This window comes from Enterobacter sp. 186315 (assembly GCF_053290175.1).
In genome coordinates, this window is the sequence record NZ_JBPTTK010000014.1 from 1 (window position 1) to 57,671 (window position 57,671).

Sequence of the window (57,671 nt, forward strand, 5' to 3'; positions counted from 1 at the left end):
GCCGATGGTAGTGTGGGGTCTCCCCATGTGAGAGTAGGGAACTGCCAGGCATCAAACAAGAAGAACCCCGTACCGAAAGGTGCGGGGTTTTTTGCTTTTGTTTTCTCCCTCTCCCTGCGGGAGAGGGGCGGGGTGAGGGCATCAAACCGCACAATCTCCTTTCCTTGAAACTTTCTCACCTTGGTCTTGCAGGCTCGACATTCCAGCGGTTTCTCGTTATCGTTAGCTGTCTGGATGTCTAAACGTTTATACGTATGCTGTGAGGATTTAAGGTTATGCCGATTCGGGTGCAGGACGAGCTACCAGCCGTCAATTTCTTACGTGAAGAGAATGTCTTCGTCATGACGGCTTCACGCGCTACAGGTCAGGAAATTCGCCCGTTGAAGGTGCTTATTCTCAATCTGATGCCGAAAAAGATCGAAACGGAGAATCAGTTCCTGCGTTTACTCTCCAACTCGCCGCTTCAGGTTGATATCCAGCTGCTGCGGATCGATGCCCGCGAGTCGCGCAATACCCCATCGGAGCATCTCAATAACTTCTACTGTAATTTCGAAGACATCCGCGATGATAACTTCGATGGCCTGATCGTCACCGGCGCACCGCTTGGGCTGGTTGAATTTAATGACGTCGCCTACTGGCCGCAGATCCAGCAGGTACTGGAATGGGCAAAAGATCACGTCACCTCCACGCTCTTTGTCTGTTGGGCGGTTCAGGCCGCGCTGAACATTCTTTATGGCATTCCTAAGCAAACGCGCACCGAAAAGCTTTCTGGCGTGTATGAGCACCACATTTTGCATCCCCATGCGCTGCTGACGCGCGGATTCGATGATACCTTCCTCGCTCCGCACTCCCGCTACGCTGATTTCCCGGCGCAGCTGATTCGTGATTACACCGATCTGGAGATCCTGGCTGAAACGGAAGATGGCGATGCCTACCTGTTTGCCAGCAAAGACAAGCGCATCGCGTTTGTTACCGGACACCCTGAATACGATCCCCATACCCTCGCCGCAGAATATTTCCGCGATGTAGAGGCAGGTTTAAACCCGGACGTTCCGTATAACTATTTCCCGAAAAACGATCCGCAGAACACGCCCCGGGCTTCCTGGCGCAGCCACGGAAATTTGCTGTTTACCAACTGGCTGAACTATTACGTCTATCAGATCACGCCGTACGATCTGCGTCACATGAATCCGACGCTGGAGTAATCTGCTGCACAAAACGATCCTAAAGCGTTTCAGCTACTCATAAGAGGCACCTTCGGGTGCCTTTTTTATTTCCGAAATGGAACTCAACATCTAATAAAACTTTAAATTCATTGTAATCAATATGTTAATAGTATTTTAAATTAAAAATGGAAATTGTTTTTGATTTTAGAAAATTTATAGATAGTCTTAATTCTGCTGAGCGAAAACTACCCAACGATCTTTCGCTCGCATCGGGGGGAGTATTTTCGATCTTTGATGAGGAGCAGAATCATGACTCAACAGGCAACCGCGGCCGATGCACTGGCCTTTAACCAGCCATACGGCGCACAAGAAGAGCAAATATTAACGCCGGAGGCCGTCGAATTCCTGACCGAGCTGGTGATCCGCTTCGCGCCCAAGCGCAATCAGCTGCTGAGCGCACGCGTTCACCAGCAGCAGGAAATCGATAACGGGAAGCTTCCGGGCTTTATTTCGGAAACTACTTCCATTAGAAATGGCGACTGGAAAATCCGCGGTATTCCTGAAGATTTGCAGGATCGCCGCGTTGAGATCACCGGCCCGGTAGAGCGCAAGATGGTCATTAACGCCATGAACGCGAACGTCAAAGTCTTCATGGCCGATTTCGAAGATTCGCTGGCGCCGGACTGGCGCAAAGTGATTGACGGGCAGATCAACCTGCGCGATGCCGTTAACGGCACCATCAGCTATACCAACGAAGCCGGAAAAATCTACCAGCTCAAGCCCGATCCGGCAGTGCTGATTTGCCGCGTGCGTGGCCTCCATCTGCCTGAAAAGCACGTGACCTGGCGTGGCGATGTCATCCCGGGGAGCCTGTTTGATTTCGCCCTGTACTTCTTCCACAACTATAAAGCCCTGCTGGCAAAAGGCAGCGGCCCCTATTTTTACCTGCCAAAAACCCAGTCCTGGCAGGAGGCAGCCTGGTGGAGCGAGGTGTTCAGCTACGCCGAAGATCGTTTCAACCTGCCGCGCGGCACCATCAAAGCGACGCTGCTGATTGAAACCCTGCCCGCCGTGTTCCAGATGCATGAAATTCTGCACGCCCTGCGCGACCACATTGTCGGGCTGAACTGCGGGCGCTGGGACTACATCTTCAGCTACATCAAGACCCTGAAAAACCATCCCGATCGCGTGCTGCCGGACCGTCAGGTTGTCACCATGGATAAGCCTTTCCTTAGCGCCTATTCGCGCCTGCTGATCAAAACCTGTCACAAGCGCGGTGCGTTTGCGATGGGCGGCATGGCGGCGTTTATCCCGAGCAAAGACGTTGAGCGTAACAATCAGGTGCTCAATAAGGTGAAGGCCGATAAAGAGCTTGAAGCGCGTAACGGCCACGACGGTACCTGGATTGCGCACCCGGGCCTGGCCGATACGGCAATGGAGGTCTTCAGCCGCGTGCTCGGTGATAACAAAAATCAGCTGTTTGTGACCCGCGAAGAGGACTCGCCGACGGCGGCAGAGCAGCTGCTGGCACCGTGCGAAGGTGAACGTACCGAAGAGGGGATGCGCGCTAATATCCGCGTCGCCGTGCAGTACATCGAAGCGTGGATCTCCGGCAACGGCTGCGTGCCGATCTACGGCCTGATGGAAGATGCCGCCACGGCGGAGATTTCGCGTACCTCTATCTGGCAGTGGATCCACCATCAAAAGAAACTCAGCAACGGTCAGGTGGTCACCAAAGCGCTGTTCCGCCAGATGCTTGCCGAAGAGATGCGTGTCATTCAGGACGAGCTGGGCGAGCACCGCTTCAGCAGCGGACGTTTTGACGATGCCGCCCGCCTGATGGAGCAGATCACCACCTCAGACGACTTAATCGACTTCCTCACCCTGCCGGGCTACCGCCTGCTGGCGTAATCCACCACATAACAATATGGAGCATCTGCACATGAAAACCCGTACCCAACAGATCGAAGAATTACAGAAAGAGTGGACTCAGCCGCGCTGGGAAGGCATTCGTCGCCCGTACAGCGCCGAGGAAGTGGTGAAATTGCGCGGCTCGGTCAATCCGGAATGCACGCTGGCACAGAACGGCGCGGCGAAGATGTGGGAATTGCTGCACGGCGGCTCTAAAAAGGGCTATATCAACAGCCTCGGCGCGCTGACCGGCGGGCAGGCGTTGCAGCAGGCGAAAGCGGGAATTGAAGCGATCTATCTGTCGGGCTGGCAGGTGGCGGCCGACGCTAACCTCGCCTCCAGCATGTACCCGGATCAGTCGCTCTACCCGGCCAACTCCGTGCCGTCGGTGGTGGATCGGATCAACAACACCTTCCGCCGTGCAGATCAGATCCAGTGGTCTGCGGGCATTGAGCCAAACGATCCGCGCTTTGTGGATTACTTCCTGCCGATCGTGGCGGACGCAGAGGCCGGCTTCGGCGGCGTGCTGAACGCGTTTGAGCTGATGAAATCGATGATTGAAGCCGGTGCAGCGGCGGTTCACTTCGAAGATCAGCTGGCGTCGGTGAAAAAATGCGGCCACATGGGCGGGAAAGTTTTGGTTCCAACCCAGGAAGCGATTCAGAAGCTGGTTGCCGCGCGTCTGGCGGCTGACGTGCTCGGCGTGCCGACGCTGGTGATTGCCCGTACCGATGCCGATGCGGCGGACCTGATCACCTCGGACTGCGATCCGTATGACAGCGAATTTATTACCGGCGAGCGCACCAGCGAAGGGTTCTACCGGACGCATGCCGGTATTGAACAGGCCATCAGCCGCGGCCTGGCGTATGCGCCGTATGCGGATCTGGTGTGGTGTGAAACCTCGACGCCGGATCTGGCGCTGGCGCAGCGCTTTGCTGACGCTATCCACGCGAAATACCCGGGCAAGCTGCTGGCCTATAACTGCTCGCCGTCCTTCAACTGGCAGAAGAATCTGGACGATAACACCATCGCCAGCTTCCAGCAGCAGCTGTCGGACATGGGCTACAAATACCAGTTCATCACCCTCGCGGGGATCCACAGCATGTGGTTCAACATGTTCGACCTGGCGCACGCGTACGCTCAGGGCGAGGGCATGAAGCACTACGTTGAGAAGGTGCAGCAGCCGGAATTTGCCTCGGCGAAAGACGGCTACACCTTTGTCTCGCATCAGCAGGAGGTGGGGACAGGTTACTTTGATAAGGTGACCACCATCATTCAGGGCGGGGCCTCCTCCGTCACCGCGCTGACCGGGTCGACCGAAGAAGCGCAGTTCTGATGTTTTTCTCCCCCTCACCCCAGCCCTCTCCCCTAGGGGGAGAGGGAGCAAAGCTGTTGTGTGCCAAATTTAACAACCCGCTCCAGTCTATTCCCTCTCCCCTCTGGGGAGAGGGTTAGGGTGAGGGGTGAGGGGAGCCTATGACGCGTGGCCTGGAATTACTGATAGCACAAACCATTCTGCAAGGATTTGACGCGCAGTACGGCCGTTTTCTGGAAGTCACGTCCGGCGCCCAGCAGCGCTTTGAACAGGCTGACTGGCACGCCGTTCAGCAGGCCATGAAGCAGCGTATCCACCTCTACGATCACCATGTGGGTCTGGTGGTGGAACAGCTGCGCTGCATCACCGATGGCAAAAGCCCGGACGCCGGGTTTCTGCTGCGCGTAAAGGAGCATTACACCCATCTGTTGCCCGATTATCCTCGCTTCGAGATTGCGGAGAGCTTTTTCAACTCCGTCTATTGCCGGTTATTTGACCACCGCTCGCTGTCTCCTGAGCGGTTATTTATTTTCAGCTCCCAGCCAGAACGCCGCTTTCGCACTATCCCGCGTCCGCTGGCGAAAGATTTTTATCCTGATAGCGGCTGGGAAACGCTGCTGAATCGCGTGTTAACCGACCTGCCGCTGCGCCTGCCCTGGGAGAATAAAGCGCGGGATGTCGGCTTTATCATCGCCCATCTCAATGAAACCTTTGGCGGCGACGTGCTGAGTCAGAGCCATTTGCAGGTCGCCAACGAGCTTTTCTACCGTAATAAAGCCGCCTGGCTGGTCGGCAAGCTGGTCACGCCATCGGCCGTCGTGCCGTTTTTGTTGCCCATTCACCGCACCGATGACGGTGAGCTGTTTGTCGATACCTGCCTGACCAGCAGCGCCGAGGCCAGCATCGTGTTTGGCTTCGCCCGCTCCTATTTCATGGTGTACGCGCCGCTGCCCGCCGCCCTGGTGGAGTGGCTTCGCGAGATCCTGCCGGGCAAAACCACCGCCGAGCTGTATATGGCGATTGGCTGTCAAAAGCACGCCAAAACGGAGAGTTATCGCGAGTATCTGCGCTACGTCACTACCGCGGACGAGCAGTTTATTGAAGCGCCCGGCATTCGCGGCATGGTGATGCTGGTGTTCACGCTGCCCGGTTTTGACCGGGTGTTTAAGGTGATTAAAGACCGGTTCGCGCCGCAAAAGGAGATGACCGCCGCGCACGTCCGCGCCTGCTACCAGCTGGTAAAAGAGCACGACCGCGTCGGGCGGATGGCCGATACCCAGGAGTTTGAAAACTTTGTGCTGGATAAACAGCAGATCGACCCGGCGCTGATGGCGCTGTTAATGCAGGAAGCCCCGGCGAAGATCGCCGATCTTGGCGATAAAATTGCCATTAGCCATCTTTACATCGAGCGCCGCATGGTGCCGCTCAACATCTGGCTCGAGCAGTCCAGCGGCCAGGCGCTGCGCGATGCGATTGAGGAGTACGGCAACGCCATCCGCCAGCTTGCCGCCGCCAATATTTTCCCGGGCGATATGCTGTTTAAAAACTTCGGCGTCACCCGCCACGGGCGCGTGGTGTTCTACGATTACGATGAAATTTGCTACATGACCGAGGTGAATTTCCGCGATATTCCGCCGCCGCGCTACCCGGAAGATGAACTGTCCGGCGAGCCGTGGTACAGCGTGTCGCCGGGGGACGTGTTCCCGGAGGAGTTCCGCCACTGGCTGTGCGCCGACCCGCGCATCGGGCCGCTGTTTGAAGAGATGCATGAGGATCTGTTCCGCGCCAGCTACTGGAAAGGCCTGCAAACGCGGATCAGGAATGGGCATGTGGAGGATGTTTACGCGTACCGGCGCAAGCAGCGGTTTAGCATTCGGTTTTCCCCCCCTCCCTGTGGGAGAGGGCCGGGGTGAAGGCATCAGGCCGCAGTGCAGCCTCATCGCCCGGTGGCGCTGCGCTTACCGGGCCTACTAACGGATCCCACCGTACGCCAGCGTAACCTCTTTCGCCGCCTTGATCACCAGCGCCCCCAGCTCGGTCACGCGGTCGTCCGTCATGCGTGAAATCGGCCCGGAAATCGAGATAGCGGCAAACGGCTCGCGATGCTCGTCAAAAATGCAGGCCGCCAGACAGCGCAAGCCCAGCGCGTGTTCTTCATCGTCAAACGAATAGCCACGCTTGCGGGTCAGGGCGAGATCTTCTTTCAGGTGAACAGGCGAAACCAGCGTGGCGTGGGTGTAGGCGTGCAGCCCTTTGCGGTGCAGCAGCCCCGTGACCTGCTCCTCGCTCAGTTGGGACAGAAACGCTTTTCCCGCCCCGGAGGCGTGCATCGGCAGCTTACCGCCAATTGGCGCGGACATACGCATCAGCTGCGTACACTGCACCTGGTCGATGATGATGGCCTGATGGTCGCTCTGATCCAGCACCGCCAGGTTCACCGTTTCGCCTGAATCCTCCATCAGCTTGCGCAGGATAGGGTGCACGATAGCCAGAAGATTGCGGCTTTGCAGGAAGCTGCTGCCGACGATAAACGCGTGTGCGCCCACCGCCCAGTGGCCCAGCTCCCCGACCTGACGCACAAACCCCAGCTGCTGCATGGTGGTCAGCAGGCGGTGGGTGGTGGAGTTCGGCAGGCCAGCCTGCTGCGCCAGCTCCGTCAGGGCCACGCTGCCGTGCGACTCGGCGATCCATTCCAGCAGCTTCAGGCCGCGCGTCAGGGACTGAACCTGTCCGCCGGGCTGAGCGGCTGTGGTTGCAGCAGGTTTTCTGCCGCGCTTGGCGGGAACGGTGGCGACCATAACGACTCCTTTTCTGTATCGTGGAAATCATTTTCGTTTTATTTGGTGATTTTGCAACCGTTATCCTGACTGATCGGAGGAGTGATGGTGAACATGTCTCATGTTACCGCCGGGCGACTTTTCCACCCCGCGAGATTATGCCAGTATGAACCGCAGCCTTTTTGGCCATGTTGAGCGTTGTCGGGAGCAAGTGTGAGCAGCAAAGTGAAGCAACTGCGTGCGCAGTTAAATGAACGAATTCTGGTGCTGGACGGCGGCATGGGCACCATGATCCAGGGCTACCGTCTGAGTGAAGACGATTTCCACGGCGAGCGCTTCGCCGACTGGCCGTGCGATCTGAAAGGGAACAACGACCTGCTGGTGCTCAGCAAGCCGTCCGTTATTAAGGATATCCACAACGCCTACTTCGAAGCGGGCGCGGATATCGTTGAAACCAACACCTTCAACTCGACAACTATCGCGATGGCGGATTACCAGATGGAATCCCTGTCGGCGGAAATCAACTATGAAGCGGCGAAGCTTGCCCGCGCCTGTGCCGACGAATGGACGGCCCGCACGCCGGATAAGCCGCGCTACGTTGCCGGGGTGCTTGGCCCGACCAACCGCACCGCATCAATTTCGCCGGACGTGAACGACCCGGCGTTTCGAAATATCACCTTTGACCAGCTGGTGGCGGCCTATCGCGAATCGACCAGAGCGCTGGTGGAAGGCGGTTCCGATCTGATCCTGATTGAAACGGTGTTCGACACCCTCAACGCCAAGGCCGCCATTTACGCGGTGAAAGAGGAGTTCGAGGCGCTGGGCGTTGACCTGCCGATCATGATTTCCGGCACCATCACCGACGCCTCCGGGCGTACGCTGTCCGGCCAGACTACCGAAGCCTTTTACAACTCCCTGCGCCACGCGGAGGCGCTCTCCTTCGGCCTGAACTGTGCGCTGGGGCCGGACGAACTGCGCCAGTACGTGCAGGAGCTTTCTCGCATTGCGGAATGCTACGTCACCGCCCACCCGAACGCCGGGCTGCCGAATGCGTTTGGCGAGTACGATCTGGATGCCGACACCATGGCGGCGCAAATCCGCGAGTGGGCCGAGTCCGGTTTCCTGAATATCGTCGGCGGCTGCTGCGGCACCACGCCGGAGCACATCGCGGCGATGAGCAACGCCGTTGCCGGTCTGCCGCCGCGCAAGCTGCCCGAGCTGCCGGTTGCCTGTCGTCTGTCCGGCCTTGAGCCGTTGACCATCGGCGACGACAGCCTGTTTGTGAACGTGGGGGAACGTACCAACGTCACCGGCTCCGCGAAGTTCAAACGTCTGATCAAAGAAGAGAAGTACAGCGAAGCGCTGGACGTGGCGCGCCAGCAGGTGGAAAGCGGCGCGCAGATCATCGATATCAACATGGACGAGGGGATGCTCGACGCCGAAGCGGCGATGGTGCGTTTCCTTAACCTGATTGCCGGGGAACCGGACATCGCCCGCGTGCCGATCATGATCGACTCCTCCAAATGGGAAGTCATCGAAAAAGGGCTGAAGTGCATTCAGGGTAAAGGCATCGTTAACTCGATTTCGATGAAAGAGGGCGTCGATATCTTTATCCACCACGCGAAGCTGGTGCGCCGTTATGGCGCGGCGGTGGTGGTAATGGCCTTTGACGAAGTGGGCCAGGCCGATACGCGCGAGCGCAAAATCGAGATTTGCCGCCGCGCGTACAAGATTTTGACCGAAGAGATGGGCTTCCCGCCGGAAGACATCATTTTCGACCCGAACATTTTCGCCGTGGCGACGGGTATCGAAGAGCACAACAACTACGCTCAGGACTTTATCGGCGCGTGCGAGGACATCAAGCGCGAGCTGCCGCATGCCCTGATCTCCGGCGGCGTGTCGAACGTATCCTTCTCGTTCCGCGGCAACGACCCGGTGCGTGAAGCGATCCACGCCGTGTTCCTCTATTACGCCATCCGTAACGGCATGGACATGGGGATCGTCAACGCCGGACAGCTGGCGATTTATGACGATCTGCCCGCCGAGCTGCGTGATGCGGTGGAAGACGTGATCCTGAACCGCCGTGACGATGCCACCGAACGGATGCTGGATCTGGCGGAGAAATATCGAGGCAGCAAATCGGATGAGGCGGCAAACGTCCAGCAGGCCGAGTGGCGCGCCTGGGACGTGAAAAAGCGTCTGGAATATTCGCTGGTGAAAGGCATCACCGAATTTATTGAGCAGGATACCGAAGAGGCGCGCCAGCAGGCCGCGCGGCCGATTGAAGTGATCGAAGGGCCGCTGATGGACGGCATGAACGTGGTCGGCGATCTGTTTGGTGAGGGTAAAATGTTCCTGCCGCAGGTGGTGAAATCCGCCCGCGTGATGAAGCAGGCGGTGGCCTACCTTGAACCCTACATTGAAGCCAGCAAAGAGAAAGGCTCCAGCAACGGCAAGATGGTGATAGCTACCGTGAAGGGCGACGTTCACGACATCGGCAAAAACATCGTCGGCGTGGTGCTGCAATGTAACAACTACGAAATTATCGACCTCGGCGTGATGGTGCCGGCGGATAAAATCCTAAAAACCGCGCGCGAGGTGAATGCCGACCTGATTGGCCTCTCCGGGCTGATCACCCCGTCGCTGGACGAAATGGTTAACGTGGCCAAAGAGATGGAGCGCCAGGGCTTTACCATTCCGCTGCTGATTGGCGGGGCGACCACCTCGAAGGCGCACACGGCGGTGAAAATCGAGCAGAACTACAGCGGCCCGACGGTCTACGTGCAGAACGCCTCGCGCACCGTGGGCGTGGTTTCGTCGCTGCTGTCGGCCACCCAGCATGACGACTTTGTGGCGCGTACCCGTAAAGAGTACGAAACCGTGCGTATTCAGCACGCCCGTAAGAAACCGCGCACCCCGCCGGTGTCGTTACAGGCGGCGCGCGATAACGATCTGGCGTTTGACTGGTCCAGCTATACGCCGCCCGTGGCGCACCGTCTGGGCGTGCAGGACGTCACTGCCAGCATCGAAACGCTGCGTAACTACATCGACTGGACGCCGTTCTTTATGACCTGGTCGCTGGCCGGAAAATATCCGCGCATCCTCGAAGACGAGGTGGTGGGCGAAGAGGCGAAGCGGCTGTTCAAGGACGCTAACGACATGCTCGACGCCCTGAGCGCCGAGAAGTCCCTTAACCCGCGCGGCGTGGTGGGGCTGTTCCCGGCGAACCGCGTGGGGGATGACGTTGAAATCTATCGTGATGAAACCCGCACCCACGTGCTGGCGGTAAGTCGTCATCTGCGTCAGCAAACCGAAAAAGTGGGCTTTGCCAACTACTGTCTGGCGGACTTCGTTGCGCCGAAACTTTCCGGTAAAGCGGACTACATCGGCGCCTTTGCCGTGACCGGCGGGCTGGAGGAAGACGCGCTGGCGGAGGCCTTTGAAGCGCAGCACGATGACTACAACAAGATCATGGTGAAAGCGATCGCAGACCGCCTGGCGGAAGCTTTCGCGGAGTATCTGCACGAGCGCGTGCGCAAGGTTCATTGGGGCTATGCGGCTAACGAGAACCTCAGCAACGAAGAGCTGATCCGTGAAAACTACCAGGGCATCCGCCCGGCCCCGGGGTATCCGGCCTGTCCGGAACATACCGAAAAGGGCACTATCTGGAAGCTGCTGGACGTCGAGGCGCACACGGGAATGAAACTCACCGAGTCCTTCGCCATGTGGCCGGGCGCGTCGGTGTCGGGCTGGTACTTTAGCCACCCGGACAGCAAGTACTTTGCCGTGGCGCAGCTCCAGCGCGATCAGATTGAGGATTACGCCTTGCGTAAAGGGATGAGCGTGTCGGAAGTAGAGCGCTGGTTGGCGCCAAATCTGGGTTACGACGCGGACTAAGTTCATTTTTCCTTACAACATACAGGGCACCTCCAGGGTGCCCTGTCTCTTTCTTACGTTTAAACCCTTATACTGATCCAAGGAAACGTATAACGATAAGGAGAACCCACCGCCGTGCTAACCCTGTTACATCTGCTCTCTGCCGTGGCGCTGCTCGTCTGGGGCACACATATTGTCCGGACCGGCGTGATGCGCGTCTTTGGTGCGCGCCTGCGTACCGTATTAAGCCGCAGCGTGGAGAAAAAGCCGCTCGCGTTCTGCGCAGGCATCGGCGTGACCGCGCTGGTGCAAAGCAGTAACGCCACCACCATGCTGGTCACCTCGTTTGTGGCGCAGGATCTGGTGGCGCTGACGCCTGCGCTGGTGATTGTGCTCGGCGCCGACGTGGGGACCGCGCTGATGGCGCGTATCCTGACCTTCGACCTGTCGTGGCTTTCGCCGCTGCTGATCTTTATCGGCGTGATCTTCTTCCTTGGCCGCAAGCAGAGCCGCGCCGGACAGCTCGGACGCGTGGGGATTGGCCTGGGGCTGATCCTGCTGGCGCTGGAGCTGATTGTGCAGGCGGTGACGCCGATTACCCAGGCGAACGGCGTGCAGGTGATTTTCGCCTCGCTGACCGGCGATATTATGCTGGATGCGCTGATTGGCGCGGTCTTTGCCATCGTCAGTTATTCCAGCCTGGCCGCCGTGCTGCTTACCGCCACCCTAACCGCCGCCGGAGCCATCTCGTTCCCGGTGGCGCTGTGCCTGGTGATCGGCGCGAACCTCGGCTCCGGGCTGCTGGCGATGCTCAACAACAGCGCCGCCAACGCCGCGGCCCGCCGCGTGGCGCTTGGGAGCCTGCTGTTTAAGCTGGTGGGCAGCCTGATCATTCTGCCGTTTGTCCATCCGCTGGCAAACCTGATGGATAATCTCCCGCTGCCGAAGGCGGAGCTGGTGATCTATTTCCACGTGTTCTACAACCTGGTGCGCTGCCTGGCGATGGTGCCTTTTGCCGCCCCGATGGCGCGCTTCTGCGAACGCCTTATTCGCGACGAACCGGAGCTGGATGCGCGGCTCAAGCCGAAGCATCTGGACACCTCCGCGCTCGATACCCCCGCGCTGGCGTTAGCCAATGCCGCCCGCGAAACGCTGCGTATGGGCGACGCGATGGAAACCATGCTGGAAGGGCTGCAAAAGGTGATGCACGGCGAGCCGCGCGAGGAGAAAGAGCTGCGCCGCTTGGCCGATGACATCAACGTGCTCTACACCGCCATCAAACTCTATCTGGCGCGGATGCCGCAGGACGAGTTGGCGGAAGAGGAGTCCCGCCGCTGGGCGGAAATCATCGAGATGTCCCTGAACCTGGAGCAGGCGTCAGACATCGTCGAGCGCATGGGCAGTGAAATCGCCGATAAATCCCTGGCGGCGCGCCGCGCCTTCTCGATTGAGGGGTTAAAAGAGCTGGAAGCCCTGCACGAGCAGCTGGTCAGCAACCTTAAGCTGGCGATGTCGGTCTTCTTCTCGAGCGACGTGCCGAGCGCGCGACGTCTGCGCCGCAACAAGCACCGCTTCCGTATCCTCAACCGTCGCTACTCACACGCGCACGTTGAACGTCTGCATCAGCAAAACGTGCAAAGTATCGAAACCAGCTCCCTGCACCTCGGGCTGCTGGGGGATATGAAGCGCCTCAACTCGCTGTTCTGCGCGGTGGCGTATAGCGTGATGGAGCAGCCGGATGAAGATGACGAGCGGGATGAGTATTAATCGTCGACCTGCCTGATAGTTAACCCAAGGCCCAGCGCTTTCATGACCGCCAGAGTCGTTTTAAGCGTTGGGTTACCTTTCTCACTCAGGGACCGATACAGTTGCTCCCGGGACAAGCCGGTATGCTGTGCAATGTTTGACATTCCCTTTGCACGTGCGGCTACGCCCAGCGCCTGCGCAATATAGGCGCAATCACCCGTTTCCAGCGCATCGGCCATAAAAACGGCAATTTCCTCGTCATCGACAAGTGCGTCTGCGGGATCGTAAGGGGTCAATTTATTCATTGCCGACTAACTCCTGTGAATCGAAGGTTTTCGCGAGCATTTTTGCCAGCAGGATATCTTTATCCTGGCTGCTTTTATCCCCGCCGCATAGCAGGAGAATGATGAATTTCCCCTGTTGTTTGAAATAGATCCTGTAGCCTGGGCCGTAGTGGATCCTGAGTTCACTCACGCCCGCCCCGACGGTTTTTGCATCGCCGGGAAGATTATTTGCCAGACGAAAGAGGCGTGTGGCGATGAGCGTCCTGGCGCGGCGATCGGTTAATTTCTGCTCCCAGCGGCGGAAGGACTCGGTCTGCACAAGCTCCTTCATACTACTCCCTGTTATTTATAAACTACAGTTTCATTTGATATCCAGGAGAGGGAATTTAAGGGGAGGGGGATATAAGGGTAAATAGCGGCGAGTGAGATCCTGAAAGCGCCTCGCAAAACCGTTTTGAGGTGCGTGCTTCCCTTTAAAAAGCGAATTAGGCTGTAGCCCTTACCGTTTAGAGGGAATAGAAAGTGCTTGTTTATTACGCTACACTTCGCCAATTCATGCGCATTCCTATGGGGGTTATCATGCGCACTGCTAAAGGCGTAAAAAAATCGGTCAATGTCTCGTTGGCTCCAGAGATTCTGGAAGAGGCTCGCAGACTCAACATCAATCTTTCTGCGGTGTTAACCGGGGCATTGCAGGAGAAATTTCGCGAAGCACAGCGCATGGCATGGCTGGAGGAAAACCGATCCGCCATTGATGCGGTGAACCAATGGGTAGATGAAAACGGTTCTTTCAGCGATTTCCAGAGGTCGTTCTGATGGAACAATATTTTGCTTATGAGAACGCAGGTGGCGGGAAGAAAGCCTATCCCTGGCTCATCAATATGCAGCATCCGGTGGCGAATGTGTTAAAGCATGTGCTGGTGGCACCCGCCATTGAGCTGGACAAACTGGCTGGCCGCCAGCCACCGGCTAAAGTCTGTCCTGTCGTTGAAATTGCGGGAAAACCCTGCGTGGTGATGATGCACATGATGTCCGGTATCTCTGCCAAAGAGCTCGGCGAGCGCGTTGCCGATCTCACTGACAAAAGGGCTTCGCTGCGGGATGCGCTCGATTTTCTGATCAACGGTTACTAGGGCTTTTTTGTCAGCCGCAACCTAAGGTATATTTCGCCTTCACAGGAGAAACTATGCTGCCAACTCAATCAACCCGATTAAACAAATACATTAGCGAGAGCGGGATCTGCTCACGTCGCGAGGCTGACCGTTACATCGAACAGGGTAACGTTTTTCTTAACGGCAAACGCGCCACCATCGGCGACCAGGTTGTGCCTGGCGATGTGGTCAAGGTCAATGGTCAGGTCATCGAACCGCGTGATGCTGAAGACCTGGTGTTTATCGCGTTGAACAAACCGGTTGGTATCGTCAGCACCACGGAAGACGGCGAGCGCGACAACATTGTGGATTTCGTTAACCACAGCAGCCGAATCTTCCCGATTGGTCGCCTGGACAAAGACTCGCAGGGGCTGATCTTCCTCACCAACCACGGCGATCTGGTGAACAAAATCCTGCGTGCCGGGAACGACCACGAGAAAGAGTACGTTGTTACGGTCAATAAGCCGGTAACGGACGAGTTTATTCGTGGGATGGGCGCGGGCGTGCCGATTCTGGGCACCGTGACCAAAAAGTGTAAGGTGAAAAAAGAGGCGCCTTTTGCGTTTCGCATTACGCTGGTGCAGGGGCTGAACCGCCAGATCCGCCGCATGTGCGAGCACTTTGGCTACGAGGTAACGAAGCTGGAGCGTACCCGCATCATGAACGTCAGCCTGTCCGGTATTCCGCTGGGCGAGTGGCGTGACTTAACGGGCGATGAGCTGATTGAGCTGTTCAGGCTTATCGAAAACTCCTCGTCCGAAGCGAAGCCGAAAGCCAAAGCCAAGCCGAAAACGCAGGCGATTAAGCGCCCGGTGGTGAAAGCGCCGCCGTCGGAGGACAAGGGACGCGGCAAGCCGGGCAACGGCAAACGCTTTACCCAGCCTGGGCGCAAAAAGAAAGGGCGCTGATCAGCGCCTTCCACGGGTAGAGGTATTTGCCGACCAGGAGAAGGTCGACTCTGCATCGGGTTTATAAGCCTGCTCTTTTTTCAGCTTGCGGGCTTTCTTCGCCTCGGCCTCGCGCTGGGCCATCAGCTTGTCGATGTACTCTTTTTTAACCTGATTGGTTTCGGCATTGGTCAGCGTGCGGCCATGCGCGATGCGGGCGCGGTCGAGGAGCGTTTTCAGTTCTCGCTGCTCGGCTTCGGTCATATCTTTTTGGGTTAATCGTGGTGTCGCCATTGCTGAAGCCTCCTGACAGGTGAGGCTTCAGTGTAAAGCAACTTCCGCCAGTTAACCCTGTTTCACCGCATCTTTTTTCGCTGGTTCATCAATAGGTTTGCCGGACCAGTAGCCTGCCAGCAGCGAGCCGGAAAGGTTGTGCCACACCGAGAACAACGCCCCCGGCAGCGCCGCCAGCGGTGAGAAGTAGATTTTGCCGAGCGCCGCCGCGAGACCGGAGTTTTGCATTCCCACCTCTATCGCCAGCGTGCGGCAGGTGGATTCATCAAAGCCGAACAGCTTCCCGCCCCAGTAGCCGCCCAGCAGACCAATGGTGTTATGCAGCACTACCGCGACAATCACCACAAAGCCCACGGAGGCGATGTGCGACGCGGAACCCGCGACCACGGCGCTGATGATTGCCAGAATACAGACCATCGAAAAGGCCGGGAGATACGGCTCAACCGCCTTCACCACGCGAGGGAAGAGATGGTGGATCGCCAGCCCCAGCGCAATCGGGATCACCACGATTTGCAGAATGCTCAGCAGCATTCCCATCACGTCGACCTGAATGTGGGCATCCACATACAGGCGAGTGAGCAGCGGGGTGGCAATCACCCCCACAAGGGTCGACACGGAGGAGATGGTGACGGAGAGCGCCACGTCGCCTTTCGCCAGATAGATCATTACGTTGGACGCCGTCCCACTGGCCACGCTGCCTACCAGCACCATCCCGGCGGAGAGGTCTGGCGGCATCTTGAAGGCCATCGCCAGCAGCCAGGCCGCGAGGGGCATCACCAGATAGTGCAGGAATATCCCGGCAGCGACGGGCGCGGGGCGCGACAGCACGCGTTTAAAGTCGTCGATTTTCAGATGCACGCCCATGCCGAGCATAATCAGCATCAGCAGCGTGGTTACCCAGGGGCCAATGCCCGTGAAGTGGGTGGGAGTGTAATACGCGAGTACGGAGAGCAGCAGCGCCCATAACGGGAACAGCCGCGTGATGGCGGATAACATAGGATTTCCTTGCAGTATTGTCGTGTTGTTTAGTTATGAAAAAGCCGGGTCTGTGCCCGGCTTATAGGTATTGTTTATCGTGCTAACGAATATTATTCAAACAAATTCTGATGAAGTTTTTGCACGACCTGCTCTGCCTGATCGGCAGGCACCAGGAAGCAGAGGTTGTAGCTGGACGCGCCGTAGCAAATCATACGAATGCTGAACGGGTCGAGCACGCCAAACACCTCTTTGCCCACGCCGCAGGCGCGCGACAGCTTGTTGCCGATGATGGCAACCAGCGCCAGATCTTCTTCCACCTCAACGCGGCACAGTTCGGACAGCTCGATCAGCAGCGACTGGGTCAACAGCGTATCGCCGGTAGAGGTCGAGCCGGTAGTGTCCAGCGTCAGGGCGATGCTCACTTCTGAAGTGGTGATCAGATCGACCGAGATATTATGGCGCGCCAGAATGCTGAACACTTCCGCCAGGAAACCGCGTGAATGCAGCATATTGTGGCTGTGCAGCGTGACCAGCGTCTGGCGACGGCGCAGGGCCAGCGCGCGGAACAGCGGCGGGTTCTCGGTTTTCTTGCTGACCAGCGTGCCGCCCGCTTTCGGATCTTTGCTGGAGCCCACGAACACCGGGATATCGCTACGCACCGCAGGCAGCAGCGTGGCCGGGTGCAGCACCTTCGCGCCGAAGGTCGCCATTTCAGCGGCCTCTTCAAACGCAATGACGTCGATACGTTTTGCGGCAGGCACCACGCGCGGGTCGGTGGTGTAAATGCCCGGTACGTCGGTCCAGATGTCGACGCGGGTCGCGTGCAGCGCTTCGCCGAGCAGCGCCGCGGTGTAATCACTGCCGCCACGGCCAAGCGTGGTGGTGCGGCCTTTGGCTTCGCTGCCGATAAAGCCCTGCGTAATGACAATGCCTTCCGCCAGGCGCGGCGCCAGCTGCTGGGCCGTCAGCTCCGCCAGCGCGTCGATGTCCGGCTCTGCGCGACCAAAACGGTCGCTGGTGCGCATCACTTTACGCACATCGAACCACTGCGACTGAACGTTGCGCTCGCGCAGGATCTCAACGAACAGCAGGGTCGACATTAGCTCGCCATGGCTGACCAGTTCGTCGGTCAGGGCGGTGGAGGTCGCCAGCGACGCGGCTTCTGCCAGGGTAGTGATGTTTTCCAGCAGACGCTCAACTTCTTCGCGGATCACGTTCGGGTTCTGCATACGTTCGAGGATGTCGAACTGAATTTTGCGCAGCGCATCGAGCTTCACGAAGCGTTCTGTCGCTTCCAGTCCTTCAGACAGAGAAACCAGCAGGTTCGTCACGCCAGCGGAGGCAGAAAGCACTACCAGGCGGGTATTCGGATCGGCCAGCACCACATCGGCGCTGCGGTTCATGGCATCGTAATCAGCCACACTGGTGCCGCCAAATTTAGCGACCACAAAACTCGTCATAACAACCTCGTGTCAGGGAATGAATAAAGCGACCATGGCACAAGAAAGCTACGAAAACAGGTGCAGGCGCAAAATACGGCCCTATAAATAAAATGCGGGGGAGGTCCTGTCAATGCTGGGATTATGCGGATTTTTCATGGGGGTGCCCCCCTCAGTAACAGTACTTATAACAAGCCATTATTTTATTCTGCAAATAAGGTCTTTCTGAACGACATTCCACGCCGTCCGGGGCGGGGTTTAGCAACTATACTCTTTGGGTCTTTTCACTCGCGATTGATGCAGGCCAGGGCAATGGCATAAAAACCATCACAATTTTTGTTCGCAGGCGCTACAATCGACCGCAGTCACAATTCTCAAATCAGAAGAGTATTGCTAATGAAAAACATCAACCCAACGCAGACCGCTGCCTGGCAGGCACTACAGAAACATTTTGATGAAATGAAAGACGTTACTATCGCGGATCTGTTCGCGAAAGACGGCGATCGTTTCAGCAAGTTCTCCGCGACCTTCGACGACCTGATGCTGGTGGATTTCTCCAAAAACCGCATCACCGAAGAAACGCTGGCGAAATTGCAGGATCTGGCGAAAGAGACTGAGCTTGCCGACGCCATCAAATCCATGTTCTCCGGTGAGAAGATCAACCGCACCGAAGACCGTGCCGTGCTGCACGTCGCCCTGCGTAACCGTAGCAATACTCCTATCATCGTTGACGGCAAAGATGTGATGCCGGAAGTGAACACGGTGCTGGAAAAGATGAAAGCCTTCTCTGAAGCCATCATCTCCGGCAGCTGGAAAGGCTATACCGGTAAAGCCATCACCGACGTGGTGAACATCGGTATCGGCGGCTCTGACCTCGGCCCGTTCATGGTGACCGAAGCGCTGCGCCCGTACAAAAACCACCTCAACATGCACTTTGTCTCTAACGTTGACGGTACCCATATCGCTGAAGTGCTGAAGAACGTGAATCCGGAAACCACGCTGTTCCTGGTGGCGTCTAAAACCTTTACCACCCAGGAAACCATGACCAACGCCCACAGCGCGCGCGACTGGTTCCTGAAAACCGCGGGCGACAACAAGCACGTGGCGAAACACTTCGCGGCGCTGTCGACCAACGGTAAAGCGGTGGGCGAGTTCGGTATCGACACGGCGAACATGTTCGAGTTCTGGGACTGGGTTGGCGGCCGTTACTCTCTGTGGTCCGCGATTGGTCTGTCCATCATTCTGTCCGTAGGCTTCGACAACTTCGTTGAGCTGCTCTCCGGCGCGCACGCGATGGATAAACACTTCTCCACCACCGCGCCCGAGAAAAACCTGCCGGTGCTGCTGGCGCTGATTGGTATCTGGTACAACAACTTCTTCGGCGCAGAAACCGAAGCCATCCTGCCGTACGATCAGTACATGCACCGCTTCGCGGCGTACTTCCAGCAGGGCAATATGGAATCCAACGGTAAATACGTTGACCGTAACGGCAACGCGGTGGATTACCAGACGGGCCCAATCATCTGGGGCGAGCCGGGCACTAACGGTCAGCACGCGTTCTATCAGCTGATCCACCAGGGCACCAAAATGGTACCGTGCGATTTCATCGCGCCAGCCATTACCCACAACCCGCTGTCTGACCACCATCCGAAGCTGCTGTCTAACTTCTTCGCTCAGACCGAAGCGCTGGCGTTTGGTAAATCCCGCGAAGTCGTTGAGCAGGAATACCGCGACCAGGGTAAAGATCCGGCGACCCTGGATCACGTGGTCCCGTTCAAAGTGTTCGAAGGCAACCGCCCAACCAACTCTATCCTGCTGCGCGAAATCACGCCGTTCAGCCTGGGTGCGCTGATTGCCCTGTACGAGCATAAAATCTTCACTCAGGGCGCTATCCTGAACATCTTCACCTTCGACCAGTGGGGCGTTGAGCTGGGCAAACAGCTGGCAAACCGCATTCTGCCTGAGCTGGGTGATGATAAAGCCATTACTAGCCACGACAGCTCTACCAACGGTTTGATTAACCGTTATAAAGCCTGGCGCGGATAATTAACAGGCCATGAAAAATGCCGGCGATATGCCGGCATTTTTTTATCGGATAATTCCTGATGTCTGTTATTTAACTCAAATTCCTGAGCTGAGTTTAATCTGAAAAAAGCCGATGACCCGTTAATTACTGCGGTTTATTTTAGGATAATACGGAGAGAGGATAAATTGAGATTTATTATAACTTTTTGAATTTAGTATAATTTATATTTGTTTAATTATTCTTATATTTCATTAATATCCAATTGTCCGAAAACCCCACCTCTATTTCCCTACACGCCAAACCCGCTGCTTTAATTGTGTATACTCGATTCCGCCCGAATTTCTTTTTGGGCAAACCTCCATTCATTCAATGAAGGGAAATTGTTATGAAGAAAGTACTGTATGGCATTTTTGCCATCTCTGCGCTTGCGGCGACATCTGTGTATGCGGCTCCGGTTCAGGTCGGGGAAGCAGCAGGGTCGGCAGCGACGTCTGCGTCTGCGGGGAGTTCTACCGCAGCCAGCACCAGCACCGTAGGCTCAGCAGTGGGTGTCGCGCTGGCGGCAACCGGTGGCGGTGATGGCTCCAATACCGGAACCACGACCACTACGACGACCAGCACCCAGTAATACCGGGTGTTTTAATCATAACCACACTTCGGTGTGGTTATTTCGCCCCCTCGGAGAAGAGTCGTGAAGCGACCTGGAATCATTTTGATTTGCCTGCTGTTGCAGGCGTGTTCAGCCACCACCAAAGGGCTGGGCCATTCATTGTGGGACAGCATGTTCGGTACGCCAGGCGTCCACCTGACCGATGACGATATCCAGAACATGCCCTATGCCAGCCAGTACATGCAGCTAAACGATGGCCCGCAGCTGTTTGTGGTGCTCGCTTTCGATGAAAACGGGCAGCAGAAATGGGTGACGCAGGATCAGGCCACCATCGTGACGCAGCATGGCCGCATCGTAAAAACCCTGCTCGGCGGGGATAACCTGCTTGAGGTGAACAACCTCGCGGCCGACCCGCTCGCCAGACCGAATCAAATCGTCGACGGCGCAGGCTGGACGCGCACGATGGGCTGGACCGAACATAACCAGGTCCGATACGCCACCGCGCGGTCGGTCTTCCGCTGGGACGGCACCGACAGCGTCAGCGTGGGCAGCGACGTGACGCAGGTACGGGTGCTGGACGAAGAGGTCACCACCGACCAGGCAAGCTGGCATAACCGCTACTGGGTGGACGACGAAGGGCAGATCCGCCAGTCGCTCCAGTATCTCGGCGCCGGGTTCTTCCCGGTGAAAACCACCCTGATCAAGGCGGCGAAACAATGAAAACGCTCTTTCGCATCGCATTGATTGCAAGCCTCACCTCGCCGCTGGCGTGGTCTGCCGGCACGGTAAAGGTCTACACGCCGGATAACGCGCAGCCCAAAACCCTTACCAACGCCGAACACCTGCTCGATCTCGTCGGTCAGCCCCGTCTGGCAAACAGCTGGTGGTCGGGGGCGGTGATAAGCGAACGCCAGGCGTCGGTTGAGGCGGAGCAAAAACAGCGCGCCCTGCTGGCGCGACTGACGGGATTAGCAGAACAGGAAGATGGCGATGACGCGGCGGCTATCAACAGCGTGCGCCAGCAGATTCAGGCGCTGAAGGTGACAGGACGACAGCTTATCAATCTTGATCCGGACAAGGTGCGGGTCGCGGAAAACGGTAATCCGACGCTCGAGGGCGAATACAGCCTGTGGCTTCCGGCCCAGCCGACCACCGTCACCGTGATGGGGCTCATCAGCAGCCCGGGCAAAAAGCCCTTTACGCCGGGGCGGGACGTGGCGAGCTATCTCGACGAACAGAGCCTGCTGAGCGGGGCGGACAACAGCTACGCCTGGGTGCTTTACCCGGACGGGCGCACGCAAAAAGCGCCGGTGGCCTATTGGAATAAACGCCATATCGAACCCATGCCGGGCAGCGTGATTTTTGTCGGGTTTGCCGACCACTTCTGGACGAAGGCTTATGACGGACTTAACGCCGATATCCTTCATACCCTGATGCAGCGGATACCGGATTAATGAAAAGAACCTATCTTTACAGCCTGCTGGCGCTGTGCGTCAGCGCCGCCTGCCACGCGGAAACGTACCCGGCGCCCATCGGCCCGTCGCAGTCTGACTTTGGCGGCGTCGGTTTACTGCAAACGCCCACCGCGCGTATGGCGCGGGAAGGGGAGCTGAGCCTCAACTATCGCGATAACGATCAGTACCGCTACTACTCCGCCTCGGTGCAGCTTTTCCCGTGGCTCGAAACCACCCTGCGCTACACCGACGTGCGAACGAAAGAGTACAGCAGCGTGGAGGCCTTCTCGGGCAATCAGACCTATAAAGATAAAGCCTTCGACCTGAAGGTGCGCCTGTGGGAAGAGAGCTACTGGATGCCGCAGGTCTCCGTGGGCGCGCGCGATATCGGCGGGACGGGGCTGTTTGACGCGGAATACCTGGTCGCCAGCAAAGCCTGGGGGCCGTTCGACTTCTCGCTGGGCCTCGGCTGGGGCTATCTCGGCACCAGCGGCAACGTGAAAAACCCGTTCTGCTCCTACAGCGACAAATACTGCTATCGCGACAACAGCTACCAGAAAGCCGGTTCCGTTAACGGCGATCAGATGTTCCACGGCCCGGCCTCGCTGTTTGGCGGTATCGAATACCAGACGCCGTGGCAGCCGCTGCGCCTGAAGCTGGAGTACGAAGGCAACAACTACAGCGAAGATTTCGCGGGCAAAATTGAGCAGAAGAGCAAGTTTAACGTCGGCGCCATTTATCGCGTCACCGACTGGGCCGACGTTAACCTCAGCTACGAGCGCGGCAACACCGTGATGTTTGGCTTCACGCTGCGCACCAACTTCAACGACATGCGTCCGCACTACAACGACAACGCGCGTCCGGCGTATCAGCCGCAGCCGCAGGACGCGATTTTGCAGCACTCCGTGGTGGCGAATCAGCTGACGCTGCTGAAATACAACGCCGGTCTGGCGGATCCGAAAATTCAGGTCAAGGGCGACACGCTGTACGTGACCGGCGAGCAGGTGAAATACCGCGACTCGCGCGAAGGGATCGAGCGCGCTAACCGGATCGTGATGAACGATCTGCCGGACGGGATCCGCACGATCCGCGTGACCGAAAACCGCCTCAACCTGCCGCAGGTGACAACCGAAACCGACGTCGCCAGCCTCAAGCGCCATCTGGAAGGCGAGCCGCTTGGACACGAAACCGAGCTGGTGCAAAAACGCGTCGAGCCGGTGGTGCCGGAGAGCACCGAGCAGGGCTGGTATATCGATAAATCACGGTTCGATTTCCATATCGATCCGGTGCTGAACCAGTCCGTCGGCGGGCCGGAAAACTTCTACATGTATCAGCTGGGCGTGATGGCAACGGCGGATCTGTGGGTCACCGACCACCTGCTTACCACCGGTAGCCTGTTTGGCAATATCGCCAATAACTACGACAAATTTAACTACACCAACCCGCCGAGCGACTCGAAGCTGCCGCGCGTGCGTACCCGCGTGCGTGAATACGTGCAGAACGACGCCTACGTGAATAACCTGCAAGCCAACTACTTCCAGTACTTCGGCAACGGCTTCTACGGCCAGGTGTACGGCGGGTATCTGGAAACCATGTACGGCGGCGCGGGGGCAGAAGTGCTGTACCGTCCGGTGGACAGCAACTGGGCGTTTGGCGTGGATGCGAACTACGTGAAGCAGCGCGACTGGCGCAGCGCGCAGGACATGATGAAGTTCACCGACTACAGCGTTAAAACCGGCCATCTGACCGCCTACTGGACACCGTCGTTTGCCCAGGACGTGCTGGTGAAAGCCAGCGTCGGGCAGTATCTGGCGGGGGATAAGGGCGGTACGCTGGATATCTCTAAACACTTCGACAGCGGCGTGGTAGTGGGCGGTTACGCCACCATCACCAACGTGTCGCCGGACGAGTACGGGGAAGGGGACTTCACCAAAGGCGTGTATGTGTCGATTCCGCTGGATCTGTTCTCGTCAGGCGCAACCCGCAGCCGCGCCGCGATTGGCTGGACGCCGCTGACGCGCGACGGCGGGCAGCAGCTTGGACGTAAGTTCCAGCTGTATGACATGACGAGCGATAAGAATATTAACTTCCGCTGATGCTTCTTTCCCCTCACCCTAACCCTCTCCCCTAAGGGGAGAGGGGATCGACCGGAGCCGTCTTTTCTCCCTCGCCCCTTTGGGGAGAGGGCCGGGGTGAGGGGCAATCGTCGGTGTTGCGTCAAACATAAACAAAAAATATAGATCCCCGTCACATTTTTGCGTTATACAGGAACCTCGCCCTGGAGAATGAGGTGCTGTATGACATCCCTGACTCGTCCGCGCGTTGAGTTTATCTCAACCATCCTCCAGACCGTGCTGAACCTCGGTCTGCTCTGCCTTGGCCTGATCCTAGTGGTCTTTCTCGGTAAAGAAACGGTGCATCTGGCGGATGTGCTGTTCGCCCCGGAACAAACCAGCAAATACCAGCTGGTTGAAGGGCTGGTGGTCTACTTTCTCTACTTTGAATTTATCGCCCTGATTGTGAAGTACTTTCAGTCCGGCTTTCACTTCCCGCTGCGCTATTTTGTCTATATCGGGATCACGGCGATTGTGCGGCTGATCGTCGTCGATCATAAATCCCCTCTCGACGTGCTGATCTACTCGGCGGCGATCCTGCTGCTGGTGATCACCCTCTGGCTGTGTAACTCGAAGCGGCTGAAACGCGAATAAAAAAAGGGCGCTCCGAAGAGCGCCAAATAACAGTCACAAGTAATAAGTCAAAGTTGAGGGTTGCAGTGGCATAACACAGTGAAACTTAGCCTTTCACACCGCCTGCCGTCAGGCCGTTAACCAGCCAGCGCTGGGCCAGCAGGAACACCACGGTGATCGGGATGGCTGAAAGAACCGCCGCGGCGGCAAAGTCGCCCCACAGGTAGTTTTGCGGGTTGAGGTATTGCTGCATCCCGACCGCCAGCGTGTAGCTGTTCACATCACGCAGCAGCAGGGAGGCGACCGGAACTTCGGTGATCGCGGCGATAAACGACAGGATAAACACCACCGCCAGGATAGGCACCGACAGCGGCAGCAGCACCAGGCGGAACGCCTGCCACGGGGTTGCGCCATCCAGCGCCGCCGCTTCTTCCAGCGAGCCGTCGATGGTTTCGAAATAGCCCTTGATGGTCCACACATGCAGCGCGATACCGCCAAGATAGGCGAAGATCACCCCGCCGTGGGTGTTCAGGCCGATAAACGGCACGTACTGCCCCAGACGGTCAAACAAGGCATACAACGCCACCAGCGACAGCACCGCCGGGAACATCTGGAAAATCAGCATCCCTTTGAGCAGCGTGGCTTTGCCCGGGAAACGCATACGGGCGAAGGCGTAGGCACAGGTGGTGGACAGCGCCACAATGCCAATGGCGGTAATACCGGCGATTTTCACCGAGTTCCACAGCCACAGCAGCACCGGGAACGGCGGCGGGGTGACGCGGCCGTCGGCGTGCTCTACGCTAAAGCCCAGCGCCAGCTTCCAGTGCTCCCAGGAGATTTCGTCCGGGATCAGGCTCCCGGTGGCGAAGTTACCCGAGCGCAGGGAGATGGCGATAACCATCAGCAGCGGGAACATGATCGCCGCGATAAAAATCAGCAGGCCTAGGTGCGTCGCCAGGAGGCGCAGCTTCTGAGATTTGGGTTGTACCATAGACATATTCTGTGCCCTCCTTAGTCAAATTTCATACGTGTGGCTTTCAGGTTCACAATCGCCAGAGCGCCCACCAGCAGGAAGATCAGGGTGGCAATCGCTGCCGCCAGACCGAAGTCCTGACCGCCGCCGCCTTCGAAGGCGATACGGTAGGTGTAGCTCACGAGCAGGTCGGTATAGCCCGCTGGCGTGGTGGTGCCAAGACGGTCAGGGCCGCCGTTGGTCAACAGCTGAATCAGCACGAAATTGTTAAAGTTAAAGGCGAAGCTGGCAATCATCAGCGGCGTCAGCGGCTTGATCAGCAGCGGCAGCGTAATTTTGAAGAAGTTCTGGAACGGGCCCGCGCCGTCCATCGCCGAGGCTTCGTACAGGTCGTCCGGAATCGCCTTCAGCAGCCCCATGCACAGGATCATCATGTACGGATAGCCGAGCCAGGTGTTGACGATAACAATCATCGAACGGGCGGTGGTCGGGTCGCTAAACCAGGCCGGTTTGATACCGAACAGCGCGCTCAGCATCATGTTGATTTCACCGAAGCTCTGGTTGAACAGCCCTTTGAAAATCAGAATCGAGATAAACGACGGTACGGCGTAGGGCAGGATCAGCAGCACGCGGTAAATCGCTTTGCCCTTGAGGGATTCCCACTGCACCAGACACGCCAGAATCATGCCGACCGCCACGGTGAGGATCACCGTCAGCACCGAGAAGACCACCGTCCAGACGAAGATGGCGAAGAAGGGTTTCTGAATGCCTTCGTCAGTGAACACGCGGGTAAAGTTGTCCCAGCCGATGGTGACGGTATAGCCCGGGCTGAGCTTGTCGTCGCCCCATTTGCCGTCGGCGGTGATGGACTGATAGAAACCGATGTCGTTGTTCGGGCGATACTTCACGCCGCTCTGGTTGTTGGTCAGGGTGCCGTCGTCAGCAAGCGTATAGAGCGGCCGGGTGCCGGAGAACTGGCGCAGCGAGCTCATGGTCACTTTGCTGTCGTCTGGCAGCACGGCGGTGAGCTGGGTCAGCGCCTGACGGTTCTGGGTAATCACGCGCAGGTTGGCGCGTTCACCCTCTGGCAGAGCCGCCTCTTTTAAGGCCAGCTTCTGCTCGCCGCCAATCTTAAAGGCGTCGGAGAGATAGGTTTTGCCGCTCTCGCCGTCAGTGAGTGCTAACTTCCACTCGTCACCTTCGGGATAGAGGCCAAAGTTAAAGGTTTTGCCCGCCTGATACGACCTGTCCAGAAGCACCTGCTGCGCACGCTCCTGCGCCAGCTGGTTGGTGCTGCTGTAGTTGGTGAAGGCGATAGCGATGGTACAAATCAGCGGGAACAGGACGAACAGCCCCATCCCGGCCACGCCAGGGTAAACATAGCGCCAGGCATAGGCTTTACGGTTGGCGAAAATATACAGGCCAGCAGAGCTTAAAATCAGCGTCATGATGGCGAACAGGTACTCCCCCTGCACGTACATTAAAACAACAAGGTAACCCACCAGCAGACACAGCAGACCTATCACTGACCACTTCAGCGCGTCGCTTTGCCACCAGTGCTTCTTTTTAATGACATCCATGGGGTTCTTCCTCTACAACGTTTGATCTTTTCTCCCTCTCCTGGGGGAGAGGGCCGGGGTGAGGGCGTGCGGATAGCGACAACCCTCACCCTAACCCTCTCCCAAAGGGAGAGGGAACTACGGCATTACTTAGTAATACGACCCTGAGCATCTTTCAGCGCGGCATCAACGGTCTGGCGACCGCTTGCGGCGTTGATGACGGCGGTACGGGTTGCGTACCAGAACGCAGCCATCTGTGGGATGTTCGGCATGATTTCGCCTTTCTGGGCGTTATCCATGGTCGCGGCAATGCGCGGATCTTTCGCTAACTGGTCCTGGAAGGATTTCAGCGCCACGGCACCCAGCGGCTTGTCCTTGTTCACTTCATCCAGACCCTGATCGGTCAGCAGGTAGTTTTCGAGGAACTCTTTCGCCAGCTCTTTGTTCGGGCTGGCGGCGTTGATGCCCGCGCTCAGCACGCCAACGAACGGTTTAGACGGCTTGCCTTTGAAGGTTGGCAGCAGCGTCACGCCGTAGTTGATTTTGCTCTTATCGATGTTGCTCCAGGCCCACGGACCGTTGATGGTCATCGCGGTTTCGCCCTTGTTGAACGCCGCTTCGGCAATGGAGTAATCGGTATCGGCGTTCATGTGTTTGTTCTTGATCAGATCGACCAGGAAGGTCAGACCCGCTTTCGCGCCAGCGCTGTCCACGCCCACGTCTTTCACGTCGTATTTGCCGTTTTCAAACTTGAACGCGTAACCGCCGTCGGCAGCAATCAGCGGCCAGGTGAAGTACGGCTCTTGCAGGTTGAACATCAGCGCGGATTTACCCTTCGCCTTCAGCTCTTTATCCAGGGCAGGGATCTCTTCCCAGGTTTTCGGTGGGTTTGGCACCAGGTCTTTGTTGTAAATCAGGGAGAGCGCTTCAACCGCCACCGGGTAAGCAATCAGCTTGCCGTTATAGCGAACGGCGTCCCAGGTGAACGGGAACAGTTTGTCCTGGAAGCTCTTGTCCGGCGTGATTTCAGCCAGCAGGCCAGACTGCGCGTAACCACCGAAGCGGTCATGCGCCCAGAAGATAATGTCCGGGCCGTCACCGGTAGCCGCAACCTGCGGGAATTTCTCTTCCAGCTTGTCCGGGTGCTCAACGGTGACTTTGATGCCGGTGTCTTTCTCGAATTTTTTGCCCACTTCGGCCAGGCCGTTATAGCCCTTGTCGCCGTTAATCCAGATAACCAGCTTACCTTCTTCAATTTTGGCGAGAGCCGGTGCGGAAATCATCATTGCTGCCAGGGCGGACAATGCGAAAACGCGTGCGCCAGTCTTGATCTTCATATCTGCCATCCTTTTTGGTGATGTGCTCGTGGATACATGAGGTGGTTCAACGTGACTCAGTCTCCTTATTTGACATCCTCTTTCCATCCTCCTGACTCCTACGCCCCACCCCTGCTTTATGTGATCTCTGTTGCATAAATTTAAGTTATGAGTGCTGGCGCACATAAAAACACACTGAATTTTGCAGGCGGCTTCACGATTTTCGCCACAGCGCCCCGGCTGCGGTCGCAGAGCCTGCTCTCTCATCCTCCCGCCTCCTCCCCCATAAAAAAGCCGGGGGGTGGAGGATTCACGAAAGTAATGGAACCCCCATAGTGAACTTATCTTGAATGTTTCTGTCGGCGACAGGTTGTAACGAAGGGAGAAGGGCATGGCGAGCGTACAGCTGCGTAATGTAACGAAAGCCTGGGGCGAAGTGGTGGTGTCGAAAGACATCAATCTCGACATCCACGAAGGTGAATTCGTGGTGTTTGTTGGCCCATCTGGCTGCGGTAAATCAACTCTGCTGCGTATGATTGCCGGTCTTGAAACCATCACCAGCGGCGATTTGTTTATTGGTGATACCCGAATGAACGACATCCCGCCCGCCGAACGCGGCGTTGGCATGGTGTTCCAGTCCTATGCGCTTTACCCCCATCTTTCCGTGGCCGAAAACATGTCCTTTGGCCTGAAGCTGGCGGGGGCGAAGAAAGAGGTGATTAACCAGCGCGTCACCCAGGTGGCGGAAGTGTTGCAGCTGGCGCACCTGCTGGAGCGTAAGCCAAAAGCGCTTTCCGGCGGTCAGCGTCAGCGTGTGGCGATTGGCCGTACCCTGGTGGCCGAACCGCGCGTGTTCCTGCTCGATGAACCTCTCTCCAACCTGGATGCCGCCCTGCGCGTCCAGATGCGTATCGAAATCTCCCGTCTGCACAAGCGCCTTGGGCGCACGATGATTTACGTCACCCACGATCAGGTCGAAGCGATGACGCTGGCCGACAAAATCGTGGTGCTGGACGCCGGTCGCGTGGCGCAGGTGGGTAAACCGCTGGAGCTGTATCACTACCCGGCAGACCGCTTTGTTGCGGGCTTTATTGGCTCGCCAAAGATGAACTTCCTGCCCGTCAAAGTGACCGCAACAGCCATTGAACAGGTACAGGTGGAGCTGCCTAACCGCCAGCAGGTATGGCTGCCGGTCGACAGCGCCAACGTACAGGTCGGGGCAAACATGTCCCTGGGTATTCGTCCTGAACATTTACTGCCTAGCCACATCGCCGATGTGACGCTCGAAGGTGTCGTTCAGGTCGTCGAACAGCTTGGTCACGAAACACAGATTCATATCCAGATCCCCGCCATCCGTCAGAACCTGGTCTACCGCCAGAACGACGTGGTGTTGGTAGAAGAGGGTGCCACATTCGCTATCGGCTTGCCGCCAGAGCGTTGCCATCTGTTCCGTGAGGATGGCACAGCATGTCGTCGGCTGCATAAAGAGCCAGGCGTTTAAGCAATCCCAAAAGAAAACACGAAGCCAACAGGTGAAGTGTTCAAAGAAAAGCAATGATCTCAGGAGATAGAATAATGATTACTCTGCGCAAAGTCCCTCTGGCGGTCGCCATTGCGGCAGGCATTTTGTCTGCTCAAGCCGGCGCTGTCGACTTTAAAGGTTATGCTCGTTCCGGCATCGGCTGGACCGGGAGCGGCGGTGAACAACAGTGTTTCCAGGCAACAGGTGCTCAAAGTAAATATCGTCTGGGTAACGAATGTGAAACCTATGCTGAGTTGAAACTGGGCCAGGAAGTGTGGAAAGAGGGCGATAAGAGCTTCTACTTCGACACCAACGTCGCGTATTCCGTATCTCAGCAGAACGACTGGGAATCCACCAGCCCGGCCTTCCGTGAAGCAAACGTGCAGGGTAAAAACCTGATTGAATGGCTGCCAGGCTCCACCATCTGGGCCGGTAAGCGCTTCTATCAGCGTCATGACGTTCACATGATCGACTTCTACTACTGGGATATTTCTGGTCCTGGTGCGGGTATCGAAAACATCGACCTGGGCTTTGGTAAATTGTCTCTGGCGGCAACCCGTTCTTCTGAAGCCGGCGGTTCTGCAACCTTCGCCGATCGTGATGCGAACGGTGACCGTATTTATGACAACGTGGTACCAAACGATGTCTTCGACGTCCGCTTAGCGGGTCTGGAAACTAACCCGGGCGGTACGCTGGAACTGGGCGTTGACTATGGTCACACCAACATTCCTGACGATTACTACTTACAGCCTGGCGCATCAAAAGACGGCTGGTTGTTCACCGCTGAACACACCCAGAGCATGTTAAAAGGCTTCAACAAGTTCGTTCTTCAGTACGGCACGGACTCTATGACCTCTAACGGTAAAGGTATCCCACAAGGCGGTAGCGTTGATAACGACGGCTCCATGTGGCGTGTGCTGGACCACGGTGCAATCACCCTGGCAGACCGTTGGGACCTGATGTATGTCGGTATGTACCAGAACATCGATCGTGACAACAACAACGGGACCGAGTGGTGGACTGTTGGTGTTCGTCCAATGTTCAAATGGACGCCGATCATGAGCACCCTGCTGGAAGTGGGCTACGACAACGTTAAGTCTCAGAAAACTGACGACAAAAACAGCCAGTACAAAATCACCCTGGCACAGCAGTGGCAGGCAGGCGACAGCATCTGGTCCCGTCCGGCTATCCGTGTCTTCGCAACCTATGCGAAGTGGGATGAGAAATGGGGTTATGCGAACAACGGTGACACTGGTTACACCTCTGGCGTGGCATACAGCGACACTTCCGCGAAAACCTTCAGCCGTGGCGACTCTGACGAGTGGACCTTCGGTGCTCAGATGGAAATCTGGTGGTAATTCGATAGACCTGACGTAATGACCTAAAAGAGGGGCGCAAGCCCCTCTCTCCTTAGGGTGCTGCGCGCTATTGCCTGGCCACCGCAGTGCTCACGCTATCAGAGGTAATAACAATGAAAATGAAGAAAAGTCTCGTCGCGCTGTGCCTCTCTGCGGGGCTGCTGGCTAGTGCTCCCGCCATCACGTTTGCAGATGTTAATTTCGTACCGCAAAACACCAGCGCTGCGCCTGCTATCCAGGCGGCGGCGCTTCAGCAGCTGACCTGGACCCCCGTCGATCAATCTAAAACGCAGTCCACACAGCTTCCAACGGGTGGTCAACAGCTGAACGTTGCGGGTATCACCGGCCCGGTTGCCGCCTACAGCGTGCCCGCGAATATTGGCGAGCTGACTCTCACCCTGACCAGTGAAGTGAACAAACAAACCAGCGTCTTCGCGCCTAACGTGCTGATCCTCGATCAGAACATGACGCCATCGGCCTTCTTCCCGAGCGACTATTTTAGCTATCAGGAACCGGGCGTGATGAGCGCCGATCGTCTGCAAGGCGTAATGCGTCTGACCCCAGCGTTAGGCCAGCAGAAAATTTACGTGCTGGTATTCACCACAGAAAAAGATTTGCAGCAGACCACAAAGCTGGTTGACCCGGCGAAAGCCTACGCGAAAGGCACCGGCAACTCCGTACCGGATATTCCGGATCCGCTTGCCCGCCACACTACCGATGGTCTGATTAAGCTGAAAGTTTCCACTAACAGCGCCTCCAGCGTACTGGTTGGCCCACTGTTTGGCTCTTCAGGCCCGGGTCCGGTTACCGTGGGTAATACCGCGTCACCTGTTTATGCTGCGCCTGTTGCCGCCGCACCAGCCACCGCCCCGGCCCCTGCGAAAAAATCCGAGCCGGTGCTGAATGACACCGAAACCTACTTCAATAACGCCATTAAGCAGGCCGTGAAGAGCGGTGATGTCGACAAAGCCCTCAAGCTGCTTGATGAAGCCGAGCGTTTAGGTTCCACCACTGCCCGTTCCACCTTTATCAGCAGTGTAAAAGGCAAGGGGTGACAGCCGTCCCCCACAGTGCTGATTTGTTCGTTTTAGTGCGCCTGAGTGGGCGCACTTTTTTTGGCGTCGCCCGCGCTGTTGCGCCATTGTTGCGAATGTGATCGCTAAATAGCGTTTGCCCGCCCTCAATCCGCTTTTCTGCGATACAATGCCTTTACGTTATGTATCGGAGAGTCTGGCATGTCACACCCCGCGCTAACGCAACTGCGTGCGCTGCGCTATTTTGACCACATACCCGCGCTTGACCCGGAGCAGCTCGACTGGCTGCTGCTGGAAGATTCCATGACAAAACGTTTTGAGCAACAGGGCAAAACGGTCACCGTGACGCTGATTCAGGAAGGGTTTGTCACCGCTGAGGCGATCGCCAGCGAACTGCCGCTGCTGCCGCTGGAAGAACGCTACTGGCTGCGTGAAATCCTGCTCTGTGCCGACGGCGAGCCGTGGCTGGCCGGGCGTACAGTCGTGCCCGAATCCACGCTATCCGGTCCTGAGCTTGCGCTACAAAAACTGGGTAAAACCCCGCTGGGGCGCTATCTTTTTACCTCGTCTGAACTGACGCGTGATTTTATTGAGATTGGTCGCGATGCCGACCTGTGGGGGCGACGTTCCCGCCTTCGCCTGAGCGGTAAACCGTTAATGCTGACGGAGCTTTTCTTACCGGCATCGCCGTTGTACTAAGAGGAAGAAAAAAATGGAGTGGAGCCTGACGCAGGACAAGCTGCTGGCCTATCACCGCTTAATGCGAACGGATAAACCCATCGGCGCGTTGCTGCTGCTGTGGCCAACCTTATGGGCGCTGTGGGTCGCGACGCCCGGCCTGCCGCCGCTGTGGATCCTCGCGGTGTTTGTTGCGGGCGTCTGGCTGATGCGCGCGGCGGGATGCGTGGTTAACGACTACGCCGACCGTAAGTTTGACGGCCACGTTAAGCGCACGGCTAACCGTCCGCTGCCGAGCGGCCAGGTCACAGAGAAAGAGGCCCGCACGCTGTTTGTGGTGCTGGTGGTGCTCTCGTTCCTGCTGGTGTTAACGCTGAATACCATGACCATCCTGCTGTCCGTCGCCGCGCTGGCGCTGGCGTGGGTCTATCCGTTTATGAAGCGTTACACCCATCTGCCGCAGGTGGTGCTGGGGGCGGCCTTTGGCTGGTCGATCCCGATGGCGTTTGCGGCGGTGAGCGAAACGGTGCCGCTGAGCTGCTGGCTGATGTTCCTCGCCAATATCCTCTGGGCGGTGGCGTACGACACGCAGTACGCAATGGTCGATCGGGACGATGACCTGAAGATTGGCATCAAATCAACCGCTATCCTGTTTGGTCGTCACGACAGGCTGATCATCGGTATTTTGCAGGTGGCGGTGCTGGCGCTGATGGTGGCGATTGGTCGCCTGAACGGGCTGAACTGGGCGTTCTACTGGTCGGTGCTGGTAGCGGGTCTGCTGTTTGCGTATCAGCAGAAGCTGATTGCGAAGCGCGAGCGCGAAGCCTGCTTTAAAGCGTTTCTGAACAATAACTACGTTGGCCTGGTGCTGTTTTTAGGGCTAGCGATGAGCTACTTCTCATAAAAGAACGGCAGCCGGATGGCTGCCGTTTTGTTTTCTCCCTCTCCCTGTGGGAGAGGGCCGGGGTGAGGGCATCAGGCTGCTGATGACATCACTCGTCCTGCGTCGCACTCTCAATCGTCAAGCGCACGTCAGACGTAATCAGGTCAGCCAGCATCTGGTAAACCTTCATCGTTTCTTCCGGCTCAGCGTCGCCGGTATCGCTGATAAACCCTTCATCACGCAGCGTCAGCACTAACGAGCTGAATACCGCTTTGTCGAAGAACTCCGGCGCGTTAATGCCGTGCAGAACGGACAGGCGCTGTGCCAGCGTCCGGCTCTCTTTTTCCAGCGTACCGCGGTTGATGGACGGGTTCGCGCTCAGCAGCCAGAAGGTAATGGCGTAACGTTGCAGCGTTTCACGCGCGCCAGCCGCCAGCAGTTGCAGGGTGCGGGAGCGTGACGGGTTAATGTGCAGCTCGTCACCGGTGACCGTAATCAGCCCCTGACGTTGCAGCTCTGCGGTGAGTTTATCCAGCTCTGCCGCCAGCTCGTCTTTACTCCAGCGCAGGAACAGCTCCGCTTTCAGCATCGGGTACAGCGCGTCGACATGGCGCAGCAGCTCCTGACGTGAAATACGGCGATGCTGGGTAATGATGGCCGCCATCAGCGATGGCAACATCAGCATATGCGTGATGTTGTTTCGGTAGTAGGTCATCAGCACCGCCTGCTCGCGCGGCAGAATGATGATGTCCCCGATGGTGTCTTTCTCGACCTCGAACTTGTTCATCTGCAACGCATGTTCGATCAGCTCGTTCGCGGTGCTGGTCGGCACGGTTGAATCCACCGAGTACGGCACGTTGCGCATGATGTCGAGATAGCAGTCGAGCTGTTCGGTGAGCTGCTCGCGGGTCAGCGAACGCTGACGCGAGGCCAGCAGCGCGGTACAGCACAGGTTCATGGCGTTGGCCGCACCCGCGTTGTTGATACGCACCATCAGCTCGGCGGCGATACCGTTTACCGTTGGCGTCAGCCAGGCAGGACGCACCGCTTCGATAGGATCGATAGACTCGCGCCACTCTGGTACATGGTGGTTCAGGTAGGTCATCAGCGGCATCGGCTCGCCAAAGTTCACGTAGCCCTCACCGAGGTTGCGCAGCTTGCTCAGCCCGCGCAGCATCTGCGGCAGACTCTCTTTCTCTTTGGTCGCCCCGCGCAGCTCTTTGGCGTAGGTACCCACTTCCATCACGTGTTCGTAACCGATGTAAATCGGCACCAGCGTAATCGGACGGGTGCCGCCGCGCAGCATCGCCTGAATGGTCATCGACAGCGTGCCGGTCTTCGGATCGAGCAGACGACCGGTGCGGGAACGGCCACCCTCCACGAAATACTCAACGGAATAGCCACGGCTGAACAGCTCGCCCAGATACTCGCGGAAGACGGTGGAATAGAGCTTGTTGCCTTTAAAGGTGCGTCGAATAAAGAACGCGCCCAGACGGCGGAAAATCGGCCCTGCTGGCCAGAAGTTCAGGTTAATCCCAGCGGCGATATGCGGCGGGACAAGACCCTGGTGATACAGCACGTAGGAGAGCAGCAGGTAGTCCATGTGGCTGCGGTGACACGGCACATAGACAATTTCATGTCCGTCGTGCGCCAGCTGGCGAACGCGCTCGGCGTTGTGAACGTTGATCCCCTGATAAAGGCGGTTCCACGTAAAGCCCAGAATACGGTCGGAGAGGCGGATCATCTCGTAAGAGAAATTCGCGGCGATCTCTTCCATCAGCGCGATGGCGTTCTGCTGCGCTTTCTCGTGAGAAATTTTCTTGCTGCGCGCTTCGTCTTCGACGGCGCGGGCAATGGCTTTCGAGGCCAGCAGCTTGTTAAAGAGATCCTGGCGCGCAGGCAGGCGCGGCCCGACGGCAGCCAGACGCTGGCGGGCGAAGTGCATACGCGCAACGCGCGCCAGTTTTTGCGCAATGATTTTGTCCGTACCGTGTTCGTCCGCCATGCGGCGCAGCGAAACGGAAGGGGAGAAACGCACAAAGCTGTCGCGTCCCAGCCAGGAGACCGCAAAAAACTTCTGAATACCGTTAAGCATACGCAGCGGCGGATTCTCTTCGCCTTTTTCGCGGCCCGGACGGCGGCCAAACATCACCGATACCGGCACCATCTGCACATCCAGCTGTGGATTGCTGCGGTGCAGGTCGAGGTAGTCGTGGAACAGTTTGATGGACTCTTCTTTCGGCGTGTAATAGGTAAACACGCGCGGCCCGCCGTGAATGAACACGTAGCGCGGCAGCAGAGTGCCGTCGATTTCGAGCGGCTCAAGCGGGTCAGGGAGGTCGTGCGCCAGACATTGGGCGCGGAGCGTCAGCAGGTCTGCCTTCGAGTTATAAGGCAAAACGTACATAATAGGGCGAGAGGTATCCAGCCCTAATTCCAGCGCAGGTTCCGCCGGGATAGACTTGCTTTTTACCAGGACGCTTAATGGTAAATTAAGTAATTTGTAGTAAATTCGTGGCCAGCCGGACATAAACGATGTAAAGCCTCTGGTTAATAATGCAAATGCGGCGCAAGGATAACAGAATGCGCGCAAAATTTCTGTTGTTACCCGTCATACTTAAGGCGGCAGCAAAACGCGCTGCAACCCTAATTACTGACGCTATTTTCACTAAAAGGTTCTTTTAATGGCCAATAATACCACTGGGTTAACTCGAATCATCAAAGCTGCCGGCTATTCATGGAAAGGTTTCCGCGCCGCGTGGATTAATGAAGCTGCTTTTCGCCAGGAAGCCGTTGCCGCCATTGTCGCGGTGATTATCGCCTGTTTCCTTGATGTTGACGCAATAACCCGCGTACTTCTCATCGGTTCGGTACTTTTGGTGATGATAGTGGAAATTATCAATAGCGCTATAGAGGCCGTGGTCGATCGTATTGGCTCCGATTTTCATGAGCTGTCCGGTCGTGCGAAAGATATGGGGTCTGCCGCAGTTCTGTTGTCGATTATTACCGCATTAATCACCTGGGGCACGCTTCTCTGGTCACATTTTCGATAAGCCTTCAGGAATCACTAACTGCCTGGTTTTTTGTGCAGTTTTTGATTCCAAATTCGCCTTTGACTGTATATACTCACAGCATAACTGTATATACACCCAGGGGGCGGAATGAAAGCGTTAACGACCAGGCAGCAAGAGGTGTTTGATCTCATCCGGGATCACATCGGCCAGACGGGTATGCCACCTACGCGTGCGGAAATCGCGCAGCGTCTGGGGTTCCGTTCTCCAAATGCTGCCGAAGAGCACCTTAAAGCACTGGCACGTAAAGGCGTACTGGAGATTGTTTCCGGCGCGTCTCGTGGTATTCGTCTGCTGGTGGAAGAAGAAACCGGTATTCCACTGGTAGGCCGCGTTGCAGCAGGTGAACCTCTGCTCGCACAGCAGCACATTGAAGGTCACTACCAGGTTGATCCTGGCATGTTCAAACCGAGCGCGGATTTCCTGCTGCGCGTTAGCGGGATGTCCATGAAAGACATCGGTATTCTCGACGGCGATCTGCTGGCGGTTCACAAAACTCAGGATGTGCGCAACGGTCAGGTTGTGGTCGCACGTATTGATGATGAAGTGACCGTTAAGCGTCTGAAAAAGCAGGGCAACACCGTGCAGCTGCTGCCTGAGAACAACGATTTTTCCCCTATCGTGGTGGATTTGCGCGAGCACAATTTCTCCATTGAAGGGCTGGCCGTCGGCGTGATCCGCAACGGCGAATGGCTGTAATCTCTTCCTGACAGGCTGCGGCACTCCCGCAGCCTGACTCATTTTTCTGCCCCGGTATGTTCTCATGTCATTGCTGACCGCTTCTGATAAGGCGCTGTGGCGTCTTGCGTTGCCGATGATTTTCTCCAATATCACCGTCCCGCTGCTGGGGCTGGTTGATACCGCCGTAATTGGCCATCTCGATTCCCCCGTCTATCTGGGCGGCGTCGCCATTGGCGCCACGGCAACCAGCTTCCTCTTTATGCTGCTGCTCTTTTTGCGCATGAGCACCACGGGCTTGACGGCCCAGGCGTACGGCGCGAAAGATCCGCTGCGTCTGGCGCGGGCGCTGGTACAGCCGCTGATCCTGGCCCTGGGCGCTGGCGTGCTCATTGTGCTTTTACGCACGCCGCTTATCGATCTGGCCTTACACATCGTGGGGGGCAGCGAAGCGGTGCTGGAGCAGGCCCGGCGCTTCCTTGAAATCCGCTGGCTCAGCGCTCCGGCCTCCCTGGCAAACTTAGTGCTGCTCGGCTGGCTGCTCGGCGTTCAGTATGCGCGCGCCCCGGTTATCCTGCTGGTGGTGGGCAACGTCCTGAACATTGTGCTCGATCTCTGGCTGGTGATTGGGCTGCACATGAACGTTCAGGGCGCGGCGCTGGCAACGGCCATTGCGGAATACGGCACGCTGATAATCGGCTTGTGGATGGTCTGGCGCGTGCTGCACATGCGCGGCATCTCTCTTGGGATGCTGAAAACCGCCTGGCGCGGGAATATCCGCCGGCTGCTGGCGCTGAATCGCGACATCATGCTGCGCTCGCTGCTGCTGCAACTCTGCTTTGGCGCGCTGACGGTGTTTGGCGCACGTCTTGGCCCGGAAATCGTCGCGGTTAACGCGGTGCTGATGACGCTGCTGACCTTCACCGCCTATGCGCTCGACGGCTTTGCGTATGCCGTGGAAGCCCACTCCGGGCAGGCCTACGGCGCGCGTGAAAGCGGTCAGCTGCGCGAGGTCTGGCGCGCTGCCTGCCGTCAGTCGGGGCTGGTGGCGCTGGCGTTTGCGCTGATCTACGCCTGTCTGGGCGAGCATATTATTGCGCTGCTCACCTCTCTGCCTGCGCTGCGGGAGCTGGCAAGCCACTACATTCTCTGGCAGGTGATATTACCGGTGGTGGGCGTCTGGTGTTATCTGCTGGACGGGATGTTTATTGGCGCAACGCGCGGCGCGGAGATGCGTAACAGCATGGCGGTGGCGGCGGCAGGCTTTGGCCTTACGCTGCTGACGGTGCCGTATCTGGGCAACCACGGCCTGTGGCTGGCGCTGGCGGTCTTCCTCTCCCTGCGCGGCCTGTCGCTGGCGTATATCTGGCACCGTCACTGGCGCAACAACACCTGGTTTGCTTCCCCTCACGACAGAGCGTGATGGTTAAAGATTCTGAATATGAAACTGACCGCCGAATCCTTAACTACAATAATTATCACGTCCAGCAGAAATGTACGTCACGGACGTTATGAATTCACGCTTAACACGAGGACACGATTATGAATAAAGACGAAATCGGCGGCAACTGGAAGCAATTCAAAGGTAAAGCGAAAGAACAGTGGGGTAAACTCACCGATGACGACATGACCGTCATTGAAGGTAAACGTGACCAGCTGGTAGGTAAAATCCAGGAGCGTTACGGTTACGAGAAGGACCAGGCTGAAACTGAAGTTAAAGACTGGGAAACCCGCAACGATTACCGCTGGTAACCCTTAGCAGTTTACGTCCCTCTGAAGGCGGCCTTGAGCCGCCTTTGTCTTTTCTAGCGCGGTTTTTTCTTCACCAGAATAGAGTGATCGTGCTGGCACTCATCGTGATGATTGCAGGATTCCACTTCTACACACGCAGAACATAGCCCGTGTGCTTCAATCACGTTATGGCGCAGCGCAAAGCCCATTTTCGCCGCCAGCGTATGCATAATATCTTCCACCCCTTCCGCACCCTCTTCTTTAACGACGCCGCAGCGGTCGCAAATAAACATGGCGGACGTGTGGGTCGGCTGGTCAAACAGATGGCACAGCACGTAGCTGTTGGTTGACTCAACCTTATGAACAAACCCCTGCTCCAGCAGGAAATCCAGCGCGCGATAAACGGTAGGCGGCTTGGCCTGCGGTTCGCTTACGCGCAGCAGATCCAGCAGATCGTACGCGCTGATCGCCCCCTGTTGCAGGCTCATCAGACGCAATACCTCAAGGCGCTGCGGGGTCAGGCGCACATTGCGTTGCGCACACAGCTTTTCAGCCTGCGCCAGCAGCTCTTTTGTGGACTTCTCCATGAAGCACCTCGGATGAAATAGGAAGGAAGACCCTCACTTTACCATGTTCTGCTAAAAACACCGAGGATCGCCAGGTGTGCTATACCTGACGCATCGCAATCCGGGGAGCACACCATGAAAAGACCTGACTGTATTCGACACTGGCGCGACGTTGAGGGCGCGGATGATTCCACCTATCCCGACAGCAACGAGCTTTTTTCCATCGGCGCGCCGCTGGCCCGCAGGCTCGGGCTGGGGCGCATCGGCATTCATCACGAGCGCCTACCGCCGGGACGGCGTACCTCTTACCCTCATGCCGAAAGCGACGAAGAGGAGTTTATCTACGTGCTGGAGGGATATCCCGAAGCCTGGATCAACGGCTATTTGTGGAAGCTGGAGCCGGGCGATAGCGTGGGGTTTCCTGCCGGAACCGGCGTGTGCCACACCTTTATCAATAACACCAGCGAAGAGGTGCGGCTGCTGGTCGTCGGGGAGGCGAACAAGAAACAAAACCGCATCTACTATCCGCTGAATCCGGAGTATGCCGCCACGCGTGAAGACCGCTGGGTAGACCATCCGCCGCAGTTTTTTGGGCCGCACGATGGAAAACCTGGGCGAAAATAATTTCCTCTTCTATAAATATTGAGGGCCGTCACAAATAACAACAGGCCCGCAGGGAATTTAACTTAAGGAAAAAGCGGGTCTTTTTGTACTTATTCACAGCAATAGTTCGCTCCTGTTTGGGTGATAACAGACAGGGTTAATTAATAACAGCTATAAGACGAGCATACTGTGAAAAAACATTTTAAATTTTCGGTGGTTAGCATCGCTGTCTCCTTTTTTGTGGCAAATCAGGCGGGAGCAGCCAATACCTGGACGGAGTCGCGTAGCGACGCAATGGGTGGCACGGGTGTCGCAGCAGGCACCTATGGCAGCGGGGCGCTGATCAACCCGGCGCTGCTGGCAAAGGCCAAACCTGAAGACGACGTGACGGTTATTCTGCCGTCGGTCGGCGCGCAGATTACGGATAAAGACAATCTTCAGGACGAAATCGACAATATTAACGACAAAATCAATCACTATCAGGACGTGATTGACGATCTGACGCCAACGGAGATTATTACCAATCCGTTAGGCTCAATAAACCAGTTCCAGGGCGCGGCGAAAGATCTTGCCGACGAGCTGGACTACCTCAAAGGCAAAACGGCACGCGCCACGGCGGGTGCGGGTATTGCCGTCAGTATTCCTAACGATGTGCTGTCCGTGGCCTTTATGGCGAAAGGCTATGCCCACGGGCGCGTTAGTTCGTCTATCGATCAGCAGGATATTGATTACCTGCGCGGGATCCAGAAAAGCGATCTGGTTGCGGCAGGCGTTGCGCTGGATGCGGCGGTGAACGGCACCGATCAGATCACGAAAAACCTCAACTCTACGGCATCCGGCCGCGCGGCGATTGTTTCCGATTACGGTATCGCGGTGGCGCGTCAGTTTGATTTGGGCGGCGTTCCTGTGTCCGTGGGCGTGACGCCAAAACTGCAAAAAACCTGGGTCTATAACTACACCACCTCTATCTACGATTACGACAGCAACAAGTGGAACGACAGCCGCTACCGCACCGACGATACCGGCTTCAACGTGGATGCCGGTATTGCTGCCGACTTCGGTGAAAACTGGACGCTGGGCGTGAGCGGGCAAAACCTGATGTCGCGCGATATCGACACCAAAGATGTGCGTATCCGCAACGGTCGTACGGGAGAGGTGGTGAGCTATAAAGACACCTACCAGATCCGTCCGCTGGTGACGGCGGGTGCCGCCTGGCACAACGATCTGGTCACCTTAACCGCCGACGGCGATCTGACCGAAACCAAAGGCTTTAAGAGCGAAGACACCTCGCAATACGCGGGTGTGGGTGCTGAAATCACGCCGCTCAGCTGGCTCGCCGTGCGCGCCGGCTTCCGTGCCGACATGAAAGGTAACGACAGCAACGTCTTTACCGGCGGTCTGGGGTTTGCGCCGTTTAACACGGTACACGTGGACCTGATGGGCCTTTACGGTGAGGACGAAACCTGGGGCGCAGGGGCGCAGCTGAGTATGACCTTCTAAAGTGAACCGGAGGCGCTGCGCCTCCGGCTTTTCTTTGTGCTATAGTAGCGCCCCTTTTCCACCAGATGCTTAAAACTTCGCCATGTCGTCAGAATCCCGGACTCCTTTCCCCGCACACCGTTTCTCCATCGCGCCGATGCTCGACTGGACGGACAGACACTGCCGTTACTTCCTGCGCCAGCTCTCCCGCCATACGCTGCTGTACACCGAAATGGTGACCACCGGGGCGATTATTCACGGCAAGGGCGACTATCTGGCGTACAGCGAAGAGGAGCATCCGGTTGCCTTGCAGCTGGGCGGCAGCGATCCGGCAGCTCTTGCGCAGTGCGCGAAGCTGGCAGAAGAGCGCGGCTATGACGAGATTAACCTCAACGTCGGCTGTCCTTCCGATCGCGTGCAAAACGGCATGTTCGGCGCCTGCCTGATGGGCAACGCGCAGCTGGTGGCGGACTGCATCAAAGCGATGCGCGACGTGGTTTCTATTCCGGTCACGGTGAAAACCCGTATCGGCATCGACGACCAGGACAGCTACGAATTCCTGTGTGATTTCATCAATACGGTGGCCGGAAAGGGCGAGTGCGAGATGTTTATTATCCACGCGCGTAAGGCCTGGCTTTCGGGTCTTAGCCCAAAAGAGAACCGCGAAATTCCGCCGCTGGACTATCCGCGCGTTTATCAGCTCAAGCGCGATTTCCCGCATCTGACGATGTCGATTAACGGCGGCATTAAGTCGCTCGACGAGGCGAAAACGCATCTGGGCCATATGGATGGCGTGATGGTCGGTCGCGAGGCGTACCAAAATCCGGGCATCCTGGCGACGGTTGACCGTGAAATCTTTGGCATTGAAGGGGCAGATACCGATCCGGTTGCGGTGGTACGCGCCATGTACCCGTATATCGAGCGCGAGCTGAGCAACGGCACCTATCTTGGACATATCACCCGCCATATGCTCGGGCTTTTCCAGGGCATTCCGGGCGCGCGCCAGTGGCGTCGCTACCTCAGCGAGAACGCGCACAAAGCGGGTGCGGATATCGAGGTGCTGGAACACGCGCTGCGTCTGGTTGCCGATAAGCGATAATCATGCGAATTGCCTGAAAAATCAGCGCAATAACCGTGTCCGTTACTCAGGTATTGTGGGGTTCGTCACAGACCTGTAACTTTCCCGGCAGCATTGCTTAGAACAGAATAGGATTTAGTTATCGAATCTGTCACTATTGCTGCCGCTAAAGAATTCATCGAGCTGTACCCTACATACAGCCGAAAAATAAAAGAAAGGGCTTCCCGAAAAGGAAGCCCAATTTCTTTTTCCCGTCATAACTCACGCCTTGCTGCAACATGAATTATACAGGGAAATGAGTTAAGGAATTAACAGACTCGACCCCTGTGTCGCTCTACTCTCCAGCACCTCGTGCGCACGCTGCGCATCGCTCAGCGCGAACTTCTGAGAATCCGCCACATCGACCTTAATCACCCCGCTCGCAATCAGCGAAAACAGCTCGTTGCTGGCTTCCTCAAGTTCTTCCCGGTTAGTGATGTAGCCCTGAAGAGAAGGGCGCGTAACGTACAGCGAGCCTTTCTGGTTGAGGATGCCCAGATTCACGCCTGTCACCGCGCCTGAGGCGTTGCCGAAGCTCACCATCAGGCCACGGCGTTGCAGGCAGTCGAGGGACGATTCCCAGGTATCTTTCCCCACCGAGTCATACACCACGCGCACTTTTTTGCCGCTGGTGATCTCTTTGAGCCGCTCAACCAGGCTCTCTTCACGATAGTTAATGACCTGCCACGCGCCCGCATCCAGCGCGCGCTGCACTTTCTGCGCACTTCCCGCGGTGCCAATCAGCTTCGCCCCCAGCGCTTTTGCCCACTGGCAGGCGATCAGCCCCACGCCGCCCGCGGCCGCATGGAACAGGAACTGCTCGTCGGGTTTGATCTCGTAGGTTTTACGCAGCAGATAGTAAACGGTCAGCCCTTTCAGGAAGGAGGCTGCTGCCTGCTCAAAGGAGATGGCGTTAGGCAGCAGGGCGGCTTTATCGGCCGGGACGTTGTGGACGGAGCTGTAGGCGCCCAGGGCAGATTGCGCATACACCACGCGGTCGCCCTCTTTTATATGCGTAACCGCGCTACCCACTTTGACCACCACGCCTGCCGCCTCGGTTCCCAGCCCGCTTGGCAGCGACGGAGGCGGATAAAGCCCACCGCGAATATAGGTGTCGATGTAGTTAATTCCGATGGCTTTGTTTTCAACCTGGATCTCGTTTTCGCCAGGCGCAGCGGGGGAAAACTCCACTGCTTTGAGTACGTCAGGGCCACCATGCTTGTGAAATTCAATACGTGTTGCCATGCTTCCTCCAGAAGAAAATGTGGTAATCTTTCGACCCACTCTTTATCTCGGTAACTCCATTCACTATGGCAGGAAACAAACCCTTCAACAAACAGACTGAACCCCGTGAACGTGATTATCAGGTCGCCGGGTTAAAGGTCCCGCCGCACTCGATTGAAGCGGAACAGTCGGTGTTGGGCGGTTTAATGCTGGACAACGAACGCTGGGACGATGTCGCCGAACGCGTCGTTGCTGAAGATTTCTATACCCGTCCACACCGCCATATCTTTACCGAAATGGCGCGCTTGCAGGAATCCGGCAGCCCGATTGACCTGATCACGCTCGCGGAATCGCTGGAGCGTCTGGGTCAGCTGGACAGCGTCGGTGGATTTGCCTATCTGGCAGAGTTATCAAAAAATACACCAAGTGCGGCGAACATCAGCGCTTACGCCGATATCGTGCGCGAACGCGCGGTGGTGCGTGAGATGATCTCGGTGGCGAACGAAATCGCCGAAGCCGGTTTCGATCCGCAGGGGCGCACTAGCGAAGACCTGCTCGATCTCGCCGAATCCCGCGTGTTTAAAATCGCCGAAAGCCGCGCGAATAAAGATGAAGGGCCGAAAAATATCGCCGACGTGCTCGACGCCACCGTCGCGCGTATCGAACAGCTTTTCCAGCAGCCGCACGACGGCGTGACGGGTGTGAATACCGGCTATGACGATCTCAACAAGAAAACCGCTGGCCTACAGCCGTCGGATCTGATCATCGTCGCGGCGCGTCCGTCGATGGGTAAAACAACATTTGCAATGAACCTCGTCGAAAACGCGGCGATGTTGCAGGATAAGCCAGTATTGATTTTCAGTCTTGAGATGCCCTCCGAGCAGATCATGATGCGTTCTCTGGCGTCGCTTTCCCGCGTCGATCAGACCCGCATTCGTACCGGTCAGCTCGACGATGAAGACTGGGCGCGTATCTCCGGCACCATGGGTATTTTGCTGGAAAAACGTAACATCTATATCGATGACTCCTCCGGCCTGACGCCGACGGAAGTGCGCTCCCGCGCGCGCCGTATCGCCCGCGAACACGGCGGTATTGGCCTTATCATGATCGACTACCTTCAGCTGATGCGCGTGCCGTCGCTCTCCGACAACCGTACCCTGGAAATCGCCGAAATTTCCCGCTCGCTCAAGGCGTTAGCCAAAGAGCTACAGGTGCCGGTGGTGGCGCTGTCGCAGCTTAACCGCTCTCTGGAACAACGTGCGGACAAACGCCCGGTCAACTCCGACCTGCGTGAATCCGGCTCCATCGAGCAGGATGCCGACTTAATCATGTTCATCTACCGTGATGAGGTTTATCACGAGAACAGCGACCTTAAAGGGATCGCTGAAATCATTATTGGTAAGCAACGTAACGGCCCGATCGGGACGGTGCGTCTGACCTTTAACGGACAGTGGTCGCGCTTTGATAACTATGCGGGCCCGCAGTACGACGACGAATAAGGATTTTTTTACATGCAAGCGGCAACAGTAGTCATTAACCGCCGCGCTCTGCGACACAACCTGCAACGTCTGCGTGAACTGGCGCCCGCCAGTAAACTCGTTGCAGTCGTGAAAGCGAACGCTTACGGACACGGTCTTCTCGAGACCGCGCGAACGCTCCCCGATGCCGACGCGTTTGGCGTCGCCCGTCTTGAAGAGGCTCTGCACCTGAGGGCCGGCGGCATTACGCAGCCCATCCTGCTGCTTGAAGGCTTTTTTGAGGCCGCCGATCTGCCGACGATTGCCGACCAGCATCTGCACACGGCGGTGCATAACGAAGAGCAGCTCGCTGCGCTCGAAACCGCTGAACTCAGCGAGCCTGTGACCGTCTGGATGAAGCTCGATACCGGAATGCACCGCCTGGGCGTGCGCCCGGAGAAGGCCGACGCCTTTTATCAGCGCCTGAGCCGGTGCAAAAACGTGCGCCAGCCGGTGAATATCGTCAGCCACTTTGCCCGCGCCGATGAGCCGGAGTGTGGTGCGACGGAGCAGCAGCTCGATATTTTCAACACCTTCTGCGAAGGCAAGCCGGGAATGCGTTCCATTGCGGCTTCCGGCGGCATTCTGCTCTGGCCGCAGTCGCACTTTGACTGGGCGCGTCCGGGCATCATTCTTTACGGCGTATCGCCGCTGGAGAACAAACCCTGGGGGCCGGATTTCGGCTTTAAGCCGGTGATGTCGCTGGTCTCGAACCTGATTGCCGTGCGCGAGCACAAAGCGGGTGAGCCGGTGGGCTACGGCGGCACCTGGGTCAGCGAGCGCGACACCCGTCTGGGCGTGGTGGCGATGGGCTACGGCGACGGCTATCCGCGCGCGGCACCGTCCGGTACGCCGGTGCTGGTGAACGGTCGTGAAGCGAAGATTGTCGGTCGCGTGGCGATGGACATGATTTGCGTCGACCTGGGGCCAGAAGCCCAGGACAAAGCGGGTGATGCAGTGGTGATGTGGGGCGAAGGGCTGCCCGTCGAACGCATCGCGGAAATCACAAAAGTAAGTGCTTACGAACTTATCACGCGCCTGACCTCGCGGGTCGCGATGAAGTATATCGACTGACCTCTTTCTGGAGTGAGATCGTGATTCTCACTCCAGTTCAGTAACATCCCTCGATCTTCTCCCATATCCGGTTTATTGTGGATTTCCCTGCCTCATCGATATCCGGAGAACCATCGCGTGTTTCAGAAAGTTGACGCCTACGCCGGCGACCCCATTCTCTCCTTAATGGAGCGTTTCAAAGAAGATCCCCGCAGCGACAAAGTGAACCTGAGCATTGGCCTTTATTACAACGAGGAGAGCATCATTCCTCAGCTACAGGCCGTTGCCGAAGCCGAAGCGCGCCTCAACGCGACGCCGCACGGTGCTTCGCTGTATCTGCCGATGGAAGGATTAAATACCTACCGCAACACCATCGCGCCGCTGCTGTTTGGTGCCGATCATCCGGTGCTCGCGCAGAAACGCGTGGCGACAATTCAGACGCTTGGCGGCTCGGGCGCGCTGAAGGTCGGCGCAGACTTCCTGAAAAAATACTTCCCGGATTCCGGCGTGTGGGTCAGCGACCCGACGTGGGAAAACCACATCGCCATCTTCGAAGGCGCGGGCTTTACGGTCGGCACTTACCCGTGGTTTGACGGTGAAACCAACGGCGTGCGCGTTGAGGCGCTGCTGGAAAAACTGAACACCCTTCCGGAGCGCAGCATCGTGCTGCTGCATCCGTGCTGCCATAACCCGACCGGTGCGGATCTGACCAACGCTCAGTGGGATGCGGTCATTGACGTGCTGAAAGCGCGTAACCTGATCCCGTTCCTCGACATCGCCTATCAGGGTTTTGGTGCCGGGATGGAAGAAGACGCCTACGCGATCCGCGCCATTGCCAGCGCCGGGCTGCCCGCGCTGGTCAGCAACTCCTTCTCGAAAATCTTCTCGCTCTACGGCGAGCGCGTGGGCGGCCTGTCCGTGGTCTGCGAAGACGCGGAATCCGCCAGCCGCGTGCTCGGCCAGCTGAAAGCCACGGTGCGCCGCATCTACTCCAGCCCGCCAGCCTTTGGTGCGCAGGTGGTGGCAACCGTTCTGGGCGATGAGCAGCTTAAGGCGGCCTGGCTTGCCGAAGTGGACGCCATGCGTACGCGCATTCAGACGATGCGTCAGGAGCTGGTAAACGTGCTGAAAGAGGCGGTGCCGGGGCACAGCTTCGACTATCTGCTTAAGCAGCGCGGAATGTTCAGCTATACCGGACTGAGCGCGGCGCAGGTCGATCGCCTGCGCGACGAGTTCGGTATTTACCTTATTGCCAGCGGTCGTATGTGCGTGGCGGGCCTGAACGCGGGCAACGTGCAGCGCGTGGCGCAGGCGTTTGCAGCTGTAATGTAAGTACTCACTATCCTTTCGTCCTCCCTCTCCCTGTGGGCTGGGTTTTCTCCCTCTCCCTGTGGGAGAGGGCTGGGGTGAGGGCATCAGGCTGCTCAGCTCGATATCTACGCTTTGTGATCTTCTTCTTTTTATTCAACTCCATAAGAAAAAACTCCTTTCATTCGAATCCCCCAGGGGGTATGGTCAGGTAGTTTTTTGACCATCCGCTCAAAATAAAACGATAACAAACTGAATATTCAGGGGAAAATATGCGCAAGATCACACTGGCGCTCAGCGCCGCCTGCTTATTGTTCTCGCTTAACAGTGCCGTCGTTGCGCGTGCGTCCGCGCCCACGCCGATTTACACCGGAACCACCGCCGCCATTCTCGCCGAGCAGGCGCCCATTCACTGGGTCTCCGTGGCACAAATTGAAAACAGCCTGATGGGACGTCCGCCGATGGCGGTGGGCTTTGATATCGACGATACCGTCCTCTTCTCCAGCCCTGGCTTCTGGCGCGGCAAAAAAACGTATTCACCGGACAGCGAAGACTATCTGAAAAACCCGGAATTCTGGGAAAAGATGAACAACGGCTGGGACGAGTTCAGCATCCCGAAAGAGGTCGCCCGCGCGCTGATCGCGATGCACGTTAAACGCGGCGACAGCATCTATTTCGTCACCGGACGCAGCCAGACCAAAACCGAAACGGTCTCCAGAACCTTGCAGGATGATTTCCTGATCCCTGCCGCCTATATGAATCCGGTGATTTTCGCGGGCGACAAGCCCGGCCAGAACACCAAAACCCAGTGGCTCGATCAGAAAAATATCAAAGTCTTTTACGGCGATTCGGATAACGATATCACCGCCGCCCGCGACGTCGGGGCCAGAGGGATCAGGGTATTACGCGCCTCAAACTCGACCTATCGACCGCTGCCAATGGCCGGGGCGTTTGGCGAAGAGGTGATTGTGAACTCAGAATACTGAGAACGGCTGATTTTTTGCACAAATACCGCCTGCCGGGTTTACCTTTTGTCGTCTTGCTGCACACTTAAAGGGGCAGGCAATCAGGTCGCGTTCAACCCACTCAAGGGGAGCTAAGATGACAATCTCGGAGATACTGCAATACTGCATGAGTAAACCTGGCGCGGAGCAAAGCGTCCACAGTGACTGGAAAGCCACGCAGATAAAGGTCGGTGACGTGTTGTTTGCGATGGTGAAAGAGGTAGAAGGGCGTCCGGCGGCGTCGCTCAAAACCAGCCCGGAGCTGGCCGACTTACTGCGTCAGCAGCACGATGACGTCAGGCCGAGTAAGCATCTCAACAAAGCCCACTGGAGCACCGTCTGGCTCGACGGCTCGCTGCCTGGCTCGCAAATTTACTATCTGGTGGATGCCTCTTATCAGCAGGCGGTTGAGCTGCTGCCGGAAACAACCCGACAACAGCTCTCCGTGTAACGATTACAGCAACGGCTTAAGGAAGCGTGCGGTGTGTGAGGCTTCGCACTCTGCAACGGTTTCTGGCGTGCCGGAAACGAGAATTTCACCGCCGCCGCTGCCGCCTTCCGGGCCGAGATCCACAATCCAGTCCGCGGTTTTAATCACGTCGAGGTTGTGTTCAATCACCACGATGGTGTTGCCCTGATCGCGCAGCTGGTGCAGCACCTCAAGCAGCTGCTGAATATCCGCAAAGTGCAGACCGGTGGTCGGCTCGTCGAGGATGTACAGCGTCTGGCCGGTGCCGCGCTTGGACAGCTCGCGCGCCAGCTTCACGCGCTGCGCTTCACCGCCGGACAGCGTGGTCGCTGACTGGCCCAGACGGATATAGGTCAGCCCCACGTCCATCAGCGTTTGCAGCTTACGCGCCAGGGCCGGAACCGCATCAAAGAACTCACGCGCCTCTTCGATGGTCATATCCAGCACTTCGTGGATGGTCTTGCCCTTGTATTTGATCTCCAGCGTTTCGCGGTTATAGCGCTTGCCTTTGCACTGGTCGCACGGCACGTAGATATCCGGCAGGAAGTGCATCTCAACCTTGATGACGCCGTCGCCCTGACAGGCCTCACAGCGTCCGCCGCGCACGTTAAAGCTGAAACGTCCTGGCGTATACCCGCGCGAACGCGATTCCGGTACGCCGGCAAAGAGTTCACGTACAGGCGTGAAGACGCCGGTATAGGTCGCCGGGTTAGAGCGCGGGGTGCGTCCAATCGGGCTTTGGTCGATATCGATAACCTTGTCGAAATGCTCCAGACCCTGAATGTCGCGGTACGGCGCGGGCTCGGCAAGCGTGGCCCCGTTCAGCGCAGTCTGCGCAATCGGGAACAGCGTGTCGTTAATCAGCGTCGATTTACCGGAACCGGATACCCCGGTGATGCAGGTAAACAGGCCGACAGGCAGCGTCAGGGTCACGTCTTTCAGGTTGTTGCCGCGCGCTCCGGTCAGCTTGAGCACTTTTTCCGGATCCGCCGCCACGCGCTGTTTCGGCACCTCAATCTTGCGTTTGCCGCTCATGAACTGCCCGGTCAGAGACTCTGGCACCGCCATGATATCTTTCAGCGTTCCTTCTGCGACCACCTGGCCGCCGTGAACGCCCGCCCCCGGACCGATGTCGATGACGTGGTCGGCCGCGCGAATCGCGTCTTCGTCGTGCTCAACCACAATCACCGTGTTACCGAGGTTACGCAGGTGAACCAGCGTGCCGAGCAGGCGCTCGTTATCGCGCTGGTGCAGGCCGATAGACGGTTCATCCAGCACGTACATCACGCCCACTAAACCCGCGCCGATCTGGCTCGCCAGGCGGATACGCTGGGCTTCACCGCCGGAGAGGGTCTCTGCCGAGCGGGAAAGCGTCAGGTAGTTCAGGCCGACGTTCACGAGAAACTTCAGGCGATCGCCGATCTCTTTCAGAACTTTCTCAGCAATTTTCGCACGCTGGCCGGAAAGCTTCAGGTTGTTGAAGAAGTCCATCGCGTGACCGATGCTCATGTCTGAGATGGTCGGCAGTGCGGTGTTCTCAACGAACACGTGGCGCGCTTCACGGCGCAGACGCGTACCTTCACAGGTGGCGCAGGAGCGGTTGCTGATGAACTTCGCCAGCTCTTCGCGTACCGCGCTGGATTCGGTCTCTTTGTAGCGGCGCTCCATGTTGTGCAGAACGCCTTCGAACGGATGGCGGCGCACGGAGGTGTCGCCACGATCGTTCATGTATTTGAACTCGATGTTCTCTTTGCCGGAACCGGAGAGGATCACTTTGTGGACGTTTGCGCTCAGGCTGGCCCACGGGGCTTCCACGTCGAACTTGTAGTGCTCCGCCAGCGATTTCAGCATCTGGAAATAGTAGAAGTTGCGCTTGTCCCAGCCGCGGATAGCACCGCCCGCCAGCGACAGTTCCGGATTCTGGATCACCCGGTCCGGGTCGAAATACTGCTGCACGCCCAGGCCGTCGCAGGTCGGACACGCGCCCGCCGGGTTGTTGAACGAGAACAGGCGCGGTTCCAGCTCGCGCATGCTGTAGCCGCAAATCGGGCAGGCAAAGTTGGCGGAGAAGAGCAGCTCTTCCGCTTTCGGGTCGTCCATATCAGAGACCACCGCCGTGCCGCCAGACAGCTCCAGCGCGGTTTCAAAGGATTCCGCCAGGCGGGTCGCCAGGTCTTCACGCACTTTGAAACGGTCAATCACCACTTCGATGGTGTGTTTCTTTTGCAGCTCCAGCTTTGGCGGGTCAGAGAGATCGCACACTTCGCCGTCGATACGGGCGCGGATATAGCCCTGGCTTGCCAGGTTTTCCAGCGTTTTGGTGTGCTCGCCCTTGCGCTCTTTGATGATGGGCGCAAGCAGCATCAGGCGCTTACCTTCCGGCTGCGACAGCACGTTATCGACCATCTGGCTCACGGTTTGTGCCGCCAGCGGGACGTCGTGGTCCGGGCAGCGCGGCTCGCCCACGCGGGCATACAGCAGACGCAGGTAGTCGTGAATTTCGGTAATAGTACCGACCGTCGATCGCGGGTTGTGCGATGTCGATTTCTGCTCAATGGAGATGGCCGGCGATAACCCTTCGATGTGGTCAACGTCCGGTTTTTCCATCAGCGACAAAAACTGCCGCGCATAGGCAGAGAGTGATTCAACGTAACGACGCTGTCCTTCGGCGTAGAGCGTGTCGAAAGCCAGTGAGGATTTGCCAGACCCCGAAAGCCCGGTCACGACAATGAGTTTGTCGCGAGGGATTATGAGGTTGATATTCTTGAGATTGTGGGTGCGGGCGCCCCGTACTTCGATCTTATCCATTCACCTTTCCCGGTAGGAAGACTGTTTGGCTGGTTTGTTTGAAGGACAAACGCCTGTCAGAAACGGCTAATTATGACACAAAATGACCTGTTTGAATATACAGTATTGGAATGCATTTTCTGATTGTCTGTGTAACAATGTCGAGTTCGCGAGAGATTTCTGAACGCGCCACGCAACTATGCAAATTGCGACGTGGAAATGGTACACTCGCGCGTTTACACTATTAAGAAACGTATTCAGGAGACACGAACATGGCCAGCAGAGGCGTAAACAAGGTGATTCTCGTCGGTAATCTGGGCCAGGACCCGGAAGTACGCTATATGCCGAGTGGTGGCGCAGTTGCCAACATTACGCTGGCTACTTCCGAATCCTGGCGTGATAAAGCGACCGGCGAAATGAAAGAGCAGACCGAATGGCACCGCGTTGTGCTGTTTGGCAAACTGGCGGAAGTGGCGGGCGAGTACCTGCGTAAAGGCTCTCAGGTCTACATTGAAGGCCAGCTGCGTACCCGTAAATGGACCGATCAGTCCGGCGCTGAAAAATACACGACTGAAGTCGTGGTAAACGTCGGCGGCACCATGCAGATGCTGGGTGGCCGTCAGGGCGGTGGCGCGGCACCAGCAGGTGGCGGCCAGCAGCAGCAGGGCGGTTGGGGTCAGCCTCAGCAGCCTCAGGGCGGCAATCAGTTCAGCGGCGGCGCGCAGTCTCGTCCACAGCAGCAGTCTGCTCCGGCACCGTCTAACGAACCGCCAATGGACTTTGACGACGACATCCCGTTCTAAGTCTTACCGCACGATAAAAAAAGCCCCTTTCGGGGCTTTTTGTTTTTTCAGCCCGCGTAGCGCTGAATGAATCCGGTGAATTCGCTAAAGCAGAGCGGCTTCGAGAAGAAATAGCCCTGCAAGCAGTCAATGTGGTTCTCTTTCAGGTAGTCGACCTGATAGCCATGCTCCACCCCCTCAGCCGTCGTGAGGATGTTCATTCGTCTGGCCATATCAATCACGCAGTCAATCAGCGGCGTCGACGCATCTTCTGATATCTGGCGGATAAACATCCGGTCGATCTTGATGCTGTCAGGGTTCAGATTGGCGATAAAGGCGAGATTCGAAAAGCCCGTGCCGAAATCATCCAGCGCAATCTTGATCCCCCTGCGCTTGATGTGCGCGATTTTCCCCGCGATATCTTCGTTGATATCGATGTTATCCCGCTCGGTGATCTCAAAGACCAGCGTGATGCCCAGCGCATCGAAGACCAGCGCCCAGTAATCCACGAACAGATGGAAACTGTCGTCCACCACGTGCGCATGGCTGATGTTCAGGTTGAGCTTAAACCCCGGCGGGAAGGCGGCGATGCCCTGTTTGAGATCGTGCGCCACCTGTTCCAGCAGGCTTTCCGTCAGGCTGATAATAAGCCCGGTGCTCTCCGCCACCGGGATAAACACATCCGGCGGCACAAAGCCCAGTTCGTCGTGCTGCCAGCGGGCCAGCACCTCCGCCCCGGAAACGGTATTGCTTTGCGCGCAGATGAGCGGCTGGTAATGGGGATGAATACGGTGCTGGCGGATAGCGCGCGCCAGCTGGGAATAGAGCGAATGCCGCCGGGTTGCCAGCAGCCAGGTGACGATGGCCGCGACCAGAGGAACGAGAACGATCAGACTGATACCCATCAGCGACGTAAGCCTGACGAGCGTGCTGGCGCTCATCTCCCGCAGCCGCCAGGCGAGCAGAGAGGTCGCCGCCAGGCTGACGACAAACACCAGTACCACGGCGGCGATCCGGTTATGCTTTTTGCGCAGAAGGTGCTTCCGATACATGTTCGATAAGCCTTACGCGCGCGCGGGCTGTAAATACTGCTGGTGAAAGGCTTCTTTGCTGACCGGGCGCGAGAAGAGGAATCCTTGCCCATACTGCACGCCGTGGCGCAGCATGGTCGATACGTGGGTGTAGTTCTCGATGCCTTCGATAATCACGTCGATATCCCACGGCTTCAGGTGCTCCAGCATGGCGAAGGTCTCGTCGAGCCTGTCGGCGGTGAGGCAGCTGCGATCCAGCTTGACGTAATCCGGCACGTGGAGCGCCAGCCGCGACTGGAGTTTTTCCATGCCGTCGATGCCGTCCCAGGCGAGGTTAATCCCGGCGTCGCTCAGGGCGCTCAGGTTCTGGCTCACCGCATCGGTCGGCTCGTCGCTGTCGGTTATCTCAAACACGATATGGCGCGGCGAGAGGGCAAACCTCTCCAGCAGGGCTAAGGCGCGCGTCGCAAAGCCGCCGTCCTGTAGCTGTACCCAGGAGATGTTAAAGGTGAAAAGCTGGTTCACGCGCGCCTCCGGCGTCTGGCTGGCGATATAGCGAAACGCCTGCGCCATGATGTAATCGCCCATCGAGACTATCCCGCCGGTTTTTTCCAGCTCGCTGATAAACAGCTGCGGCGGAACCACATGGCGGCGATGGGTGCCGCGTACCAGCACTTCACCGCCGATGCAGACGAAGCGCGAGAGATCGAAAATAGGTTGAATAACAAAATCGATGCCCGCATCGAGTTTATTTTTTTCGACACACTGCATCACAAAATGGGTACTTTTTTCCATGCCAGCCTCGTAGCCATAATTCTACAACCTAAAGCGACACAGCCGCCGCCAGACTTAAGCGGGCGGCAGACATGAGGCGCGCTAATCAGCTGGCGATGACTTTGTTCTTTCCGGTTTTCTTTGCCTGATAGAGCAGCTTATCCGCCCGGGCGATCACCTCAGGCAGCGACGCGCCCCCCATTTTCGCCAGGCCTGCGCTGAAGGACACTTTCAGATTATTTTCCCTGAAATTGCGGGTATTCACCGTTATTCGCCACTTTTCGAGATAGCTTTTCGCCTTTTCAGCGGAAATGCCGTCAAACAGAACGGCGATCTCCTCGCCGCCGTAACGGTACAGCGTGATGTTCTCCAGCCCCCGCAGGCGCAGCCCCAGCTCGGCGATGGTTCGCAGCACTATATCCCCGACCGGGTGCCCCCAGGTATCGTTAATCGTTTTGAAATTATCGATATCAATCATGGCGAGATGGGTCAGCGGTTTACCGTTGAAACGGTAGGCGTCCGCATCAAACGCGCGGCGGTTCTTTAGCCCGGTCAGACCGTCGGTCAGGGCTTCATGGGCGATTTTTTCATGACGCTGCTGCGAGCTGTGGATCTCCTCAAAAATCAGCTCCTCCACGGCGGCGGGTTTAATGGTTCCCGCCCTGATGCTGGTGGCGATGCGCATAAAGATGGTGTTCATGGCCGCGCGGGTGGACCACCAGCAGAAAAACATCACCACCAGCGTAAAGAGCACACCCCAAATGACGTTCAGGCTCCGGTTCAGGATCAGATCGCTGAGGTACGCCTCATCCACCTCATGGATAACCAGCCAGGACTGGGAGGCGACGGCACGATAGGCGTAGTAATGTCCATCCATGGAAAAATCGCCCCGATACTCCTGCGCAAGGTGGGCCAGCGCCTTCAGCTTTGCCGGTTCGATCGGATAACCGGGATTAATGACCATCTCGCCTTCGCGGGTCATGACAAAGGTTCTGCTTTTCATCGGCGGCAGCGCGTCGTTGAGGATCTCAACGCTTTTGTCGATATCCAGGTTCAGCGCCAGCACCCCGTTGTTTGAGCCATCCGTCCCGTTGATAAGCGGCCGGGAGATGGTGATCACCCGCTCCTTATTGGCGAAGGGATCTTTGCTGACGCTGAAATGCGCTTCGTCGGAATCTTCTATCGAAATGGTAAACCAGGGCTCTTTGGTAGGGTCCCAGTCGAACGTGCTGTCGACATAGGGCAAGCGAATAAAATGGCCATGATGATCGGCATGAATAATGGAAATACCGTCCGGCATAATACGCAGGCGCTCGATAAGCCAGGTGCGCAGCGCGAGATTACTTTCGCCCGTATCGTCAAATTTATGCTGGTCGGCGGCGATGCGCGCCATTTCCCCCATGCTGTTTTCATATCCATCCAGATATTTATCCAGGGTGGAGGCCACATTATTGATATAGAGGCGATTTTGTTTTCTGTAGAGATCCTGGGCGATGCTCCATTGCGAATGGACAATCAGAAGACCCACAAGAACAATGGTTAAGGCTAATACCGCGAAACAAATATTCAGCGGTTTTCGGAAGTTTAAACTTTCGATCACAGATGACTCCGGAACTCCAGGCTGTACCACTTCGGGGGTAATAAATTACGTGTCTATGCGGCGTGTATTGAAGAAATGTTAAAAATGAAAATAATATGCGTTAATTATTATGAAAATTAAGGTATTTATATAAGTAAAACCTTAGCGAAATAAGAGTCTATCGCCCCCTTTTTTGATTGTCAAAGTCGATCGAATGATTGTTATTGATCGTTATAATCAATCTCAGGAAATAGCATAACTAACGCTTTGTTATAACGATCAATAGCTTAATATTGATTGGCGAAAACGATCTGTATTAGTGCGGGAAAAAATTAAATGAATATAAATCAGCTTATTAAAACTGAATGGCTATAAAGAGTGGATATTGTTCAGGACGTTATTTTCGAAGAAAGACGACAAGAATGGCTAAGAGGATAAAGGGAAATAGTATTTCCGCAAGCGGGTGGAAATAGTATTTCCCGAGGGGAAAGACGCTTTCACTTATTCATTTTTAATATCGTACTCCACCAGGATCCAGCTCACCGGATAGCCGTTTTGCCAGGGTAGCGTTTCGCCTTTTTTGACGTTAACGATGTTCTTTATCATCGGATTGGATATTTGCCAGTAGCCGCTTTGCGGACAAATATTTCCGCTGCTGCGTCGGATACCCAATGGGCTGCGGCTGGATTCAGTTTGCGAGGCGTAGGCAGACGCCGTGGCGACGGTCAAATTGCTGCTATCAATTTTCATTTCATGCATCCATTTCAATACACTCCTGTATTTATCGCGACAAAATAAGCACATTACTTAACATTTTATTTATATTATTCACTTATATAGCCCTTATTTAGGGTTTATATTGCAATGGTCAGTTTCATTCGCCACAATAGCCGCCCCCTGGATAAAAGTTGAACAAAATGACGCGTAGTATTATTAGCAGCCTGTTTTTATTGACCCTGTTTTTCAGCGGCAGC

51 protein-coding genes (1 of these 51 running past the window's edge) are annotated in these 57,671 nt (G+C 56.9%); 34 read left to right on the plus strand and 17 right to left on the minus strand.

From position 1 onward, the window contains the following. Nucleotides 1-275: 275 nt before the first annotated feature. The 4 genes from metA to aceK all read left to right on the plus strand — a co-directional run bounded on the left by metA (nt 276) and on the right by aceK (nt 6,305). A complete protein-coding gene (gene metA / locus ACSVHP_RS15645) occupies nt 276-1,205 on the plus strand; it encodes a homoserine O-acetyltransferase MetA (RefSeq protein WP_234674894.1) in 930 nt (309 codons plus the stop codon). Nucleotides 1,206-1,475: 270 nt separating this feature from the next. After that, nucleotides 1,476-3,077, plus strand: coding sequence for a malate synthase A (aceB, locus tag ACSVHP_RS15650; RefSeq protein ID WP_447552376.1), 1,602 nt, complete (start codon nt 1,476-1,478; stop codon nt 3,075-3,077). Between the two features lie 31 nt (nt 3,078-3,108). Beyond that, the gene (aceA, locus tag ACSVHP_RS15655; protein WP_234674892.1) at nt 3,109-4,413 is read left to right on the plus strand and encodes an isocitrate lyase; all 1,305 of its coding nucleotides are present in this window, start codon (nt 3,109-3,111) and stop codon (nt 4,411-4,413) included. 140 nt (nt 4,414-4,553) lie between these two features. After that, nucleotides 4,554-6,305: a bifunctional isocitrate dehydrogenase kinase/phosphatase gene (aceK, locus tag ACSVHP_RS15660; RefSeq protein ID WP_447552377.1), complete on the plus strand. Its 1,752-nt coding sequence runs from the start codon at nt 4,554-4,556 to the stop codon at nt 6,303-6,305. A gap of 57 nt (nt 6,306-6,362) precedes the next feature. Here the strand turns inward: aceK and iclR are convergent, their stop codons facing one another. Then, nucleotides 6,363-7,190: a glyoxylate bypass operon transcriptional repressor IclR gene (gene iclR / locus ACSVHP_RS15665; RefSeq protein WP_219324604.1), complete on the minus strand. Its 828-nt coding sequence runs from the start codon at nt 7,188-7,190 to the stop codon at nt 6,363-6,365. 192 nt (nt 7,191-7,382) lie between these two features. Between iclR and metH the strand changes: the two genes are divergently transcribed. Both metH and ACSVHP_RS15675 read left to right on the plus strand, forming a co-directional pair. Next, entirely contained in the window at nt 7,383-11,066 is a 3,684-nt protein-coding gene (metH, locus tag ACSVHP_RS15670; protein ID WP_447552378.1) for a methionine synthase, read from the plus strand. Nucleotides 11,067-11,180: 114 nt separating this feature from the next. Further along, the gene (locus ACSVHP_RS15675; protein ID WP_234674889.1) at nt 11,181-12,812 is read left to right on the plus strand and encodes a Na/Pi cotransporter family protein; all 1,632 of its coding nucleotides are present in this window, start codon (nt 11,181-11,183) and stop codon (nt 12,810-12,812) included. Here the strand turns inward: ACSVHP_RS15675 and ACSVHP_RS15680 are convergent. Next, nucleotides 12,809-13,096 (minus strand): addiction module antidote protein, encoded by a 288-nt coding sequence (locus ACSVHP_RS15680; protein ID WP_447552379.1) that lies wholly within the window; start codon nt 13,094-13,096, stop codon nt 12,809-12,811. The two genes, ACSVHP_RS15675 and ACSVHP_RS15680, sit on opposite strands and share 4 nt — an antisense overlap. Then, nucleotides 13,089-13,406 (minus strand): type II toxin-antitoxin system RelE/ParE family toxin, encoded by a 318-nt coding sequence (locus ACSVHP_RS15685; protein ID WP_447552380.1) that lies wholly within the window; start codon nt 13,404-13,406, stop codon nt 13,089-13,091. The genes ACSVHP_RS15680 and ACSVHP_RS15685 overlap by 8 nt, the downstream gene beginning before the upstream one ends. Before the next feature lie 191 nt (nt 13,407-13,597). On the opposite strand from ACSVHP_RS15685, the gene ACSVHP_RS15690 reads away from it, so the two are divergent. The 3 genes from ACSVHP_RS15690 to rluF are packed head-to-tail and all read left to right on the plus strand — an operon-like array spanning nt 13,598 to nt 15,134. Next, a complete protein-coding gene (locus tag ACSVHP_RS15690; protein ID WP_417313918.1) occupies nt 13,598-13,891 on the plus strand; it encodes a type II toxin-antitoxin system CcdA family antitoxin in 294 nt (97 codons plus the stop codon). Beyond that, entirely contained in the window at nt 13,891-14,208 is a 318-nt protein-coding gene (locus tag ACSVHP_RS15695; RefSeq protein WP_447552381.1) for a CcdB family protein, read from the plus strand. Before ACSVHP_RS15690 ends, ACSVHP_RS15695 begins: the two co-directional genes overlap by 1 nt. 53 nt (nt 14,209-14,261) lie before the next feature. Further along, nucleotides 14,262-15,134, plus strand: a complete 873-nt coding sequence (gene rluF / locus ACSVHP_RS15700; RefSeq protein ID WP_447552382.1) for a 23S rRNA pseudouridine(2604) synthase RluF — start codon at nt 14,262-14,264, stop codon at nt 15,132-15,134. Here rluF and ACSVHP_RS15705 read toward each other — a convergent pair whose 3' ends face one another. The 3 genes from ACSVHP_RS15705 to lysC form a co-directional block, all read right to left on the minus strand. Then, entirely contained in the window at nt 15,135-15,407 is a 273-nt protein-coding gene (locus ACSVHP_RS15705; RefSeq protein WP_234674885.1) for a DUF3811 domain-containing protein, read from the minus strand. 51 nt (nt 15,408-15,458) lie between these two features. After that, nucleotides 15,459-16,403 (minus strand): ketopantoate/pantoate/pantothenate transporter PanS, encoded by a 945-nt coding sequence (gene panS / locus ACSVHP_RS15710; protein ID WP_417313921.1) that lies wholly within the window; start codon nt 16,401-16,403, stop codon nt 15,459-15,461. A 92-nt stretch (nt 16,404-16,495) separates the two neighbouring features. Further along, nucleotides 16,496-17,845: a lysine-sensitive aspartokinase 3 gene (gene lysC / locus ACSVHP_RS15715; protein ID WP_234674883.1), complete on the minus strand. Its 1,350-nt coding sequence runs from the start codon at nt 17,843-17,845 to the stop codon at nt 16,496-16,498. 375 nt (nt 17,846-18,220) lie between these two features. Between lysC and pgi the strand changes: the two genes are divergently transcribed. The 6 genes from pgi to psiE all read left to right on the plus strand — a co-directional run bounded on the left by pgi (nt 18,221) and on the right by psiE (nt 24,622). Then, nucleotides 18,221-19,870, plus strand: coding sequence for a glucose-6-phosphate isomerase (gene pgi, locus ACSVHP_RS15720; protein ID WP_447552383.1), 1,650 nt, complete (start codon nt 18,221-18,223; stop codon nt 19,868-19,870). 365 nt (nt 19,871-20,235) lie between these two features. Further along, entirely contained in the window at nt 20,236-20,478 is a 243-nt protein-coding gene (gene yjbE / locus ACSVHP_RS15725) for an exopolysaccharide production protein YjbE (protein WP_234674881.1), read from the plus strand. Nucleotides 20,479-20,541: 63 nt separating this feature from the next. Beyond that, on the plus strand, nt 20,542-21,180 hold the full coding sequence (locus ACSVHP_RS15730; protein WP_447552384.1) for a YjbF family lipoprotein: 639 nt from the start codon (nt 20,542-20,544) through the stop codon (nt 21,178-21,180). Further along, nucleotides 21,177-21,914, plus strand: coding sequence for a capsule biosynthesis GfcC family protein (locus ACSVHP_RS15735; RefSeq protein ID WP_417313480.1), 738 nt, complete (start codon nt 21,177-21,179; stop codon nt 21,912-21,914). Before ACSVHP_RS15730 ends, ACSVHP_RS15735 begins: the two co-directional genes overlap by 4 nt. Then, the gene (locus tag ACSVHP_RS15740; RefSeq protein WP_234674878.1) at nt 21,914-24,010 is read left to right on the plus strand and encodes a YjbH domain-containing protein; all 2,097 of its coding nucleotides are present in this window, start codon (nt 21,914-21,916) and stop codon (nt 24,008-24,010) included. Before ACSVHP_RS15735 ends, ACSVHP_RS15740 begins: the two co-directional genes overlap by 1 nt. A gap of 201 nt (nt 24,011-24,211) precedes the next feature. After that, nucleotides 24,212-24,622 (plus strand): phosphate-starvation-inducible protein PsiE, encoded by a 411-nt coding sequence (psiE, locus tag ACSVHP_RS15745; protein ID WP_417313478.1) that lies wholly within the window; start codon nt 24,212-24,214, stop codon nt 24,620-24,622. Between the two features lie 85 nt (nt 24,623-24,707). Here the strand turns inward: psiE and malG are convergent, their stop codons facing one another. From malG to malE, 3 genes are all read right to left on the minus strand, one after another. Then, complete coding sequence (gene malG / locus ACSVHP_RS15750; protein ID WP_238460993.1) at nt 24,708-25,598, minus strand: maltose ABC transporter permease MalG; 891 nt, start codon at nt 25,596-25,598, stop codon at nt 24,708-24,710. Between the two features lie 14 nt (nt 25,599-25,612). Continuing rightward, nucleotides 25,613-27,154, minus strand: coding sequence for a maltose ABC transporter permease MalF (malF, locus tag ACSVHP_RS15755; RefSeq protein WP_234674876.1), 1,542 nt, complete (start codon nt 27,152-27,154; stop codon nt 25,613-25,615). A gap of 125 nt (nt 27,155-27,279) precedes the next feature. Continuing rightward, nucleotides 27,280-28,470, minus strand: a complete 1,191-nt coding sequence (gene malE, locus ACSVHP_RS15760; protein ID WP_234674875.1) for a maltose/maltodextrin ABC transporter substrate-binding protein MalE — start codon at nt 28,468-28,470, stop codon at nt 27,280-27,282. A gap of 370 nt (nt 28,471-28,840) precedes the next feature. Here malE and malK point away from each other — a divergent pair, with 370 nt between their 5' ends. From malK to ubiA, 5 genes are all read left to right on the plus strand, one after another. Beyond that, nucleotides 28,841-29,950, plus strand: coding sequence for a maltose/maltodextrin ABC transporter ATP-binding protein MalK (gene malK / locus ACSVHP_RS15765; protein ID WP_234674874.1), 1,110 nt, complete (start codon nt 28,841-28,843; stop codon nt 29,948-29,950). A gap of 71 nt (nt 29,951-30,021) precedes the next feature. Continuing rightward, nucleotides 30,022-31,329, plus strand: coding sequence for a maltoporin (locus ACSVHP_RS15770; protein WP_234674895.1), 1,308 nt, complete (start codon nt 30,022-30,024; stop codon nt 31,327-31,329). A gap of 113 nt (nt 31,330-31,442) precedes the next feature. Further along, nucleotides 31,443-32,384 (plus strand): maltose operon protein MalM, encoded by a 942-nt coding sequence (gene malM, locus ACSVHP_RS15775; protein ID WP_447552386.1) that lies wholly within the window; start codon nt 31,443-31,445, stop codon nt 32,382-32,384. A gap of 180 nt (nt 32,385-32,564) precedes the next feature. Further along, entirely contained in the window at nt 32,565-33,062 is a 498-nt protein-coding gene (gene ubiC / locus ACSVHP_RS15780) for a chorismate lyase (protein WP_447552388.1), read from the plus strand. Between the two features lie 13 nt (nt 33,063-33,075). Next, complete coding sequence (ubiA, locus tag ACSVHP_RS15785) at nt 33,076-33,945, plus strand: 4-hydroxybenzoate octaprenyltransferase (protein ID WP_447552389.1); 870 nt, start codon at nt 33,076-33,078, stop codon at nt 33,943-33,945. Between the two features lie 88 nt (nt 33,946-34,033). Here the strand turns inward: ubiA and plsB are convergent, their stop codons facing one another. Then, the gene (plsB, locus tag ACSVHP_RS15790) at nt 34,034-36,454 is read right to left on the minus strand and encodes a glycerol-3-phosphate 1-O-acyltransferase PlsB (protein ID WP_234674870.1); all 2,421 of its coding nucleotides are present in this window, start codon (nt 36,452-36,454) and stop codon (nt 34,034-34,036) included. A 154-nt stretch (nt 36,455-36,608) separates the two neighbouring features. On the opposite strand from plsB, the gene ACSVHP_RS15795 reads away from it, so the two are divergent. The 4 genes from ACSVHP_RS15795 to ACSVHP_RS15810 all read left to right on the plus strand — a co-directional run bounded on the left by ACSVHP_RS15795 (nt 36,609) and on the right by ACSVHP_RS15810 (nt 39,425). Then, nucleotides 36,609-36,977 (plus strand): diacylglycerol kinase, encoded by a 369-nt coding sequence (locus ACSVHP_RS15795; protein WP_417313398.1) that lies wholly within the window; start codon nt 36,609-36,611, stop codon nt 36,975-36,977. A gap of 108 nt (nt 36,978-37,085) precedes the next feature. After that, the gene (gene lexA, locus ACSVHP_RS15800) at nt 37,086-37,694 is read left to right on the plus strand and encodes a transcriptional repressor LexA (RefSeq protein WP_234674868.1); all 609 of its coding nucleotides are present in this window, start codon (nt 37,086-37,088) and stop codon (nt 37,692-37,694) included. A 64-nt stretch (nt 37,695-37,758) separates the two neighbouring features. Continuing rightward, on the plus strand, nt 37,759-39,096 hold the full coding sequence (gene dinF, locus ACSVHP_RS15805) for an MATE family efflux transporter DinF (RefSeq protein ID WP_417313397.1): 1,338 nt from the start codon (nt 37,759-37,761) through the stop codon (nt 39,094-39,096). A gap of 119 nt (nt 39,097-39,215) precedes the next feature. Beyond that, a complete protein-coding gene (locus ACSVHP_RS15810) occupies nt 39,216-39,425 on the plus strand; it encodes a CsbD family protein (RefSeq protein WP_042321172.1) in 210 nt (69 codons plus the stop codon). 53 nt (nt 39,426-39,478) lie between these two features. On the opposite strand, the gene zur is transcribed toward ACSVHP_RS15810, so the two are convergent. Further along, on the minus strand, nt 39,479-39,991 hold the full coding sequence (zur, locus tag ACSVHP_RS15815; RefSeq protein ID WP_234674866.1) for a zinc uptake transcriptional repressor Zur: 513 nt from the start codon (nt 39,989-39,991) through the stop codon (nt 39,479-39,481). A gap of 114 nt (nt 39,992-40,105) precedes the next feature. Here zur and ACSVHP_RS15820 point away from each other — a divergent pair, with 114 nt between their 5' ends. From ACSVHP_RS15820 to dusA, 3 genes are all read left to right on the plus strand, one after another. Then, the gene (locus ACSVHP_RS15820) at nt 40,106-40,594 is read left to right on the plus strand and encodes a cupin domain-containing protein (RefSeq protein ID WP_234674865.1); all 489 of its coding nucleotides are present in this window, start codon (nt 40,106-40,108) and stop codon (nt 40,592-40,594) included. Between the two features lie 168 nt (nt 40,595-40,762). Further along, complete coding sequence (locus ACSVHP_RS15825) at nt 40,763-42,073, plus strand: conjugal transfer protein TraF (protein WP_447552390.1); 1,311 nt, start codon at nt 40,763-40,765, stop codon at nt 42,071-42,073. Between the two features lie 82 nt (nt 42,074-42,155). After that, nucleotides 42,156-43,151, plus strand: a complete 996-nt coding sequence (gene dusA / locus ACSVHP_RS15830; RefSeq protein WP_447552391.1) for a tRNA dihydrouridine(20/20a) synthase DusA — start codon at nt 42,156-42,158, stop codon at nt 43,149-43,151. Between the two features lie 279 nt (nt 43,152-43,430). Here dusA and ACSVHP_RS15835 read toward each other — a convergent pair whose 3' ends face one another. Continuing rightward, entirely contained in the window at nt 43,431-44,414 is a 984-nt protein-coding gene (locus ACSVHP_RS15835) for an NADPH:quinone reductase (protein WP_447552392.1), read from the minus strand. 65 nt (nt 44,415-44,479) lie between these two features. Here ACSVHP_RS15835 and dnaB point away from each other — a divergent pair, with 65 nt between their 5' ends. The 5 genes from dnaB (at nt 44,480) to ACSVHP_RS15860 (ending at nt 49,726) form a co-directional block, all read left to right on the plus strand. Beyond that, nucleotides 44,480-45,892, plus strand: coding sequence for a replicative DNA helicase (gene dnaB, locus ACSVHP_RS15840; RefSeq protein ID WP_417313394.1), 1,413 nt, complete (start codon nt 44,480-44,482; stop codon nt 45,890-45,892). Between the two features lie 12 nt (nt 45,893-45,904). Continuing rightward, entirely contained in the window at nt 45,905-46,984 is a 1,080-nt protein-coding gene (gene alr, locus ACSVHP_RS15845; protein WP_447552393.1) for an alanine racemase, read from the plus strand. 117 nt (nt 46,985-47,101) lie between these two features. Further along, nucleotides 47,102-48,295, plus strand: coding sequence for an aromatic amino acid transaminase (gene tyrB, locus ACSVHP_RS15850; protein WP_447552394.1), 1,194 nt, complete (start codon nt 47,102-47,104; stop codon nt 48,293-48,295). Between the two features lie 248 nt (nt 48,296-48,543). Continuing rightward, entirely contained in the window at nt 48,544-49,257 is a 714-nt protein-coding gene (gene aphA, locus ACSVHP_RS15855; protein ID WP_447552395.1) for an acid phosphatase AphA, read from the plus strand. Nucleotides 49,258-49,372: 115 nt separating this feature from the next. Beyond that, nucleotides 49,373-49,726, plus strand: coding sequence for an MmcQ/YjbR family DNA-binding protein (locus tag ACSVHP_RS15860; protein WP_234674857.1), 354 nt, complete (start codon nt 49,373-49,375; stop codon nt 49,724-49,726). 3 nt (nt 49,727-49,729) lie between these two features. Here the strand turns inward: ACSVHP_RS15860 and uvrA are convergent, their stop codons facing one another. Further along, the gene (uvrA, locus tag ACSVHP_RS15865) at nt 49,730-52,552 is read right to left on the minus strand and encodes an excinuclease ABC subunit UvrA (protein ID WP_447552396.1); all 2,823 of its coding nucleotides are present in this window, start codon (nt 52,550-52,552) and stop codon (nt 49,730-49,732) included. Between the two features lie 251 nt (nt 52,553-52,803). Here uvrA and ssb1 point away from each other — a divergent pair, with 251 nt between their 5' ends. Further along, complete coding sequence (gene ssb1 / locus ACSVHP_RS15870) at nt 52,804-53,334, plus strand: single-stranded DNA-binding protein SSB1 (protein WP_234674855.1); 531 nt, start codon at nt 52,804-52,806, stop codon at nt 53,332-53,334. A 47-nt stretch (nt 53,335-53,381) separates the two neighbouring features. Here ssb1 and ACSVHP_RS15875 read toward each other — a convergent pair whose 3' ends face one another. The 4 genes from ACSVHP_RS15875 to ACSVHP_RS15890 all read right to left on the minus strand — a co-directional run bounded on the left by ACSVHP_RS15875 (nt 53,382) and on the right by ACSVHP_RS15890 (nt 57,447). Continuing rightward, nucleotides 53,382-54,365: an EAL domain-containing protein gene (locus ACSVHP_RS15875; RefSeq protein ID WP_447552397.1), complete on the minus strand. Its 984-nt coding sequence runs from the start codon at nt 54,363-54,365 to the stop codon at nt 53,382-53,384. Between the two features lie 12 nt (nt 54,366-54,377). Next, on the minus strand, nt 54,378-55,139 hold the full coding sequence (locus tag ACSVHP_RS15880) for an EAL domain-containing protein (protein ID WP_447552398.1): 762 nt from the start codon (nt 55,137-55,139) through the stop codon (nt 54,378-54,380). An 85-nt stretch (nt 55,140-55,224) separates the two neighbouring features. After that, nucleotides 55,225-56,718, minus strand: a complete 1,494-nt coding sequence (locus tag ACSVHP_RS15885) for a sensor domain-containing diguanylate cyclase (RefSeq protein WP_447552399.1) — start codon at nt 56,716-56,718, stop codon at nt 55,225-55,227. Nucleotides 56,719-57,198: 480 nt separating this feature from the next. After that, entirely contained in the window at nt 57,199-57,447 is a 249-nt protein-coding gene (locus ACSVHP_RS15890) for a hypothetical protein (RefSeq protein WP_234674851.1), read from the minus strand. 167 nt (nt 57,448-57,614) lie between these two features. Here ACSVHP_RS15890 and ACSVHP_RS15895 point away from each other — a divergent pair, with 167 nt between their 5' ends. Continuing rightward, a protein-coding gene (locus ACSVHP_RS15895) for a lysozyme inhibitor LprI family protein (RefSeq protein ID WP_447552400.1) crosses the window boundary here: on the plus strand, nt 57,615-57,671 show its beginning. It continues 936 nt past the right edge of the window; 57 of the gene's 993 nt are visible here — the first part of the coding sequence; it begins with the start codon at nt 57,615-57,617; its stop codon lies off the right edge, out of view.

Coding starts and splice junctions, on each gene's coding strand:
- pgi (WP_447552383.1), top strand. CDS start 18,221: ATGAAAAACATCAACCCAACGCAGACCGCTGCCTGGCAGGCACTACAG.
- metA (WP_234674894.1), top strand. CDS start 276: ATGCCGATTCGGGTGCAGGACGAGCTACCAGCCGTCAATTTCTTACGT.
- dusA (WP_447552391.1), top strand. CDS start 42,156: ATGTCGTCAGAATCCCGGACTCCTTTCCCCGCACACCGTTTCTCCATC.
- ubiC (WP_447552388.1), top strand. CDS start 32,565: ATGTCACACCCCGCGCTAACGCAACTGCGTGCGCTGCGCTATTTTGAC.
- rluF (WP_447552382.1), top strand. CDS start 14,262: ATGCTGCCAACTCAATCAACCCGATTAAACAAATACATTAGCGAGAGC.
- lexA (WP_234674868.1), top strand. CDS start 37,086: ATGAAAGCGTTAACGACCAGGCAGCAAGAGGTGTTTGATCTCATCCGG.
- malG (WP_238460993.1), bottom strand. CDS start 25,598: ATGTCTATGGTACAACCCAAATCTCAGAAGCTGCGCCTCCTGGCGACG.
- ACSVHP_RS15695 (WP_447552381.1), top strand. CDS start 13,891: ATGGAACAATATTTTGCTTATGAGAACGCAGGTGGCGGGAAGAAAGCC.
- plsB (WP_234674870.1), bottom strand. CDS start 36,454: ATGTCCGGCTGGCCACGAATTTACTACAAATTACTTAATTTACCATTA.
- lysC (WP_234674883.1), bottom strand. CDS start 17,845: ATGACGAGTTTTGTGGTCGCTAAATTTGGCGGCACCAGTGTGGCTGAT.
- ACSVHP_RS15735 (WP_417313480.1), top strand. CDS start 21,177: ATGAAAACGCTCTTTCGCATCGCATTGATTGCAAGCCTCACCTCGCCG.
- psiE (WP_417313478.1), top strand. CDS start 24,212: ATGACATCCCTGACTCGTCCGCGCGTTGAGTTTATCTCAACCATCCTC.
- ACSVHP_RS15820 (WP_234674865.1), top strand. CDS start 40,106: ATGAAAAGACCTGACTGTATTCGACACTGGCGCGACGTTGAGGGCGCG.
- ACSVHP_RS15890 (WP_234674851.1), bottom strand. CDS start 57,447: ATGAAAATTGATAGCAGCAATTTGACCGTCGCCACGGCGTCTGCCTAC.
- alr (WP_447552393.1), top strand. CDS start 45,905: ATGCAAGCGGCAACAGTAGTCATTAACCGCCGCGCTCTGCGACACAAC.
- ACSVHP_RS15705 (WP_234674885.1), bottom strand. CDS start 15,407: ATGGCGACACCACGATTAACCCAAAAAGATATGACCGAAGCCGAGCAG.
- ACSVHP_RS15810 (WP_042321172.1), top strand. CDS start 39,216: ATGAATAAAGACGAAATCGGCGGCAACTGGAAGCAATTCAAAGGTAAA.
- ACSVHP_RS15835 (WP_447552392.1), bottom strand. CDS start 44,414: ATGGCAACACGTATTGAATTTCACAAGCATGGTGGCCCTGACGTACTC.
- aceA (WP_234674892.1), top strand. CDS start 3,109: ATGAAAACCCGTACCCAACAGATCGAAGAATTACAGAAAGAGTGGACT.
- dnaB (WP_417313394.1), top strand. CDS start 44,480: ATGGCAGGAAACAAACCCTTCAACAAACAGACTGAACCCCGTGAACGT.
- aceB (WP_447552376.1), top strand. CDS start 1,476: ATGACTCAACAGGCAACCGCGGCCGATGCACTGGCCTTTAACCAGCCA.
- ACSVHP_RS15685 (WP_447552380.1), bottom strand. CDS start 13,406: ATGAAGGAGCTTGTGCAGACCGAGTCCTTCCGCCGCTGGGAGCAGAAA.
- malM (WP_447552386.1), top strand. CDS start 31,443: ATGAAAATGAAGAAAAGTCTCGTCGCGCTGTGCCTCTCTGCGGGGCTG.
- ACSVHP_RS15860 (WP_234674857.1), top strand. CDS start 49,373: ATGACAATCTCGGAGATACTGCAATACTGCATGAGTAAACCTGGCGCG.
- ACSVHP_RS15795 (WP_417313398.1), top strand. CDS start 36,609: ATGGCCAATAATACCACTGGGTTAACTCGAATCATCAAAGCTGCCGGC.
- iclR (WP_219324604.1), bottom strand. CDS start 7,190: ATGGTCGCCACCGTTCCCGCCAAGCGCGGCAGAAAACCTGCTGCAACC.
- yjbE (WP_234674881.1), top strand. CDS start 20,236: ATGAAGAAAGTACTGTATGGCATTTTTGCCATCTCTGCGCTTGCGGCG.
- malK (WP_234674874.1), top strand. CDS start 28,841: ATGGCGAGCGTACAGCTGCGTAATGTAACGAAAGCCTGGGGCGAAGTG.
- zur (WP_234674866.1), bottom strand. CDS start 39,991: ATGGAGAAGTCCACAAAAGAGCTGCTGGCGCAGGCTGAAAAGCTGTGT.
- ACSVHP_RS15875 (WP_447552397.1), bottom strand. CDS start 54,365: ATGTATCGGAAGCACCTTCTGCGCAAAAAGCATAACCGGATCGCCGCC.
- ubiA (WP_447552389.1), top strand. CDS start 33,076: ATGGAGTGGAGCCTGACGCAGGACAAGCTGCTGGCCTATCACCGCTTA.
- uvrA (WP_447552396.1), bottom strand. CDS start 52,552: ATGGATAAGATCGAAGTACGGGGCGCCCGCACCCACAATCTCAAGAAT.
- ssb1 (WP_234674855.1), top strand. CDS start 52,804: ATGGCCAGCAGAGGCGTAAACAAGGTGATTCTCGTCGGTAATCTGGGC.
- dinF (WP_417313397.1), top strand. CDS start 37,759: ATGTCATTGCTGACCGCTTCTGATAAGGCGCTGTGGCGTCTTGCGTTG.
- aphA (WP_447552395.1), top strand. CDS start 48,544: ATGCGCAAGATCACACTGGCGCTCAGCGCCGCCTGCTTATTGTTCTCG.
- ACSVHP_RS15880 (WP_447552398.1), bottom strand. CDS start 55,139: ATGGAAAAAAGTACCCATTTTGTGATGCAGTGTGTCGAAAAAAATAAA.
- aceK (WP_447552377.1), top strand. CDS start 4,554: ATGACGCGTGGCCTGGAATTACTGATAGCACAAACCATTCTGCAAGGA.
- panS (WP_417313921.1), bottom strand. CDS start 16,403: ATGTTATCCGCCATCACGCGGCTGTTCCCGTTATGGGCGCTGCTGCTC.
- ACSVHP_RS15740 (WP_234674878.1), top strand. CDS start 21,914: ATGAAAAGAACCTATCTTTACAGCCTGCTGGCGCTGTGCGTCAGCGCC.
- ACSVHP_RS15680 (WP_447552379.1), bottom strand. CDS start 13,096: ATGAATAAATTGACCCCTTACGATCCCGCAGACGCACTTGTCGATGAC.
- malE (WP_234674875.1), bottom strand. CDS start 28,470: ATGAAGATCAAGACTGGCGCACGCGTTTTCGCATTGTCCGCCCTGGCA.
- malF (WP_234674876.1), bottom strand. CDS start 27,154: ATGGATGTCATTAAAAAGAAGCACTGGTGGCAAAGCGACGCGCTGAAG.